General features: G+C 42.8%; 59 protein-coding genes (2 of these 59 cut by a window edge). 37 read left to right on the top strand and 22 right to left on the bottom strand.

All coding sequences use genetic code 11. From position 1 onward, the window contains the following. The 3 genes from ileS to IGI69_RS11830 form a co-directional block, all read left to right on the top strand. A protein-coding gene (gene ileS / locus IGI69_RS11840; protein WP_438740927.1) for an isoleucine--tRNA ligase crosses the window boundary here: on the top strand, positions 1-2,109 show its 3' portion. The gene continues 687 nt to the left of window position 1, outside the view; only the last 2,109 of its 2,796 coding nucleotides appear in the window; its start codon lies off the left edge, out of view; its stop codon occupies positions 2,107-2,109. 366 nt (positions 2,110-2,475) lie between these two features. Further along, positions 2,476-6,981, top strand: a complete 4,506-nt coding sequence (gene gltB / locus IGI69_RS11835) for a glutamate synthase large subunit (protein ID WP_438740925.1) — start codon at positions 2,476-2,478, stop codon at positions 6,979-6,981. A gap of 1 nt (position 6,982) precedes the next feature. Then, entirely contained in the window at positions 6,983-8,422 is a 1,440-nt protein-coding gene (locus IGI69_RS11830) for a glutamate synthase subunit beta (protein WP_413135720.1), read from the top strand. Between the two features lie 83 nt (positions 8,423-8,505). On the opposite strand, the gene vanS is transcribed toward IGI69_RS11830, so the two are convergent. From vanS to IGI69_RS11775, 11 genes are all read right to left on the bottom strand, one after another. Next, a complete protein-coding gene (gene vanS / locus IGI69_RS11825; RefSeq protein ID WP_434236292.1) occupies positions 8,506-9,636 on the bottom strand; it encodes a vancomycin resistance histidine kinase VanS in 1,131 nt (376 codons plus the stop codon). Beyond that, entirely contained in the window at positions 9,626-10,321 is a 696-nt protein-coding gene (vanR-C, locus tag IGI69_RS11820; RefSeq protein ID WP_413135718.1) for a vancomycin resistance response regulator transcription factor VanR-C, read from the bottom strand. Before vanR-C ends, vanS begins: the two co-directional genes overlap by 11 nt. Before the next feature lie 98 nt (positions 10,322-10,419). Then, the gene (gene vanT / locus IGI69_RS11815) at positions 10,420-12,522 is read right to left on the bottom strand and encodes a membrane-bound serine racemase VanT (protein WP_438740922.1); all 2,103 of its coding nucleotides are present in this window, start codon (positions 12,520-12,522) and stop codon (positions 10,420-10,422) included. After that, positions 12,519-13,091, bottom strand: a complete 573-nt coding sequence (gene vanXY / locus IGI69_RS11810) for a D,D-carboxypeptidase/D,D-dipeptidase VanXY (protein WP_061053864.1) — start codon at positions 13,089-13,091, stop codon at positions 12,519-12,521. The genes vanT and vanXY overlap by 4 nt, the downstream gene beginning before the upstream one ends. Beyond that, positions 13,088-14,140, bottom strand: coding sequence for a D-alanine--D-serine ligase VanC (vanC, locus tag IGI69_RS11805; protein WP_438740920.1), 1,053 nt, complete (start codon positions 14,138-14,140; stop codon positions 13,088-13,090). The genes vanXY and vanC overlap by 4 nt, the downstream gene beginning before the upstream one ends. 339 nt (positions 14,141-14,479) lie before the next feature. Continuing rightward, on the bottom strand, positions 14,480-15,028 hold the full coding sequence (locus tag IGI69_RS11800; RefSeq protein ID WP_438740917.1) for a TIGR01440 family protein: 549 nt from the start codon (positions 15,026-15,028) through the stop codon (positions 14,480-14,482). A 5-nt stretch (positions 15,029-15,033) separates the two neighbouring features. After that, positions 15,034-15,513, bottom strand: a complete 480-nt coding sequence (locus tag IGI69_RS11795) for an ECF transporter S component (RefSeq protein ID WP_074536063.1) — start codon at positions 15,511-15,513, stop codon at positions 15,034-15,036. Continuing rightward, positions 15,510-16,298, bottom strand: coding sequence for a bifunctional hydroxymethylpyrimidine kinase/phosphomethylpyrimidine kinase (locus IGI69_RS11790; protein ID WP_015510152.1), 789 nt, complete (start codon positions 16,296-16,298; stop codon positions 15,510-15,512). Before IGI69_RS11790 ends, IGI69_RS11795 begins: the two co-directional genes overlap by 4 nt. Before the next feature lie 103 nt (positions 16,299-16,401). Next, positions 16,402-17,928 carry a glucose-6-phosphate dehydrogenase gene (zwf, locus tag IGI69_RS11785; protein ID WP_015510151.1) on the bottom strand — a complete coding sequence of 509 codons (1,527 nt, stop codon included), beginning with the start codon at positions 17,926-17,928 and terminating at the stop codon, positions 16,402-16,404. A gap of 9 nt (positions 17,929-17,937) precedes the next feature. Then, positions 17,938-18,585 carry a metal-dependent transcriptional regulator gene (locus IGI69_RS11780; protein ID WP_015510150.1) on the bottom strand — a complete coding sequence of 216 codons (648 nt, stop codon included), beginning with the start codon at positions 18,583-18,585 and terminating at the stop codon, positions 17,938-17,940. Positions 18,586-18,728: 143 nt separating this feature from the next. Further along, on the bottom strand, positions 18,729-19,964 hold the full coding sequence (locus tag IGI69_RS11775; protein ID WP_015510149.1) for an aminopeptidase: 1,236 nt from the start codon (positions 19,962-19,964) through the stop codon (positions 18,729-18,731). 231 nt (positions 19,965-20,195) lie between these two features. On the opposite strand from IGI69_RS11775, the gene IGI69_RS11770 reads away from it, so the two are divergent. Continuing rightward, entirely contained in the window at positions 20,196-20,771 is a 576-nt protein-coding gene (locus tag IGI69_RS11770; RefSeq protein WP_005228861.1) for a TetR/AcrR family transcriptional regulator, read from the top strand. Positions 20,772-20,824: 53 nt separating this feature from the next. Here the strand turns inward: IGI69_RS11770 and IGI69_RS11765 are convergent, their stop codons facing one another. Further along, the gene (locus tag IGI69_RS11765; RefSeq protein ID WP_201690093.1) at positions 20,825-21,271 is read right to left on the bottom strand and encodes a flavodoxin; all 447 of its coding nucleotides are present in this window, start codon (positions 21,269-21,271) and stop codon (positions 20,825-20,827) included. 176 nt (positions 21,272-21,447) lie between these two features. Between IGI69_RS11765 and map the strand changes: the two genes are divergently transcribed. The 8 genes from map to IGI69_RS11725 all read left to right on the top strand — a co-directional run bounded on the left by map (position 21,448) and on the right by IGI69_RS11725 (position 29,781). Next, entirely contained in the window at positions 21,448-22,212 is a 765-nt protein-coding gene (gene map / locus IGI69_RS11760; RefSeq protein WP_005228863.1) for a type I methionyl aminopeptidase, read from the top strand. Between the two features lie 79 nt (positions 22,213-22,291). Next, entirely contained in the window at positions 22,292-23,215 is a 924-nt protein-coding gene (locus IGI69_RS11755; protein ID WP_060792543.1) for a YihY/virulence factor BrkB family protein, read from the top strand. Positions 23,216-23,234: 19 nt separating this feature from the next. Continuing rightward, positions 23,235-24,455 (top strand): glycosyltransferase family 4 protein, encoded by a 1,221-nt coding sequence (locus tag IGI69_RS11750; protein ID WP_074536060.1) that lies wholly within the window; start codon positions 23,235-23,237, stop codon positions 24,453-24,455. A gap of 274 nt (positions 24,456-24,729) precedes the next feature. Then, positions 24,730-25,716, top strand: coding sequence for an aldose epimerase family protein (locus tag IGI69_RS11745; RefSeq protein WP_010749744.1), 987 nt, complete (start codon positions 24,730-24,732; stop codon positions 25,714-25,716). Positions 25,717-25,857: 141 nt separating this feature from the next. After that, positions 25,858-26,304: a CopY/TcrY family copper transport repressor gene (locus tag IGI69_RS11740; protein ID WP_008377382.1), complete on the top strand. Its 447-nt coding sequence runs from the start codon at positions 25,858-25,860 to the stop codon at positions 26,302-26,304. A gap of 37 nt (positions 26,305-26,341) precedes the next feature. Further along, positions 26,342-26,551 carry a copper chaperone CopZ gene (copZ, locus tag IGI69_RS11735; protein ID WP_005228873.1) on the top strand — a complete coding sequence of 70 codons (210 nt, stop codon included), beginning with the start codon at positions 26,342-26,344 and terminating at the stop codon, positions 26,549-26,551. Positions 26,552-26,677: 126 nt separating this feature from the next. After that, the gene (locus tag IGI69_RS11730; RefSeq protein ID WP_438740910.1) at positions 26,678-29,152 is read left to right on the top strand and encodes a copper-translocating P-type ATPase; all 2,475 of its coding nucleotides are present in this window, start codon (positions 26,678-26,680) and stop codon (positions 29,150-29,152) included. A gap of 101 nt (positions 29,153-29,253) precedes the next feature. Next, positions 29,254-29,781 (top strand): hypothetical protein, encoded by a 528-nt coding sequence (locus IGI69_RS11725; RefSeq protein WP_010749742.1) that lies wholly within the window; start codon positions 29,254-29,256, stop codon positions 29,779-29,781. 164 nt (positions 29,782-29,945) lie between these two features. Here IGI69_RS11725 and IGI69_RS11720 read toward each other — a convergent pair whose 3' ends face one another. Continuing rightward, a complete protein-coding gene (locus IGI69_RS11720) occupies positions 29,946-30,665 on the bottom strand; it encodes a DUF2087 domain-containing protein (RefSeq protein ID WP_434236280.1) in 720 nt (239 codons plus the stop codon). A gap of 178 nt (positions 30,666-30,843) precedes the next feature. Between IGI69_RS11720 and IGI69_RS11715 the strand changes: the two genes are divergently transcribed. Further along, positions 30,844-32,013 (top strand): pyridoxal phosphate-dependent aminotransferase, encoded by a 1,170-nt coding sequence (locus IGI69_RS11715; protein WP_074536051.1) that lies wholly within the window; start codon positions 30,844-30,846, stop codon positions 32,011-32,013. Positions 32,014-32,207: 194 nt separating this feature from the next. Beyond that, a complete protein-coding gene (locus IGI69_RS11710; RefSeq protein WP_016608721.1) occupies positions 32,208-33,116 on the top strand; it encodes a phosphate ABC transporter substrate-binding protein PstS family protein in 909 nt (302 codons plus the stop codon). Positions 33,117-33,262: 146 nt separating this feature from the next. On the opposite strand, the gene pnpS is transcribed toward IGI69_RS11710, so the two are convergent. After that, on the bottom strand, positions 33,263-34,999 hold the full coding sequence (gene pnpS / locus IGI69_RS11705; protein ID WP_087627809.1) for a two-component system histidine kinase PnpS: 1,737 nt from the start codon (positions 34,997-34,999) through the stop codon (positions 33,263-33,265). Beyond that, positions 34,996-35,703: a response regulator transcription factor gene (locus IGI69_RS11700; RefSeq protein WP_221693213.1), complete on the bottom strand. Its 708-nt coding sequence runs from the start codon at positions 35,701-35,703 to the stop codon at positions 34,996-34,998. Before IGI69_RS11700 ends, pnpS begins: the two co-directional genes overlap by 4 nt. Before the next feature lie 150 nt (positions 35,704-35,853). Here IGI69_RS11700 and IGI69_RS11695 point away from each other — a divergent pair, with 150 nt between their 5' ends. The 4 genes from IGI69_RS11695 (at position 35,854) to IGI69_RS11680 (ending at position 38,681) form a co-directional block, all read left to right on the top strand. Then, positions 35,854-36,327, top strand: a complete 474-nt coding sequence (locus tag IGI69_RS11695) for a DUF523 domain-containing protein (protein WP_010749736.1) — start codon at positions 35,854-35,856, stop codon at positions 36,325-36,327. Further along, a complete protein-coding gene (locus IGI69_RS11690) occupies positions 36,317-36,655 on the top strand; it encodes a putative DNA-binding protein (protein WP_005228897.1) in 339 nt (112 codons plus the stop codon). Before IGI69_RS11695 ends, IGI69_RS11690 begins: the two co-directional genes overlap by 11 nt. Before the next feature lie 13 nt (positions 36,656-36,668). After that, the gene (gene ffh / locus IGI69_RS11685; RefSeq protein WP_005228902.1) at positions 36,669-38,087 is read left to right on the top strand and encodes a signal recognition particle protein; all 1,419 of its coding nucleotides are present in this window, start codon (positions 36,669-36,671) and stop codon (positions 38,085-38,087) included. A 393-nt stretch (positions 38,088-38,480) separates the two neighbouring features. Further along, positions 38,481-38,681 carry a CsbD family protein gene (locus IGI69_RS11680; protein WP_005228904.1) on the top strand — a complete coding sequence of 67 codons (201 nt, stop codon included), beginning with the start codon at positions 38,481-38,483 and terminating at the stop codon, positions 38,679-38,681. A 46-nt stretch (positions 38,682-38,727) separates the two neighbouring features. Here the strand turns inward: IGI69_RS11680 and IGI69_RS11675 are convergent, their stop codons facing one another. From IGI69_RS11675 to IGI69_RS11665, 3 genes are read right to left on the bottom strand one after another with little or no spacing between them, the layout of a single operon-like run. After that, complete coding sequence (locus IGI69_RS11675) at positions 38,728-39,888, bottom strand: ABC transporter permease (protein ID WP_074536045.1); 1,161 nt, start codon at positions 39,886-39,888, stop codon at positions 38,728-38,730. A 12-nt stretch (positions 39,889-39,900) separates the two neighbouring features. Continuing rightward, positions 39,901-40,782 carry an ATP-binding cassette domain-containing protein gene (locus IGI69_RS11670; protein ID WP_438740905.1) on the bottom strand — a complete coding sequence of 294 codons (882 nt, stop codon included), beginning with the start codon at positions 40,780-40,782 and terminating at the stop codon, positions 39,901-39,903. Then, on the bottom strand, positions 40,779-41,165 hold the full coding sequence (locus IGI69_RS11665) for a GntR family transcriptional regulator (RefSeq protein WP_005228910.1): 387 nt from the start codon (positions 41,163-41,165) through the stop codon (positions 40,779-40,781). Before IGI69_RS11665 ends, IGI69_RS11670 begins: the two co-directional genes overlap by 4 nt. A 100-nt stretch (positions 41,166-41,265) precedes the next feature. Between IGI69_RS11665 and IGI69_RS11660 the strand changes: the two genes are divergently transcribed. Together IGI69_RS11660 and IGI69_RS11655 are read left to right on the top strand one after the other, a co-directional pair. Beyond that, positions 41,266-41,835 carry a DNA-3-methyladenine glycosylase I gene (locus IGI69_RS11660; protein WP_034869182.1) on the top strand — a complete coding sequence of 190 codons (570 nt, stop codon included), beginning with the start codon at positions 41,266-41,268 and terminating at the stop codon, positions 41,833-41,835. A 13-nt stretch (positions 41,836-41,848) separates the two neighbouring features. Further along, complete coding sequence (locus IGI69_RS11655; protein ID WP_438740902.1) at positions 41,849-42,382, top strand: dihydrofolate reductase family protein; 534 nt, start codon at positions 41,849-41,851, stop codon at positions 42,380-42,382. A gap of 132 nt (positions 42,383-42,514) precedes the next feature. Here the strand turns inward: IGI69_RS11655 and IGI69_RS11650 are convergent, their stop codons facing one another. From IGI69_RS11650 to IGI69_RS11640, 3 genes are all read right to left on the bottom strand, one after another. Next, a complete protein-coding gene (locus IGI69_RS11650; RefSeq protein ID WP_438741533.1) occupies positions 42,515-43,390 on the bottom strand; it encodes an IS3 family transposase in 876 nt (291 codons plus the stop codon). Beyond that, complete coding sequence (locus IGI69_RS11645; RefSeq protein ID WP_016249831.1) at positions 43,360-43,926, bottom strand: helix-turn-helix domain-containing protein; 567 nt, start codon at positions 43,924-43,926, stop codon at positions 43,360-43,362. Before IGI69_RS11645 ends, IGI69_RS11650 begins: the two co-directional genes overlap by 31 nt. Positions 43,927-44,012: 86 nt before the next feature. Continuing rightward, complete coding sequence (locus IGI69_RS11640) at positions 44,013-44,564, bottom strand: NADPH-dependent FMN reductase (RefSeq protein ID WP_005228916.1); 552 nt, start codon at positions 44,562-44,564, stop codon at positions 44,013-44,015. A gap of 255 nt (positions 44,565-44,819) precedes the next feature. On the opposite strand from IGI69_RS11640, the gene rpsP reads away from it, so the two are divergent. The 16 genes from rpsP (at position 44,820) to IGI69_RS11560 (ending at position 55,694) form a co-directional block, all read left to right on the top strand. Beyond that, complete coding sequence (gene rpsP / locus IGI69_RS11635; RefSeq protein WP_005228917.1) at positions 44,820-45,095, top strand: 30S ribosomal protein S16; 276 nt, start codon at positions 44,820-44,822, stop codon at positions 45,093-45,095. Between the two features lie 11 nt (positions 45,096-45,106). Continuing rightward, a complete protein-coding gene (locus tag IGI69_RS11630; RefSeq protein WP_005228918.1) occupies positions 45,107-45,352 on the top strand; it encodes a KH domain-containing protein in 246 nt (81 codons plus the stop codon). Between the two features lie 114 nt (positions 45,353-45,466). Next, entirely contained in the window at positions 45,467-45,724 is a 258-nt protein-coding gene (locus IGI69_RS11625; RefSeq protein WP_005228919.1) for a hypothetical protein, read from the top strand. Between the two features lie 86 nt (positions 45,725-45,810). Beyond that, a complete protein-coding gene (locus IGI69_RS11620; RefSeq protein WP_438740900.1) occupies positions 45,811-46,635 on the top strand; it encodes a hypothetical protein in 825 nt (274 codons plus the stop codon). Positions 46,636-46,790: 155 nt separating this feature from the next. After that, complete coding sequence (gene rimM / locus IGI69_RS11615; RefSeq protein WP_081116497.1) at positions 46,791-47,315, top strand: ribosome maturation factor RimM; 525 nt, start codon at positions 46,791-46,793, stop codon at positions 47,313-47,315. Beyond that, positions 47,305-48,051: a tRNA (guanosine(37)-N1)-methyltransferase TrmD gene (gene trmD, locus IGI69_RS11610; RefSeq protein ID WP_438740898.1), complete on the top strand. Its 747-nt coding sequence runs from the start codon at positions 47,305-47,307 to the stop codon at positions 48,049-48,051. The genes rimM and trmD overlap by 11 nt, the downstream gene beginning before the upstream one ends. 166 nt (positions 48,052-48,217) lie before the next feature. Next, positions 48,218-48,565: a 50S ribosomal protein L19 gene (rplS, locus tag IGI69_RS11605; protein ID WP_002357176.1), complete on the top strand. Its 348-nt coding sequence runs from the start codon at positions 48,218-48,220 to the stop codon at positions 48,563-48,565. A 127-nt stretch (positions 48,566-48,692) separates the two neighbouring features. Continuing rightward, the gene (locus IGI69_RS11600) at positions 48,693-49,406 is read left to right on the top strand and encodes an aminoglycoside phosphotransferase family protein (RefSeq protein ID WP_438740896.1); all 714 of its coding nucleotides are present in this window, start codon (positions 48,693-48,695) and stop codon (positions 49,404-49,406) included. Positions 49,407-49,813: 407 nt separating this feature from the next. After that, on the top strand, positions 49,814-50,827 hold the full coding sequence (gene adhP, locus IGI69_RS11595) for an alcohol dehydrogenase AdhP (protein ID WP_005229064.1): 1,014 nt from the start codon (positions 49,814-49,816) through the stop codon (positions 50,825-50,827). Between the two features lie 100 nt (positions 50,828-50,927). Further along, positions 50,928-51,647 carry a response regulator transcription factor gene (locus tag IGI69_RS11590; protein ID WP_171805173.1) on the top strand — a complete coding sequence of 240 codons (720 nt, stop codon included), beginning with the start codon at positions 50,928-50,930 and terminating at the stop codon, positions 51,645-51,647. Between the two features lie 261 nt (positions 51,648-51,908). Continuing rightward, complete coding sequence (locus IGI69_RS11585) at positions 51,909-52,313, top strand: VOC family protein (RefSeq protein ID WP_428218532.1); 405 nt, start codon at positions 51,909-51,911, stop codon at positions 52,311-52,313. 192 nt (positions 52,314-52,505) lie between these two features. Further along, on the top strand, positions 52,506-52,931 hold the full coding sequence (locus IGI69_RS11580; protein ID WP_010749722.1) for an Rrf2 family transcriptional regulator: 426 nt from the start codon (positions 52,506-52,508) through the stop codon (positions 52,929-52,931). A 136-nt stretch (positions 52,932-53,067) separates the two neighbouring features. Further along, on the top strand, positions 53,068-53,715 hold the full coding sequence (locus IGI69_RS11575; RefSeq protein ID WP_016608699.1) for an NAD(P)H-binding protein: 648 nt from the start codon (positions 53,068-53,070) through the stop codon (positions 53,713-53,715). Between the two features lie 179 nt (positions 53,716-53,894). Next, a complete protein-coding gene (locus IGI69_RS11570; RefSeq protein ID WP_015510123.1) occupies positions 53,895-54,356 on the top strand; it encodes a GAF domain-containing protein in 462 nt (153 codons plus the stop codon). A gap of 178 nt (positions 54,357-54,534) precedes the next feature. After that, complete coding sequence (locus tag IGI69_RS11565) at positions 54,535-54,762, top strand: hypothetical protein (RefSeq protein ID WP_221693205.1); 228 nt, start codon at positions 54,535-54,537, stop codon at positions 54,760-54,762. Between the two features lie 158 nt (positions 54,763-54,920). Further along, on the top strand, positions 54,921-55,694 hold the full coding sequence (locus IGI69_RS11560; RefSeq protein WP_438740892.1) for a hypothetical protein: 774 nt from the start codon (positions 54,921-54,923) through the stop codon (positions 55,692-55,694). A 74-nt stretch (positions 55,695-55,768) separates the two neighbouring features. On the opposite strand, the gene IGI69_RS11555 is transcribed toward IGI69_RS11560, so the two are convergent. Further along, positions 55,769-56,104, bottom strand: a complete 336-nt coding sequence (locus IGI69_RS11555; protein ID WP_142968785.1) for an antibiotic biosynthesis monooxygenase family protein — start codon at positions 56,102-56,104, stop codon at positions 55,769-55,771. A 711-nt stretch (positions 56,105-56,815) separates the two neighbouring features. Here IGI69_RS11555 and IGI69_RS11550 point away from each other — a divergent pair. Next, positions 56,816-57,671 carry the 5' portion of a peptide ABC transporter substrate-binding protein gene (locus IGI69_RS11550; protein WP_373193593.1) on the top strand. 806 nt of this gene lie beyond the right edge of the window, so only the first 856 of its 1,662 coding nucleotides appear in the window; it begins with the start codon at positions 56,816-56,818; its stop codon lies beyond the right edge, outside the window.

Raw genomic sequence — 57,671 nt, 5'->3', positions numbered from 1 at the left:
TGGACGACGACGCCATGGACCTTGCCAGCGAATCTAGGAATCTCTGTGAATCCAACCTTTGCCTATGTTCAAATCTTGGCTGATGGTCGTAAATTTGTCGTGGCAAAAGATTTATTAGAAACCGTGACGAATGAGATTGGTTGGGAATCTGTCGAAGTATTGCAAGAATTAGCAGGCGATCAATTAGAAAAAATGACGGCGCAACATCCTTTCTATGACCGTACGTCTCTGTTGATGTTAGGGGATCATGTGACATTGGATGCCGGTACTGGTTTGGTCCACACTGCACCAGGACACGGGGAAGATGACTACATCGTCAGCAAAAAATATGGACTGGATGTCTTATCACCAGTCGATAGCCGTGGGGTCTTCACAGAGGAAGCACCAGGATTTGAAGGGGTCTTTTATGACAAAGCCAATCCAATGATCACTGAGCTTTTAGAAGAAAAAGGGGCGCTATTAAAACTAAACTTCTTTACTCACAGCTATCCACATGATTGGCGGACGAAAAAACCAGTCATCTATCGGGCAACGCCACAATGGTTTGCTTCAATTGATAAGTTCCGTCAAAACATTTTGGATGAGATCGAAAAAGTAGATTGGATCATTCCATGGGGCAAAACCCGTTTATACAATATGATTCGCGATCGCGGCGACTGGGTGATCTCTCGTCAACGTGCGTGGGGTGTACCATTGCCAATCTTTTATGCAGAAAACGGCGAAGCCATCATCACGCCTGAAACGATCGAGCATGTGGCAAACTTGTTTGCTGAACATGGTTCAACGATTTGGTTTGAAAAAGAAGCCGAAGAATTGCTGCCGGCTGGCTTTACGCATCCAGGCTCACCAAACGGTAAATTCTCGAAAGAAACTGACATCATGGATGTTTGGTTTGATTCAGGTTCTTCTCACGAAGCCGTGTTACGTCAACGTCCAGAATTGACGTTCCCAGCTGACATGTATTTGGAAGGTTCTGATCAATATCGCGGGTGGTTCAACTCAAGTATCACAACTAGTGTTGCGATCAATGAAGTCGCACCATACAAAGCCGTCTTGTCTCAAGGCTTCACCTTAGATGGCGAAGGCCGTAAGATGAGTAAATCTCTTGGAAATACCATTGCACCAGAAAAAGTGATCAACCAAATGGGTGCGGATATTTTGCGCCTTTGGGTCAGCAGTGTTGACTACGAAGCGGATGTTCGAGTGTCTATGGATATCTTGAATCAAGTATCAGAAGTCTATCGGAAAATTCGCAATACCATGCGTTTCTTATTGGCTAACACGAATGATTTTGATCCAGCAAAAGACAGCGTACCATTTGAAAACTTGCGTTCTGTTGATAAATACATGATGGTTCGTTTGAATCAAACGATCAAAACGATCCGAGAAGATGGTTATGAAAAATACAACTTCTTGCATATTTACCGAACAGTCATCAACTTCTTGACAGTCGATATGTCATCCTTCTATTTGGATTTTGCGAAAGATGTCGTTTATATCGAAGCTGAAAATGATTTCCAACGTCGCGCCATGCAAACCGTCTTTTATCAAACAGCGGTTGCGTTGACGAAATTACTGACGCCGATCATTCCGCATACGGCAGAAGAAATCTGGTCACATTTGAAAGAAGAAGAGGAATATGTCCAATTAGCGGAGTTCCCTGGCTATGATACATTTGCTAACCAAGAAGAGCTGCTTGATTTATGGCGTGCTTTCCTTGATTTCCGTGACAATGTCTTAAAAGCATTGGAAGAAGCGCGTAATGCAAAACTGATCGGGAAATCGTTTGAAGCAAAAGTGACTGTCTATCCAACCGAACCGGTTGCGGCATTACTAAAAGCCATTGATTCAGATATCGCTCAGTTGCTGATCATTTCACCGGACTTCTTAACGATCAAAGAAGCAGGTGAAGCAGCACCAGAAGCGGCCTATCAATTCGAAGACGTGGCGATCTTAGTGGAAAAAGCCGTAGGTGAAGTCTGCGAACGTTGTCGTCAAGTCCGTGTGGATGTCGGTGTAGAAGAGCAGCTACCAACACTTTGCGGCCATTGCACAGCCATTGTCAAAGAAAACTATCCTGAAGCGGTTGCAGAAGGCTTTGAAAAATAAAAAAACGGAAAAAGATGATCCCATTGTGGGTCATCTTTTTTTTGAAATCAATCAAGCTTGTTCCTTGAAAATGGGACATAAGCAGCTGTTTGTGACATCCAAATGAGAAAATCCGCGTTAATTGATAACGATTCTCATTTGTTTGCAATAATTTTACGATAGTTTATTGTATAATAAAAAAACCTTATTAGACGAAGACTCCTGCCTGTGATTTACAAGTAACTACTTGTTCAATGGATGTAAGTAACCCTTGAAGGAAGAAAGCAACGAGATCGGATCAAGTAAAAAAAACTTGCCAGATAGAAAAACAGGTTGTAAACTGTTAAAAATCGGAATATTCAGAAAATTGAAAGAAAGTGTGATTCCATGAGTGATTTAGAGATGATGAAAACAACGAACCAAACGATGTACGATGCCGCTTTTGAAAAAGATGCTTGTGGGATGGGGTTCATTGCTCAGAAAAATGGTCATTATTCCCGAGAGCTCGTCCAAAATGCCTTAACGATGTTAGAACGGATGAATCATCGAGGGGGAACAGGCGCTGAACCTGACACGGGGGACGGAGCAGGAATCTTGATGGCGATGCCAGATCCTTTTTTTCAGCAGCGGGCAAAAGAGGCAGGAATCCCATTGCCTGAAAAAGACGCCTATGCTGTTGGGATGTTTTTTTTACCGAAAGAAAAGCTCCGAGCAGCACAGGTCCAAGAAGAAGTAACTAAAGACATTCAACAAATGGGTTTTACGGTTTTATGGCAGCGCGACGTTCCATATGATTATTATCAGTGTGGGCCGGGGGCGCAAAAAGTCATGCCATCTTTTGTGCAAGTCTTTATTGAAAAGCCTGTCGATGTAGCAGCTGGCCGTCCCTTTGAAGATCAGCTTTATCGGCTACGGCGTAAACTGGAAAAAACATATCATACCGATGAGCTGTCTATCTGCAGCTTGTCCAGTAAGACAGTTGTTTATAAAGGGATGCTGCATGCCTATCAAGTTGGCTTGTTTTTCAAAGATCTTCAAAGCCCAGAAATGACTTCAAGTATTGCTTTGACCCATTCTCGCTTTTCAACGAATACCTTTCCAAGCTGGAGTCGGGCGCAACCTTTTCGTTTCTTAGCCCATAATGGCGAAATCAACACGTTACGCGGGGCGGAAAATTGGATGCATGGACATCAGATCGAAGTCTACGATGACGAAAACTCCGATTCTGCGAAGCTGGAAAATTGTATGGAATACTTGTATCGTCAAGGTCGAGACATTCCCCAAGCACTGCTGATGATGGTGCCAGAAGCGTGGTCTAAAGAAGCTGGCTTGACGCCAGAACTGACGGCTTTTAATGAATACAATGCAAGCTTTATGGCTCCTTGGGATGGACCAGCAGCTTTATGCTTTACCGATGGGGAGATGGTGGGAGCTGCCCTTGATCGTAATGGATTGCGACCATCTCGCTACTCAATCACGAAAGCTGGTTTTGTTGTCGTGGCCTCTGAGTCAGGAGTGGTGGATCTGCCAGCGTCAGAAGTGATTGAAAAAGGGGTGCTTGGACCAGCAAATATGTTTTTGGTGGATACCAAAAAAGGGATGATCTTACGAAATCAAGAAATCAAAGCGCATTATGCGAATGCCCATCCCTACCAGGAGTGGCTAACGGAACACCTATTGACACCAGAGCTGCTTCCTGGGACTGAGAAGCAGGAGGAAACAGCAGACGATGCGATTCAGACCCTTTGGAAACGAAATGGCTACACGGATGAGATCATACGCACGTTGATTTTACCAATGGCTCAAACGGGAGAAGAACCAGTGATCTCCATGGGGTTTGATTCACCCTTAGCTATTTTGAGCGAACGTCCCCAATCCTTGTTTACGTACTTCAAGCAACAATTCGCCCAAGTGACCAATCCACCCATTGATGCGATTCGCGAAAAATTAGTGATCGGTACCGAGCTGTTTTTAGGTCGAGATGGGGATGTTTCAAAGGACATTCGAATCAATTGCAATAAGCTGAAGATTGCTAGTCCTGTGTTAAAAACGAGTGAATATGAAAAAATCAAACAGTTAGATCAAAATGGTCAAAAAGCGGTTTTACAGTCGATTCTTTATGATTATGTACCTGAAAACGGGGTAGCTTTGCAACAAGCGTTAGAAGCGCTTTTTAAAGAAACGGAGCAAAAAATCGATGCTGGGGCAACGATCGTCATTTTAAGTGATCGGGAAGTCATCCAAGCGCAAGAAGGAAAAGTGGCGATTCCGATTCTCTTGGCGGTATCAGGCCTGCACAATTATTTGGTGCGAAAAGGCAAACGTTCCTTGGCATCGATCGTTGCGGATACTGCGGAAGTCTGTGAGGTCCATCATTATGCCATGTTAGTCGGCTACGGAGCAAGTGGGGTCCATCCTTATGGGGCTTACCAGACATTGGCGCATTTTGAGCTTTCAGAGAAGATCGAGAGTTACCGCAAGGCATGTGAAAAGGGCATTGTCAAAATCTTGTCACGAATGGGGATCTCAACGATCGCCGGTTACCACGGGGCACAATTGTTTGAAGCGGTTGGTATCTCTGAGAAAGTCATCGCTGAATATTTTACCGGCACGGTTACCCGTATCGGTGGTCTCTCGTTAGCGCAAATCGAGCAAGAATATCTGACGCGTTATGAGGCAGCATATGGTGAAAAACGAATGGATTATCTTGATTCTGGCGGTAGTTTCCAGTACAAAGCCGATGGGGAGCATCATTTGTTCAATCCAAAAACGATCTATGGGTTCCAAAAAGCCGTTCGCACAGGCAGTTATGAGCTTTATAAAGAATATGCGGCGGAAATGAATCAAGAGGCATTGGACAATCCAACGACGTTACGGTCTATGTGGACCTTTGCGAACACAAGACGCAGTATTCCGTTAGCTGAGGTGGAGCCTGTCGAAACGATCGTCAAACGATTTAAAGTCGGGGCGATGTCCTACGGCTCACTAAGTGAAGAAGCGCATCGCTGTATTGCTGAAGGAATGAATGCGATCGGGGCAAAATCCAACAGTGGAGAAGGTGGAGAAAACCGTAATCGTTTCAAACCAGTGAAGGGCATTAATTATAATAGTCGCATCAAACAAGTAGCTTCTGGCCGTTTTGGTGTCAACGCCGAATATTTAATGAGTGCAGATGAACTTCAGATCAAAATGGCGCAAGGAGCGAAACCTGGAGAAGGCGGTCAATTACCAGGCAATAAAGTCTTCCCGTGGGTCGCCGAGATTCGAGGGTCTACGCCTGGTGTTCGATTGATTTCACCGCCACCACATCACGACATTTATTCGATTGAAGATCTAGCCCAGCTGATCTATGACTTAAAAGCCATCAATCCGTATGCACGGATCAATGTCAAATTGGTTTCTAGTACGGGCGTGGGTACGATCGCTACCGGTGTCGTCAAAGCTGGCGCAGACGTAGTCGTGATCTCAGGCTATGACGGTGGGACCGGTGCTTCTCCGAGAAATTCGATCCGTGATGCCGGCTTGCCTTGGGAGATGGGGCTCGCAGAAGCCCATCAAACGTTAGCTATGAATCATTTGCGGCAGCGAATGACCTTAGAGACAGATGGAAAATTGATGACGGGTCGGGACATCGCCATTGCTGCTCTTTTAGGAGCAGAAGAATATAGCTTTGCCTCTTTAGCGCTAGTTGCGATTGGCTGTGTCATGATGCGGGTATGCAGTATCAATACATGTCCTGTCGGCATTGCTACACAGAACCCAGCGTTGCGAAAATTTTTTGCTGGAAAACCTGAGCACATCATCAGCACGATGTACTTTTTAGCAGAAGATCTACGGGAAACGATGGCTGAGTTAGGCTTTCGTACCATCGATGAGATGGTAGGACATGCGGAATTGTTGACACCACGCTTCGTTGCTAAAGGCAAAGCAAAATCATTAGACTTTTCGAAAATGATTGGGACGACGATCCCAATCGAACGCAAAGTGACGGATCCATTCCTTGAGAAACGTCAATGGCCAGAATTAGATGCTTTTGCACAAGCTGCTATCGACAACAATCAAGAAATCGTGACGAATCATACGATCAATAATGTTCAACGCTCAGTCGGCGCGCGTTTAGGAGGCTGGATCGCGGAACGTTTTGGCAATTATGAAGTTACCCCAGGTCTGTTGCAGTTTACGTATCGAGGTATTGCTGGACAAAGCTTTGGGGCTTTTGCCACCCAGGGCATCCAGTTGAAACTGATCGGTGAGGCCAACGATTATGTAGCCAAAGGGTTAAGCGGTGCCCGCTTGATCATTGTGCCACCTGAAGATGCCGCTTATGACGCAGAGCATTCACCAATTGTTGGTAATGTAGCGTGCTTCGGGGCAAATCGAGGCGAAGGCTATTTCCGAGGCATTGCTGGCGAACGCTTTTGTGTTCGTAACAGTGGAGCCAATGTCGTTGTCGAAGGTGTTGGCGATCATGGCTGTGAGTACATGACTGGCGGTGTCGTGGTGATATTAGGAAAAACCGGCCGCAACTTCGGTGCTGGAATGTCCGGTGGCGTGGCGTATGTTTACGACCCCGATCAAACCTTTGCCGATAAATGCAATCGGGAAATGGTTGATTTATATCGGATTGGCGAAAGCGGCGATGACCACCAACTAAAAGAGATGATCCAGCAGCATTTCGCTTATACAGATTCATTGAAGGCGGCTGAGATCCTAGAAGATTGGGAAAATCAGAAGCACCATTTCATCAAAGTCTATCCGACAGAATACCATCAGATGATCCAAGCGACGGAGACCTTGGCGGACCAAGGGTTTGTCGGAGATGAACTTGTGACGAAAGCATTCGAAGCTGTCGTCGGTCCACAATTGACCATCCCAGGAAAGGAGCGTGACTAATATGGCAGATCCATTTGGTTTTTTAAAGTACCCAAGAGTAGAAAATCCTACCCGACCAGTGGCAGAACGAATCGAAGACTGGCAAGAATTACAGACGCCATTGCCTGAAAATGAGCGTCAAGAGCAAGCAGCACGCTGTATGAACTGCGGGATTCCTTTTTGTCATACCGGTTCTTTTTACGGGGGGCAACGAGCGGTTTCAGGTTGTCCCAATGACAACCTGATTCCCGAATGGAATGACTTGGTTTATCAAGGGCGTTTCCAAGCCGCTTTTGAGCGTCTTGCCAAAACCAACCCATTACCTGAAATGACTGGTCGTGTTTGTCCAGCTCCTTGTGAAAAAGGCTGTACCGAAGCACTGAATGGCTCGGGTGTCACGATCCACGACAATGAACGCTTTATTATCGATACTGCTTTTGAAAATGATTGGGTCAAAGCCTCGGGATTGCCTCAAGAAGCGACTGGGTTCAAAGTTGCCATCGTCGGCAGCGGACCAGCTGGTTTATCCGCTGCATGGCGCTTGAATCAACTAGGGCATCAAGTGACGGTCTATGAACGCAGTGATCGCTTTGGCGGTTTACTGATGTACGGTATTCCAAATATGAAATTAGATAAAGACGTCGTTCAGCGACGGATTGACTTGATGGCAGAGCTAGGCGTGACCTTTATCGCTAATACGGAGATCGGTCGTGACTTGTCAGCAGAAGAATTGGCCGCTCAGTATGACCGGGTCATCTTGGCAACAGGAGCTAGTGTTCCTCGTGACTTGAAGATTCCAGGTCGTGAATTGACTGGGGTGCAATTTGCAGTCGATTATCTGACGGAAGCAACCAAAGATGTGTTAAAGCATGGCAAAGCGGCAACAAGTAAAAAACTTGCTGGCAAGCATGTTATCGTGATTGGTGGCGGCGACACTGGAAATGACTGTATTGGTTCAGCGATTCGGCAAGGAGCCGCTTCTGTGCGTCAATTGGAGATCACGCCCCAACTGCCATTGACACGGACCGACAGCAATCCTTGGCCAGAATACCCAATGACAGCTCGCACAGGATATGGGCAAGAAGAAGCGGCTGAAGTGCTACAAACACAAGTGACGTATCATGGAGTGTCCACAACGGCCTTTATCGGCGCCGAACGCGGCCAGTTGATCGCCATCGAAACGGTCTCAGTGGATCAACAGTTTCAGCCGATCCCTGGCACAGAGCAAGTGATCAAGGCGGATTTGGTCTTGCTGGCAATGGGCTTTGTTGGTGCAGAGACCCAACTCTTCGATGCCTTTGGTGTGCGAGAAGTGTACGATGATTACACGACGAACAATGAACGAGTGTTAGTCGCAGGAGATGCCAAACGAGGACCGAGTTTAGTCATCTGGGCGATTCGTGAAGGACGCTTAGCGGCAGAAAAAGTCGATCAAGCGTTACGATCATTGGTGTATCAATAAGCAATCAATAAAAAAAAACCTGAGCAGCTATTCCTCCTTCAGAATTAGAAGGGGAGCAGCGAAATGCTCAGGTTGTTTGCCTGTTAAGCGGTTGGTTCAGATGGATGGTGCTTTGACAGCTGTTCATTTTTTTCCATTGTTGCCTTCGGTAGGCGAATCGAAAAGACGATGGTTTCATCACGGCTTTCCGCCCAGATCTTTCCACCTAATGCTTCAACGATTTCTTTGGCGATCGGCAAACCAAGACCCGTCCCACCCGTCGCTGTTGCTCGGGAAGCATCCATGCGGTAGAAAGGCTCAAAAATCAAGCCGATCTTTTCAGCTGGGATCGTTTTTCCTTGATTGGTCAAACGAATCAGGATATCATCAGACTCGCTGATGGCTAATCGCAAAGGGGAGTTAGGATAGCTATAATTGATGGCATTGCGGATCAAGTTGTCAAAAACGCGTTCCATTTTCTCCGTATCAACGGTCGCAAAGACTTTTTTCTGTAGCTGAAGTTGCCAATGGAGATTTTTTTCTTCTAACAGCGGCAAAAATTCAAACGTCAACTGTTCCAGCATCAAGCTCAGATCCGTGGTTTCAGTTTGCAAGGCGATCGTTGTAAGATTAAAGCGGGTGATTTCGAAAAATTCGCTGATCAATAGTTCCAGCCGTTGGGCTTTTTGCAAGGCGATCTTCGTATAGCGTGCGCGTAGTTCGGTAGAAAGCTGCGGTTCCTCTTCTAAAAGCGTCAAATAGCCGATCACACTGGTCAAAGGCGTTCGTAAATCATGTGCGAGATAGACGATCAAATCATTTTTTCGTTGTTCCGCTTCTTTGGCGGCTCGTTGATCCTGTAAGTTTTTCTCTCGCAACTGGTTCATTTCTTCTTGCACATCAATCATATTGCTGGAAAGAACGATTCGCTTCGTGGGTTCGGCAATCAGTTGGTTTGTGGCTTGGATCGTTTCATTCAAATAACTGATAGCTTTACTCATATAATAAATCGTTGTGCTCACCCAAATCAGTAAGGCCCCGATGGCTAAGCAAAGAAGCCAATAGTCAGCAAAAAGTCGTAAAATTTGATAAATGGGTTCATAGCCATACCAGACCCTCATTCCAGCAACGAAGCGTACTGCGAAAGGAATGATGATCAAGATCGCCATCAAGATGCCCGTGGTGATAAAGTATTGGGTCAAGAGCTTGCGGATCAATGGACTTCTATTTTTCAATGATATAGCCGACCCCCCATACGGTTTTGATTAATTTCGGTTTGCGGGGTTGTTCGTTCAGTTTTTCCCGCAAACGGGCGATATGTGCCATCACTGTGTTATTGTTGTCTAAATACTTTTCTTTCCAAACTGCTTCAAAAAGGGTTTCCGAGGCAACGACCGATCCTTGGTGTTCAAATAAGTAAAGCAAGATTTTAAATTCGATGGGGGTCAAGAAAACCTCTTTGCCATAAAGAAAACATTGGTGGCTGTTGATTTTCAACAGTAAGCCTTCCTTTTCGTATTCTTCAATCTTCTGGGGATTCGCTGACTGGTTGTAACGCTGGTATCGCCGCAGCTGCGTTTTGACCCGAGCAACGACTTCTAAAGGATTGAAGGGCTTGGTCACATAATCATCTGCCCCAAGGCTTAGACCGGTGATTTTATCCAAGTCTTCCCCTTTTGCCGTGAGCATCAGTACTGGGAAAAAGTGGGTCTTACGAATTTGCTGCAACAGCTGGAAGCCGTCGATATCCGGCAGCATCACATCTAAAACCGCCACTTCGACCGTTTCTTTTTCAAGATAGGCCAAAGCGCTCGTTCCATCATAAAAAGGTTCTACTTGGAAGCCTTCATTCCTTAGAAACGTCGTGACTAACTCCGCGATTTCTTTTTCATCATCAACAACAATTATTTTTTCTGCCATCCTTGATTCACTCCAACTATCTACGATCATTTTTCATTTACACTACCATTTACTCTACACCCATCATACCGTAATCGGTAAGCGAATGCATTCGTTTTCTACTTTGAACTAGAGGTGATGCGGGAACCTAGGCGGCTGATCAATTCATTGGTAATGGTTTGTGCTTGATCAGCGGTAGTCGTCCAATCGCTGAATACTTCGAGCGAACTTTCGACCGCCAGTTCTGGATAGTCCGTTAAATCGATCAAGAGCATATCCATACAAACCAACCCAATCTGCGGGAGTAAAGCACCCTGATAAGAAAGTTGGAACCCTTGGTTTGATAGGGCACGTGGAACCCCGTCGCAGTAGCCGATGCTAACGATCCCGATCGTGGCTGGTCGATCAAAAATAGTGTCTAATCCATAGCCGATCGCTTCACCAGCGGCAACTGTTTTTTTGTCTACCAGTAAGGCTTTGAGTGTCAAAATCGGTTGTACGTTTATCTTCTGCTTCGTTGGTTCGTTCGGGACGCTCAATGAACCAGTTAGAAGAATACCTGGACGTACATAATCATAGTGTTTCTCTGGGTAATTTAATATTCCGTAGCTGCTTTGCAGATGTGTCAGTCCATAGGCGATATTTCTAGCGGATAAGCCAGCCAACAGATCATCAAAACAAGTGATTTGGGCTTGTGTCCGCAAGATACTTGTCGTATCCAGCTGATCTGAAGAGCCTAGATGGGAAAAAATGCCCGTAATCTTGAGAGATGGCAAGGCGTAAAGTCCAGTAACTGTCTCAAGATCAGGTGCAACGCCTAAGCGGTGCATACCAGTATCTACCGCTAAATGGCATTCGATCGGAATGCTTGTTTGGGCTAAAGCATGCCCATGGGCCTCACTAACGATGGTTTGAATCAAGGAATAATGTTTCAGCTCTTTGGCACGTTGGTCAGAAGTGTACCCTAAAATCAGTAAGCGACTTTTGATGCCAGCTCGCCGTAATTCAATGGCTTCTTCAAGGGTAGCAACGGCAAAGAAATCAACGCCGGCTCTTTCTAGGGTACTGGCGACCGTCTTCGCATCACAACCATAAGCATCCGCTTTAACCACCACCATCACTTTTGTTGTTGCTGGGATCAATCGCTTGATTTCCTGCAGGTTGTGCAACAAAGCGGGGGCGGAAAATTCTTTGGCTGCTCGCTGCAATTTGGGCGGCGTTTTTTTCGAAAACGGGAACAGCTTTTGCAAAGCAAAGAGACCTTGCACCACCCCAATGGTCAGTCCTAAGACCACGAAGAAATTGATCAGATTGTTTTGCAGCAAGGGCAGCTTTTGACTAAGAAAATGGGTCACTGCAATGGTATAAGGATGGAGCAAATAGAGCCAAAGGGACAGTCGACCCGCTTGTTTCCAGATTATGGGTGCTTGCCATTGCTGGATGATCGGAAATAAAAACAACAGGACGAAGGGCAAAAAAATATACATGCTGTCATGTTTCGGCGTGGTAAAGTGATGCAAAAGGTAACTTTCCAAAAGCAAGCAAATCAGACTGATCAGCAGATAACTATAGTGATGGGGAGAAGCTGGTTTCTTGGCAAATCTTCTGGCTAGTACCCCTAAGATCAAAAACAAAGGAGCAAAGAAAATGCCGTTGCGAGTTCCATCCAATAGTTGGAAAATCAGTGAATAGAATGACGCGATGGGTGTTTGTGCAGCCAGGCCAGACCAACTGTCCCCACCTAAACCAACCACATACAAACCGACAGCAATGAAAAACACCTGCTTGAAAGAAAGCCGTGTCAAGAGGCCCATCACTAGTAGACTGCCGGTAATGATCGCAGGAAAATACCAAAGATGGTAAAGAATGCCAGTGACCAACAATGTTTGGATAAAGGTGCCCAGCGGCATGTTCACCCCAAGCATGCCGCTGTACCAAGCAAGCGGCAAAAAGAGCAGTGTGGCTATGAGGTAGACTTGCAGCTGCTTTTTAATAAACTGCCAGACACGATGTCTGGCAGGATAGCTGTTTTGGGTGGCTAAGTCGCTGAACACGTAATATCCGCTGATCATAAAAAAGAAGGGAACGGCAATTCTGAAGAACGTCAACGTGATCAGGATATCGCCGTCAGGCCATAAGCGGTGAAGAGGCAGACAGTGGATCGCCACCACCATCATCGCCAAAATCACCCGGAATTGCTCGATTCCTGGATTCTTCTTCATGCGAACTGCCTCGCAGTTTGTTCAAGGTATTGATGGTATTCTTCCAAGGTCCACTGTTGACTGGCGATGATTTGACTATGAGGCAGACCGACATAACGAAAATGCCATGGTTCATAGCCAATCCCTGTAATTTCCTGTTTGTCTGCGGGATAGCGTAAAATAAACCCATAGTTCATCATTTCCTGGGTAAATAAATCAGCGGCTGCGCTGTCACGAAATCGTGGGCAGATCAAATCATCCTGGCTGCCCTTTAAACCAACATCGATCGCTAAGCCTAACTGATGTTCACTGCAACCGGGCAACGCCACAAATTGTTTCGTATAGGCTAGCCCATTTTCTTTCAAGGAATATTCCCATAAATACCGTTGCTGCTTTTCGGTTCGGTAGCCATCTAATAAGCAGATCTCGTCTTCAAGCTTTAAAGCTTTGACGAGCCGTTCCCATTGTTTGGCTGCTTCTGGCTGCAAGTAAACCTCGTCTTCGCTGAAGGCAGCAAGGACTAAATGAGGGGGTTCTTGGTTTTTTTCTAACGGAAATTCTTTGCTAACTAACTGTAGATAGGGATTCATTTGACTTCCTCCTTTGCTAAGACAAGCAGTTTTTGTAGTAGTTCTTGATAGGATAAGCCGACCGCTGCCATCATGGCAGGATAGCGGGAGTGACTCGTAAAGCCCGGCATAGTATTGATTTCATTCAAGTATAGTTCTCCTTGATCCGTGACAAAAAAGTCGATGCGAGCAAGACCTTTAAGACCAAGACTACGATAGAGCAGCTGAGCTTGTTCTTTGACCTTGGTTTCAATCGTTTCAGGCAATGGCGCAGGGACGGTGATTTTGGCGCTGATCAGCTGGTACTTTTCTTCAAAATCGAAAAAGCCGTCTACTAATGAAATGGCGTCACAAGCACCGACAGTCAAAGAGTCGTTGCCCAAAATACCGCAACCGATCTCAACACCGGCAATATTTTTTTGTAGGAGCACTGCGGAACAATAAGTAAAGGCTTCTTTTAAGGCAGAAGCGATTTCTTCAACGCAAGTGACTTTAGTGATCCCTTTTGAGGAGCCCGCTTCATTAGGCTTAAAGAAAACTGGAAAGCCATGGGTCTGGATAAAAGCTTCGATTTGTTCTTGCTGGTTGGCTTGATTTATCAAGAGAATCGTAGGAGCACTTTGTACGCCAATGGCTGCTGCAGCTTGATGCAGCAGCCATTTGTTCATACATAAGGCAGAGGCTGCCACCCCGCAACCTACATAAGGCAGCTTCATCAATTCAAACAATCCTTGGATACTGCCATCTTCCCCATATTTGCCATGCATAATGGGAAATAAAACATCAGGTACCAACGTTTGCTGCTCTTCACTTAGCCAAAAGCCGTTTCCTTCAAATAGCGGCTGTATTTTCTGTTTATGTTTCGTATCCAACAACCACGTGTCTTGTCGGATGTTTTCCAGTTCTCCTGTATACAAGTACCAATCCATAGCATCTGGGGCGATCCCGATCAAAGAGAGGTCGTAGTCATAGGGAGATGATTGGAGTGCTTCGATTGCGCTAGTTGCTGAAGCTAAAGAAACGGTGTATTCCGGTGAATTGCCTCCAAAAATAATGGCGATTTTTTTCATGTTTTTCTTCCTTCCGCTTTTCGATTCTTACTACATTCAGTCTATCAAGGAAAGAAAAAAGAAATTTGTGGGCTTACTGGTATCTTTCTTTTCTTTTTGTGATGAAATTCTGACGAATTTATGACAAAAGGAAAGCGACAGCTGCCGCTCCTTTTACACCAGAAAGAAACTTGCCTTTGAAGTAGAAAAAGCTGCCATAAGATGGAGTGGAAAAAATAGTGAAAAAAGAGCACTCTGAAGGAAAGGGGGAGGCAATAGCAGGAACGGTGACACAAAAAAAGCACGCAAAAGCATGCTTTTTCTTTTTGATGAGGGCTTTTCGATTATTATACGATTCGCTTATTGTGCGTAATGCGCACGAGGACCACCAATATATTTGGGCCGTGATCCCAGAGCTGTGACATGGGCAGCGCCGAGGGACTTGATAGAGGGACGGATCGGGATTTGAACATGTTTGACATGCATGCCGATTGCTGTGTCGCCAATATCGATGCCAGCTTTTGCTACTATGTGCTCCACTTCAATAGGCTCATCGAACAGCTGAAAAGCGGCAACTGAGCAAGCACCGCCTGCATGCAACTGGGGCACTACTGCGACTTCTTCTAATTGATATAGTCGAGCCATTTCACGCTCAACAGCTAAAGCCCGATTGAGATGTTCACAGCCTTGAACGGCTAAATGAATATTTTTGGGACGCAAGATCGCTCGTAGTGTTTCAACGATAACCATGCCTACTTCTTGACTGGAATTTTTGCCAATCAAGCCGCCCACGACTTCACTTGTTGAACAACCAAGGACAAAAAGATCATTTTCACCAACATTCGCTGTCGTAATGACTTCTTCAACGATCGTAGTTAAATCCGTTTTTAATTGATTGATATCTGTCATAAGAATCACCTTTCATTTAAAGAAAACTTTTTCGTGCGGCGTAAGGCATGCGTCAGGGGTAAAGCAACGATGCTGCCAAAGACCGTTTGGATCAAATTACTTGGGATCGAGGCGATCCCAGCGCCTAAACCGAATAGCAAAACCGTTGCTGCTGCATAGCCGGCGATCATGATCAAGCTGCCGACAATGACGGCTGATAGTGGCCGATGGCTCATTCTACCTACGATCCAGCCTTGCACACCATGGATCACGATGGAAAAGAAGGCCCATTCAGGGTAACCTGATAGAAAATCAATGATGCCGCCGCTCATTCCACCGACGAAGGCACCCGCGTTAGGTCCGAACAACAGGGCCGAGATATAGATCCCTGCTTCACATAAGGTCACAAAGCCCTTCGTTTGCGGAACAGGAATGATAAAGGTCAAAGAAAGTGCACACGTGAGTGCCGTCAGCATAGCGATCGTCGTTAGGTTTCTTACTTTCATAGGAGTTCCTCCTTTTTAAAATAGGCGAGCTGATTGACGTTGCCAGAGGTACCTAAAGGCAGACCGTCTTCAATTCCTGCCCAAACAAATGCTTTTGCGGTTTGGATAGCTGCTTCCAACGAAGTGCCTTTAGCAAGCATTGCGGCAATCGCTGATGAGAGGGTACAGCCAGCACCGTTGGTTGTGGTTCGCGTACTTTTTTCTGCCTCAAAAACGGTAAATTGTCCTTCTTGATACAAAACATCATAGGCTGTTTCCCCAGTTAGTCGACTGCCACCTTTGATCAGAACATTTGGGGCACCAAGCGCATGGATTTTTTTTGCCGCCGTTTTCATCTCTGCTAAAGAGGTAATGCTTTGTCCAGATAAGTGTTGTGCTTCGAGCAGATTAGGTGTCACTAATGCTGTGTAAGGAAACAATGAGATCAATCCTGCTTGATAGGAGTGGTTAAAGGCAGTATCTCCTTCTTTGAAGGCGAGAACGGGATCGAGCACGATCGGTCCGGTAAATGTTTGTAAAAAATCTCGCAGCAATTCAATGATGGCCGTTTGATGAAGCAGCCCGATTTTGATTGCATCTAGGGATACGACCGAACGCAGTGAATCCAGCTGTGCTTGGATCACAGGCTCAGGGAGATCATGGAACATAAGATCATCCTTGATGGCGACCACACATGTTAATAGGGCATGGCCAAACACCCCGAATTCCTCAAATGTTTTCAAATCAGCCGTCATGCCGCCACCTGCCAAACTGTCGAGACCGGCGATCGATAAGACTTGTTTCATGTCTGCTGCTCCTTTCATTTCTCATTTCTTTCTATTATAATCAGTCGGTAAAAAAGAAAAACGGCCAATTGGATGTTTTTTCCTCATCCAATTGACCATTTGCTTATTTCTCATTTAGTAAATCTCGCTCACGATACCATTCATCGGGACGCCAGATCCATTCAAAGCCATCGGCAGCTAAGAGATCATAGGCTGCTTGGGGGCCCATCGTTCCTGCGGCATAATTTGGAAAATCAGGTGTTTCTTGGTCCCAAGCGTGACGGATCACATCAACGATGCGCCAAGATTGGGCAACTTCATCCCAGTGGGTAAAGTTAGTGCCATCACCGTTCAAGGCATCTAGAATTAGTTTTTCGTAAGCTTCAGGGGTGTTTTCGACGATTTCAGTACTATTTCGGTAATCGAGCTTCACTGGCAATGTCTCAAACCCTTGGCCAATTTCTTTTCCGTTCAAGGAAAGAGAGAAGCCTTCCGTCGGTTGAATGTAAATCGTCAGCACATTCGGTGCCAAACTCTCGATTTGCTTTTGTTCATTCAGGTCTTGCTTAAAGACATTGACTGGGACTTGTTTAAAGACAATGTTGATGCGAGTGCCTTTTTCCGTCAACCGTTTCCCAGTGCGTACATAAAATGGTACGCCGGACCAGCGGAAGTTATCGATCAAAAATTTCCCAGCAACGAAGGTTTCCGTTGCCGATTCTTCATCCACATTGGCTTCTTCACGGTAGCCAACAAATTTCTTGTCTTCTAATTGTCCCTTATCGTATTGACCACGTACGAAGTGTTGTTTCACTTCTTCTTCGGAGTAGATACGGATCGCATTTAAGGCTTTGATTTTTTCTGTCCGTAATTCTTTTTCAGAAAAAGCCACTGGCGGTTCCATGGCTAATAAGGAAAGAATCTGCAGAATATGATTTTGGACCATATCCTTCAAGGCACCGCTCTTATCATAATAGCCGCCGCGTTCTTCTACGCCTAAGTTTTCTGCGATATTGATCTGAACATTGTCAATGTAACGATTGTTCCACATTGACTCAAAAATGTTATTGGCAAAACGAATCGCAGAAATATTTTGGATCATTTCTTTTCCTAAATAGTGATCGATTCGGTAGATTTCTTGTTCCGTAAAGACTTGATTGATCTCTTCATTCAATTCTTTTGCTGAATTATAGTCGCTTCCAAACGGTTTCTCGATGATCACCCGATGGTAGCCGTCAGTATCCAGCATTCCTTGGGATTTCAAGTGAGAAACGATCGTCCCAAAGAAATTAGGGGACATTGCTAAGTAAAAAATCTGATTGCCTTCTAAATGGTATTTCTGATCTAAGGTTTCCGCCAAATCCTTTAATGAATCATAATGGCTCGTATCTGTTACATCATGTGATTGGTAGTAGAAATGAGAAGCGAATGTCTCTGCTTGTTCTTGTGAGTCACTCAACTCTTTGATTGTACCTATCACCACTTCACGATAGTGTTCATCCGACCAAGGACGGCGTGCAGTACCAATGACTGCAAAATCTTCTTTCAAATCGCCTTTTTTGTACAACCGAAACAAAGAAGGATATAGTTTGCGTTGGGCAAGGTCGCCCGTACCGCCAAAAATCGTAAAAAGGACCTTTTTTTCCATCATCTTCACTCCTTACAGTTTATCGACAAAAATCGTGCTGGCGGCTTTGTAGCTGACAGCAATTTCTTTTGTGTCATTTTTGATCGTAATCGGACCCTCGTATGCTGCCGCATCGATGATCTCGTATTCTTCATGAATATTCAATTTGATCGAAACGAGATAATCCAGCAGTTCTCGTTCGTCAAGGACACGGGCGATACGAATCTTGGTTCCTACCGGATAAGAACTCATGGTGTTTTTTTCGCCTTCGTGAATGAGTTCTCCTTGTTCAGGAATCATTCCCCCATGTGGGCAATACCGAGGATGATCAAGGTAGGCTTCTAAGCGGCTCGCCAACGTTTCTGAGGTGACATGTTCTAAAACTTCTGCGTCATCATGAACTTCATTCCATGAATAATGCAGGTGCTCCACAAGAAAGACTTCCCATAAACGATGCTTACGAATGAGGGCACTTGCAGAAGCTAAACCAGTTTCAGTCAACTGTACCCCTTGATAAGGTGAATGTTCCACTAAGCCTTCTTTTAATAATTTTGAAATCATTTCACTTACTGAAGCTGCTGAGACGTCCAGACCTGACACGATTTGTTTGTTATTGATCTTCTTTTGGTCACCACCAAGCTCTAAGATGAGCTTTAAATAATCTTCACGATTTGGTGTCATCGGATCCATCCTCTCTTATCAAAGACTATCAAAGTAGATTTTATCAAAAAAGCCAGCTGATTACTATGAAAAAAGCCGCCGGTTCTCAATATTCTATGTAAAAAGAAGACCGAGGGGAGCTACTCCACCTCAGCCTTTTTTTATTAAGCCCAATCACCATTGCGGAAGACAGGAACTGTGGTGCCATCTTCTTTGATGCCATCGATGGACATTTGGTCAGAGCCGACCATGAAGTCTACGTGGGTTTGGCTGCGGTTTAAACCAGCCGCTGCCAGTTCTTCTTCACTCATCTCAGTGCCGCCTTGTAAGCTGAAGGCATAAGCAGAGCCTAAAGCCAAGTGGTTTGAGGCATTTTCATCAAACAACGTATTGAAGAAGATGATGCCAGATTGTGAGATAGGGGAAGGGTCAGGGACTAAAGCGACTTCACCTAAAGATTTCGCTCCTTCATCGATCGCTAGCAATTTGCCTAACACTTCTTCGCCTTGTTCTGCAGAAAAGTCCACGACTTTACCGTCTTTGAAGGTGAATTTCATGCCAGAAATAATCGTTCCTGCGTAGCTCAATGGTTTCGTACTTGAAATATAGCCATCGATGCGACGATTATCTGGGGCAGTAAAGACTTCTTCTGTCGGCATGTTCGCCATGAATTTTTCATTGCGGGTGTTGTAGCTGCCAGCACCTTCCCACAAGTGATTTTTTGGTAGGCCGATGATCAAATCGGTACCCGGTGCTGTATAGTGTAATGCGCTGAATTGTTCTTTGTTCAATTCTTCTGCCTTGACTTGCAGTGTTTCATCATGTTTTTTCCAAGCAGCAACAGGATCTTCTTCGTAGATACGCGTCGTTTTGAAAATTTGATCCCATAGCTTGTCTTGTGCTTCTTCTGGGGAAGCATCAGGGAACACTTTTTGTGCCCAATCTTGACCTGCAGCAGCAACAACGGTCCAGCTGACTTTGTTGGCTTGTGTTGCTTGACGCAGTTTCATCATCGCCTTACCAGAAGCTGCTTGGAAAGCGGCGACCCGATCTGAGTCAACGCCCGCTAACGCATCGGGATTGGCAGAAACGACACTGATGCGGCTCGCACCTTTTTCGACCCAATCTTCTGTTTGATCAATTTTGTGTTGAGGGATCGTAGACAAACGATCCTCAGCTGCATGCGCAAGAAATTCTTTTTGAACCACATCGTCGGTCCATTGAACGATTACTTCATCAGCGCCTAGCTCATACGCTTTTTTTGTCAATAGTCGAGCTAACGGTGCTTGGTCCACGGCGATTTGGATGACGATGGTGTGCCCTTTTTGGACATTTACACCAACTTCTGTGATCAGTTGGGCATATTTTTCAAGGTTCTGATTAAAGTTTGGTAAAACCATTAAAATTCCTCCATTTATTCTAAAATTATAACTGTCTTCATGATAGCACTAAGTATTTTTGAAAACAAACGAAAAAGAGAGCAAAAAAACAGAGGTCTTCGAATTGAAAAACTGGAAACACTAGGGGCAATAATTTTAAAAGTTTTTTTGCAAACTTAAAAAAACATGATACAATAAGTAAAAGGTATTTCTGAAAGCGATGTATAGCAGAATTAAGGAGATTAAAAAATTATGGCAAGAAAGAAAACTATTACTAGAGACCAGATTTTAAAAGCTGCCTATGAAGTTGTCGCAACCGAAGGATTTACACGTTTTACCGCACGCAATATCGCAGCGAAGATGAAATGTTCAACGCAACCGATCTACTTAGAATTTAAAAATATGGATGACTTAAAAAATGCATTGATCAATCAGATTTACGACTACTTAGCGACAGAAGTTTTTCCAGTTGAAAGACGGGGAGATGTCATCGTTGACTTAACGTTAAATTATATTGGCTTTGCAAATAAAGAAAAACGATTATACCGAGCGCTATACTTAGAAGAGCATGGTGGTGGGGATTCCATGCAGCAGTTTTCATTTGACCTTTTTGTGAAATCAGTGAAAAAAGAACCAAAGTATCAAGATCTATCGGACGTGAAATTACAGTCCTTGCATACTGGTGTCTGGATCGTCGCTACTGGCTTAGCGGCATTGATGTCTTCGGGAATCATTCATCCGACAGAGGATCAGATTGCTAAGCTGATGACGGAAACCACCGATAATATTTTAGCAAGAGAAACACCTATCGATATCAGCTATCATTAAGCAAACAATAAACCTCCGACAGAATCAAGTGATTTTGTCAGAGGTTTTTTGTTTTATTCTGTAAATGCTTCCGCTAGCTTTTTGGCAAAGGCTTCTAAGTTTTGAATATCGTCTTCTTCCGCAGCCAAGTCGACCTTGACGCTATCCGCCCCTTTTGTTGCACCTGTTTTACTAAAGACGGCTTCAAAGTCATCGACGGACTTACAAAAGTCATCATAAAACGTATCGCCGGAGCCGCAGACCCCAAAGATTTTGCCACTTAAATCAAGTTCTTGCAAATCTTCATAAAAATCGACGATCTCATCCGGTAGCTCCCCGTCCCCATATGTATACGTTGCGACGATACAGATATCAGCATCTTCAAAGTCATCTGCATCCACTTGGGTACACTCATTCATTTCTACTTCCATGTCAAGATTTTCAAGGGCTTCAGAAACGATATCCGCAATTTCTTCCGTATTCCCCGTCATGCTTGCATAGACGATTTTTGCTAAAGCCATGGGCTTTTTCCTCCAATCTCATTCCTATTCTCAAGGAAAACTCTCTTACAGATTATAGCAAATGCACGAAAGTTTGAAAACAAAACTTGAAAAACTCTTTACAATGTCTGTGAATTTTGTAAAATAAGGGATTTCTATGGTAAAATAAGAGGAATTTAATTAAGGGAGACGAGAACATGATTACATTAAAATCTGCCAGAGAAATTGACCGCATGGCCGAATCCGGCGCGCTGTTAGCAGATGTCCACAAACAATTACGCAGTTTCATCAAACCAGGTATCACGAGTTGGGATATCGAAGTGTTTGTCAGAGATTATATTGAAAGCCACGGCGGCATCGCTGCCCAAATTGGTTTTGAAGATTACAAATATGCCACTTGCTGCAGTATCAATGATGAGATTTGTCACGGGTTTCCTCGAAAAAAACCATTGAAAGACGGCGATCTGATCAAAGTCGACATGTGTATTGATTTAAAAGGCGCCATTTCTGATTCTTGTTGGAGTTATGTCGTAGGGAACTCGACGCCTGAGATCGATCGTTTAATGGAAGTAACCAAAAAAGCATTGTATCTAGGAATCGAACAAGCCCAAGTGGGTAACCGAATCGGTGACATCGGTCATGCCATTCAAACCTATGCGGAAAAAGAAGGCTACGGTGTTGTGCGCGATTTCGTAGGACACGGCATTGGTCCAACGATCCATGAAAGTCCGATGATTCCTCACTACGGAGAAGCCGGCAAAGGGTTACGTTTAAAAGAAGGAATGGTTATTACCATCGAACCTATGATCAATACAGGGACGTGGAAAATGAAAATGGATCCTAACGGCTGGACCGCCTATACTCTAGATGGTGGCTTAAGTTGCCAATACGAACATAGTTTGGCGATCACCAAAGAAGGGCCACGCATTTTGACTTCTCAAGGAGAAGAAGGAACCTACTAAATTTTGGCGGTAGGAGACTTCTGATTGTTACGTATGACAAAGAAAAAAAGGCAGATGATTCGCTGGCGGAGGAAGAAACATGAAAATCGTTGATAAAGTAAAAAGCAATCAAAAGCTGATGCGTTTCATTGAAACAACGCAAAATAGAATAACCGATTCAGAGATGGGGACCACATCGGTCGTCGTCGCCTACTATTTATTGCTTTCACTTTTCCCGTTAATGATTGCGCTGGGAAATCTGTTGCCTTATTTATCGATTGATCCGAACACGGTTTTATCTTATGTACAAGAATTGATCCCTAGTCAAATCTATGACTTTATCGGACCAGCGATCGAAAACCTCCTCACCACAAGCTCTGGCGGGTTATTATCGATCTCCGCCTTGGCTGCGTTGTGGTCTGCGAGTCAAAGTATCAATGCCTTGCAAATTGCGATGAACAAAGCCTTCGGTGTGGACCAGCGTTCCAATTTTGTCGTGGTGCGCGCAGTATCATTTGTGATCATCCTGCTCTTTATGATTGCGATCGTTGGTGTTACGATGGTATTTGGGCTTGGAAAAATCATTCTTGATTTTTTGCAGCCGATTTTTAAGTTTCAAGACAATCTGATCGATACGTTCCAAACAGTCAAATGGCCAGTCACGATCGTTGCTTTGCTGTTTATCATGATGCTGATCTATTGGTTAGTGCCGAATGCAAAGGTCAAGTTGCGTTCGACTTTGCCAGGGGCGATCTTTGCAACGATTGGCTGGATGTTGCTGTCACAAGTGTTTGGCTTATACGCCCGTTACTTTGCTGCGAAAATCATTGGCTATCAAATTATTGGAAGTTTTATTGTTTTAATGATCTGGTTGAATCTTGCTGCGACGATTATTATCTTGGGTGGAATCATCAACGCAGTGGTAGAAGAGTATGTGTCGGGACAAGAGATCAAAGAACGAACAGATCCTGTTCAGCGGATTTCTTCGAAGATCGAAGATACATTTACCAATAAAGAGAAATAACGGAAAGCGAGAATAAACGATGGATTTTGCATTCAAATTTGTAATGCGCTTATTTATAACAATGATCGTGTCTTTATTATTGACACCAGTCATCAAATTGATATCTTGCAAGATTGGCGCAGTTGATCGCCCAGGAGAGCGTCGGATCAATACGAAGACCATGCCTTCAGCTGGGGGATTAAGTATTTTTTTAGCCTTTTCCTTTGCGCTGCTTTGGGAATTTCGAACAATGATTCCTTTCGACTTCGTTTGGCCGATTCTTTTAGGTGCAACAATAGTGGTGATTACAGGATTGTTGGATGATATATTTGAACTGTCGCCAATGCAAAAATTAATAGGTCTGACATTCGCAGCGCTGGAAATTTATTTCGTTGCTGGAATAAAAATCAGCACAGTCACGATTCCTTATTTTGGCTTTATTGATCTGGGATGGTTTGCCTTGCCTATGACTTTGATTTGGATACTGGCAATTACCAATGCGGTGAACTTAATCGATGGTCTCGATGGGTTGGCGAGCGGCGTCTCTATTATCAGTTTGACGACGATAGGGATTATCAGCTATTTCTTTCTGCCGAATTTTGTGGAAGTACCAATGGTCATTTTTACTTTGATCGCAGCAATCATCGGTTTCTTTCCATATAATTTTTATCCAGCAACCATTTTTCTAGGAGATACCGGAGCATTGTTTTTAGGATTTATGATCTCTGTGCTCTCACTACAAGGATTGAAAAACGCAACTTTTATTTCTGTTCTGACGCCCATGTTTATTCTCGGTGTACCGATCACGGATACCGTTTATGCGATGATTCGAAGAAAGTTTAATAAACAGAAGATTTCCTCTGCCGATAAAATGCATTTGCATCATCGATTGTTGTCGTTAGGGTTTTCTCATCGCGGCACAGTGTTAACGATCTATGCCTTAGCATTAGTCTTTTCTTTTATTGCTTTACTAATGAATTACGCGAGCAATACAGCGATTGTTTTATTAATCATTAGCACAGGATTTGGAATTGAGCTGTTTATTGAGCTGATTGGATTAGTCGGTGAAAATCGTCAACCACTCATGTGTGCGTTAAAGTTTCTGGGAAATCGGCGATTCAGACAAAGTTTACTAACTGAACGTGCTGAAAGAAGAAATGCTGATCAAGAAAAAGAAAACAAAGATTTGGCTGCTAATGTTTCTCAGACTAAAGAAAAGCGACGAAAGAGAAAACATTACCAAGCAAAACACAAAAAATAACCGATGACAGTTGCGGCAAAAGAACCCAACGGATGAAATGGATATTGATAGAAACCAAACGGTAAAAAATCAGGCCGGGAATCCTGATTTTTGCCGAGCAGCTGCGTATCAATGATTCATAAAAATCAGTGGGGTGCTCTTGCCGCTTTTTTGAAGTGGCAGAAGCAAAGCCGTTTCCTGTCGAATTCTTCCGTCTTGAATTGACGGATCTAGCCCTTAACGGCTATACTTAAAAAGAGTAGCAGACTAACCAAAGAAAGAAGGATATGAACGAATGCCAAATGTGAAACAACTGACGTCAGAAAAAATGGGAACAATTTATGAGCTTTCCAATGATAGCGGTACCATCGTAAGGCTAAGTCCTGAAGGCGCACGCTTATTGGATTGGGTCGTTCCAGTAGAAGAAGGTCGCGACATTGTGGTCGGTTATGACACGATCGAAGGACATCGCCAAGCACGTTATTATGGCGCAACGATCGGCCCTGTGGCGGGAAGGATCGCAGGTACTCGCTTTGAGATCGACGGACAAGAATACCAAACGGAAAACAATGATGGCGGCAATACGCTTCATGGCGGTTCAAAGGGGCTGGATACTGATACATGGATCACTGAAACCTTTGAAGAAGCAGACAAAGCTGGGGTGATTTTTACTACCACACGGCAAGATGGCGATGGCGGGTTTCCTGGGAATGTTCGTTATCAAGTCACCTATACGTTGACGAATGACAATGAACTATTGCTTGCTTATGATGCCAACACTGACAAAGCGACTTTATTTAACCCAACGAACCACGGTTATTTCAATTTGACAGGTGATACCCAACAGCCGATCGATGACCATTTGGTTCAAATCAATGCCGAACATGTGGCTGAAACGAATGACGATGTGACGACGACCGGTGAAAAAACGCCTGTCGCAGGCACAAAGTTTGATTTTAGACAAGAACGCCCGATGGGAACGACGATGTTGGATGATCCGTTCTTATTAGACCATACGCAAGAGTGGGATCTAAAAGTAACCAGTCCCGATCAAAAAGTGCAGCTGACTGTAACTACTGACCGTCCTGCCGTTGTTATTTACACAACGGGTGAGGGAGAAGCTGGTGCATCAATGAAGACTGGTCCTTTTGCCAATCATGGCGGGATGGCGATCGAAACACAAGGTGTTCCTGGCTCTGAGAAATTTACCCACTTTGGTGAGATCGTGTTGCGTCCAGAAGAACCCTTCCACTCTGTGACGACGTATCAGGTCCACTTTTAAGCATAGGAACCAAATCATTTTTAATGAAATAGAAAAAAGCATTGTCAAAACGCAGAAAGTTTGGCGATGCTTTTTTTTGACAAAATCCGATTACAGATGTAAACTTAAAAATGTGAATCACTTATGAAAGGAAGTGGACAAATGCAATCTGTGGTCGAACCAATCAAAATCAGCGATTCTGAATGGGAAGTCATGCGTGTGATCTGGACATTAGGACAATCCGACGCGAAAGAGATCACCGCTTTATTGAGCGAAAATAAAAATTGGAAAGCAGCAACGGTCAAGACGCTTTTAGGACGACTCGTCAAAAAAGGCGTATTGAAAACAGAAAGCCAAGGAAAAAAATTTGTTTATTCGCCGCTTGTTTCCGAAGAAGCAACCGTTCGCAGCGCAGCTGAGAATCTTTTTTCTCATATTTGTGCCAAAAAAGTTGGGCAGACATTAGCAGAAATGATCCAAGAAGCAGCATTGACGGCAGAAGATTTGGCGATGCTCCAAGCAGCAGTCGACCAAAAAGTGCCAGTAGCAGCGATTTCATGTAATTGTATTCCTGGTCAGTGCCAATGCAAAACCCATGCAACAAAATAAGTAGCCGACGAACTGTTAAAAGAAATGAGGAATCGTAATGAAAAAAAACATGCAAATCAGCGGAATGAATTGTGCCCATTGTGCCGCAAAAGTTGAAAAAGCGCTTAGTGAAGTACCGGGTGTGAAAAAAGCCAAAGTGGACTTGAAAAAAGCTCGCGGAACAGTCAAGTTTGACGAGTCGCAAGTGACAGAAACAGCCTTAGTCAATGCGGTCACCGAAGCGGGTTATCAAGGGGTATTTGAGTAAGCAATGGAATTGCTAAAGTGAAAATGAAAAATCAAAACAAATGAAAAGTGTCCAGCCGCTTGAAGCTTTTGTATGAAGGAGCAAGACTGTACGCACATTCAGTGAAATAGGAAGGGGAATACTAGGATGAATCAGAAAAAAACGTCTTCCGCAAGTAATAGTCAGACGTCAAGCCATCATAGGCATGAACCTGCTTTGAATGAGCGGGATAATGGTACACAGGGACAAGAGCAACATACGCAATCACAGCTGGCAGAAGTCCCTGAGCCTAGCCATGAGATGAATGGGATGGATCATCACAGGGCGACATCAAAACAGCAGGAGCATGAAAGCTCCGATAGTAACCATGGTCCTATGGATCATGAAGTGTCCAGCATGGACTATAGCCATAAGGGCCATGAGATATCTGGCATGGATCATGGCCACAAGGACCATGAGATGTCTGGCATGAACCATAGTCACATGAATCATGAGATGTCTGGCATGGAACATGGTCACACGGATCATGAGATGTCTGGCATGGATCACGGTCACACGGATCATGAGATGTCTGGCATGAATCATAGTCACATGAATCATGAGATGTCTGGTATGGATCATAGTCAGATGGATCATGGAATGGGTGGCATGGATCATAGTATGCATATGGGAAATTTTAAGCAAAAGTTTTGGCTATCCTTGGTTTTGGCGATTCCAATCGTCATTTTATCGCCAATGATGGGCATCGAATTGCCCTTTCAATTCACGTTTCCTGGCTCAGATTGGGTCGTATTACTTTTAGGAACGATCCTGTTTTTCTATGGAGGGCAGCCGTTTTTAAGTGGTGCGAAAATGGAATTGAAACAAAAAAGCCCAGCCATGATGACGTTGATTGCTATGGGGATCACGGTTTCTTATTTTTATAGTCTTTACGCGTTTATCGCCAATCATTTTCTTGCTGTTCCTCATGTAATGGATTTCTTCTGGGAACTAGCGACTTTGATCGTGATCATGTTGTTGGGGCATTGGATCGAGATGAATGCAGTTTCTAATGCTGGCAATGCATTACAGAAATTAGCAGAACTATTGCCAAAAGAAGTGATTCGGAAAAATGCGGATGGATCAGAAGAACAGATTCCATTAGAAGAAGTGACCAACAAAACACAGTTGATCGTTCGCTCAGGAGATAAGATTCCTACAGACGGAACGATCCTTGAAGGAGAAACAACAATCGATGAGTCGGCAGTGACTGGTGAATCCAGACGGGTACCTAAAACCGTCGGCAGTACTGTCATTGGAGGATCTGTCAACGGCAATGGTACCATCACGATGGAAGTCAAAGGAACTGGGGAAGACAGCTACTTAGCGAAAGTCATGGAAATGGTGCGAAAAGCCCAAGAAGATAAATCCCGCTTAGAAGCACTTTCGGACAAAGTGGCAAAATGGCTGTTTTATATTGCGTTAGTTGCTGGTGTCTTGGCATTTGCTGTATGGCTGTTTGTTGCTGACCTACCGACTGCTCTTGATCGAATGGTCACGGTATTCGTCATTGCCTGTCCCCATGCGTTAGGGCTAGCGATTCCCCTCGTGGTTGCTCGCTCGACATCGATCGCTGCCAAAAATGGCTTGCTCTTAAAAAATCGCAACGCACTGGAGAATGCGCATCATGTTGATTATCTGATCCTCGATAAGACCGGTACGTTAACAGAAGGAACATTTACCGTAACTGGCATCGAGGCGACAGGCAGTCTTTCTGCATCAGAAGTACTCGCTTACCTAGCAGGTCTTGAGAAAACCGCCAATCATCCGATCGCAGAAGGTATTTTAGCCCAAGCTGAAAAGGAAAACATCACAGCCAAAAAGGCGACTGATGTTCAAACAAGGACAGGGATTGGTCTGGAAGGCGTGATCGATGGACAGAAGTGGTTGATCGTCAATCAAAAAGGATTGGAGCAATTAGCCATTCAGTATCAAGGGAACTCCTTGAAAAATTATCAAGAACAGGGCAATACCATCAGCTATTTGGTTCATGACGGCAAAGTGGAAGGTATCGTCGCATTAGGGGATAAGGTGAAACCAGAAGCGAGTCAATTTATTCAAAAAGTGAAAGACTTAGGCATCACGCCAGTTATGGCTACTGGAGACAACCAAGAAGCGGCGCAAGCCGTAGCCGATTACCTAGGAATCGAAGCCTTCCATGCGGCAATGTTGCCAGACGATAAAGAACGTCTAGTCAGTGACTATGTCAAAGAGGGCAAGCGCGTCGTAATGGTAGGCGATGGGATCAATGACGCCCCAAGTCTTGCAAGAGCGACGATCGGGATTGCGATCGGAGCGGGTACCGATGTAGCGATCGATTCAGCCGATGTCGTTTTGACGAATAGCGAACCTCAAGACATCTTGCACTTCTTGACGTTGGCGAAAAAAACAAGACGCAAGATGATTCAAAATCTCTGGTGGGGCGCAGGATACAATATTTTTGCCATTCCTTTGGCAGCTGGCGTGCTCGCACCGATCGGGATCATTTTGAACCCAGCAGTCGGAGCTGTCTTGATGTCTATGAGCACGATCATCGTTGCCATCAATGCAATGACCTTATCAATCGAAAAAAGCGGCGATTAGCCGCTTTTTTGTTTCTTTTCCTAGGAGCAGTGAAATACCTCTATAATCTGCTTCTGGATTTATGCTATAATGTGTTCGTTGAGACAAGGAGGACGTTGATTATGGAACTGAAGAAATTGGATGTTCCCACTACTTCAATTACTGAAGTAAAAAAATCTCCGATGGATGTATTTAATCAAGCGCGAGAAGCAGGAACAGCAGTATATGTATTCAATCGTGAAAAAGTGGCGGGGGTCATGTTGACACAAGAGCAGTATGAAACGTTATTGCAGGAATTAGATTATTTGCGTCAGCGACCGATGATGGAAGAAGAACCCGAACAGCCGCCAGTGGCAGGGCTAGAGGAATTCTTACAAATCATGCGGCAAGCGCTGATCACCGGTGCGAGCATCTCGGCAAAAAATTTAGATGAGCGAATGGTGGCGCTAGGGTTCATCACTCGTAAAACTGGTTTTGGCGGTGTCGTTGACATGGTGAACGAATTGAAAGAAACAGGCAAGATCGTTTACCAGCTACGTAAAAAACAAGATGGTAAATCGGTGACCGCTGAAGTCATTGGAGAACAAGACAATCAAACGCAATTATTTGATAAATTGATCATCAAAAAAATCTTTCTAAAAGAAAAATAAACGCTGGAACTTGTCCCAGCGTTTCAGACGGTAGACAAAGTACGGATGTTTTCGTACTTTGTCTTTTTTTGTTGTAAAAAAGTGGAGATTATTAACTTTTTTTAAACTGTGAAAGATACTGCTCATCCAACCAACAAAAGTTCCAGCCAGTTACAGACTAGGTTTTAAGTCAGCCAGTAAGTTTTCCCGTCTTTCGTCCGTTGCATAAATCCGTATTCGATCAAATAACGTCGGACAGTGACGTAATCGGTGATCGCTTGTTTTAATACATCGTTGACAGCAGCTTCTGAATAATTTTTCTTCGGATCAAATTTTTGTGCCAGTACACTCAAGACAACAATCTTGCGCTTTTCTTTGCTGGGAAACTGTTTGATAAACCCCGTTTCATCAAAATAAGTGGCAATGATCTTTTCTCTTTCACTAGCCGTAATGGCATAGCGATCATCAAGCATCGTCGCCCCTTTATGAGGCGGCAGCAACGGGGTATCTTGCAACAAGGACATGATACTTAAAAAAACAGTCGCTTGTCGCTGTTTTTCTTTTAGTTTAAAGCGATGATTCCTGACAGTCGAAGAAGAGATACCTAAGCGCTGGGCAATCACAGTATCGCTAACATCTTGGGCAAACAGTTGTAAAATCTCCTGTTGGCTCTCTGATAAGCCTGTTTGTTCTTTGGGTAAAGCCAACAATGCGGACAAAACGGTTCCGTGATGCTCAGTGATATGCTGCAACATTCGTTTTTTTGCTGTAAAAAAGGCGCCATCAACGGGATAGATTTCTTCTTTGTCGAAGGTCTCCTGACAAAATACGCAACAATATTCCGTTGGTGTTGCGACATATCCTTGCTGATAATCAGAAATGGTAAACTCTTGATAAGGTTTCATTTTGGGTTCTCCTTTTATTGTTTAGATATATACTAACACAAATTGATTTCGTTTGTAAATGAGCAAACGAATTTATCGTTATTAGATTAATTTCATCCGTTGCTTAAAATTGTCGCCTTTTTGTGTTAGGATTAACAACAATAGCGAATGAATTTGCTTAATTCAAAGGAGTGATACTATGGCAGACGTAAGCCAACGCTTCAATCACGAAGTGTACAATATAGCTGTTTCATTGATTCGTAAATTTGATGAACGGGTTTCTTCAATTCCTGATATTTTAAAGTTAACGTTAGGCGAGCCGGATTTCAACACACCGGAGCACGTGAAAAAATCGGGTGTCCAAGCAATCGAACAAAATTTCAGCCACTATTCTGGAATGGCAGGCTTAGCAGATGTTCGGCAAGCAGCCAGCCTCTTTTTGAAAAATAAATATCAGCTTGATTACGACTTTCAATCAGAAGTATTAGTGACGATCGGTGCAACGGAAGCAATCTCAGCTTCTTTATTAGCCACGCTGGAACCTGGTGATAAAGTGATTTTACCAGCACCAATTTATCCAGGCTATGAACCAGTCATCCATTTAGCTCATGCCAAACCGATTTATCTTGATACGACGGATAATGACTTTGTTTTAGCGCCAGAAGTTTTAGAAGCAGCCTTAAAAGAACATGGGGAGCAAGTCAAGGCAGTCATTTTAAATTATCCTAGCAATCCAACAGGGGTTGTTTATACCCGAGAACAAGTCAAAGCATTGGCAGAAGTTTTAGAAAAATACCCCGTTTTTGTTATTAGCGATGAAATTTATAGTGAGTTGACTTATGATGAAACCCATGTGTCCATTGCTGAATACTTGCGGGATCAAACGATCGTGATCAACGGCTTGTCGAAATCACACGCGATGACTGGTTGGCGCGTCGGCTTCATTTTTGCACCAGCAGCGTTGACTGCTCAGATCATTAAGGTCCACCAATACTTAGTGACCGCGGCCTCAACGATTTCTCAAAAAGCCGCAGTGCGGGCATTGATCGAAGGCATCAATGATGCAGAAGTCATGAAAGCCGATTACCGTGAACGCCGAGATTACTTGTTTGAAAAGATGACTGCCCTTGGTTTTGAAATGGCGAAGCCATCTGGTGCATTCTACATTTTTGCCAAAATACCAGCAGGTTTCAACCAAGATTCCATGGCTTTTTGTGTCGACTTAGCCGAAAAGAATCAATTAGCAATCATTCCAGGGATCGCCTTTGGTCCCGAAGCAGAAGGCTATGTTCGTTTAAGCTATGCGGCAAGTATGGAGAACTTGGTGGAAGCGATGGATCGCTTGACACGCTATATGCAAAGCAAATGATTCTACAGACATTTCTTTAGTTCATAAGTGTTAGATAAAGTAAGCCCCCTCTGATGGATGCAGCGGGGGCTTTTTTAGGCAATCGACGAACTTTACAAAATATTTACATCGCTTTATCGATTCTTTACATGAAATCCATCAAGGTTTTACACCGCCTTGCTAAACTAAGCATATAACGAAAGGAGATTTACTAAATGAAAAAATTGGGACTTTTATTTTTTGCAACTGGATTATTATTAGCTGGCTGTGGGAGCGGTGGCGCAAGCACTGAGAGCAGTCAAGCATCAGGCGGATCTTCATCAGGTGCCGCATCAAATGAAAATGTAGAAATTTTAGCTGTGGGCTCAACGGCATTGCAACCCTTGGTTGAAGCAGCAGGTGAAAGCTTCTCAGCAGACAATCCCAATTATACAATTACGGTTCAAGGTGGCGGCAGCGGAACTGGCTTAAGTCAAGTAGAAGCAGGCGCGGTGACGATCGGCAATTCCGATGTGTTTGCGGATGAAAAAGATGGTGTGGATGCTAGCAAATTAGTTGACCATAAAGTAGCCGTAGTTGGTATGGCACCAGTGGTAAATAAAGACGCAGGCGTTACGGACCTTAGCCAACAAGATTTAATCGATATTTTTACAGGCAAAGTGAAGAATTGGTCTGAACTAGGCGGAGCAGATCAAGAAATCTCTGTAATCAACCGCGCATCAGGCAGCGGTACGAGAGCGACCTTTGAAAAATGGGGCTTAGATGGTGCAGAGACGATCCAAACACAAGAGCAAGATTCTTCTGGAACAGTCCGTAAAATCGTTGCTGAAACACCAGGAGCAATCAGCTACCTTGCTTTATCCTATTTGGACGATTCGATCCAAGCGCTATCTCTTGATGGGGTAGAAGCGACTCCTGAAAATATTGCAGATAACAAATGGCCAATCTGGTCTTACGAGCATATGTACACGAACGGCGAGCCAGATGCAAACGTCAAAGCGTTTCTTGATTACATCATGACAGACGATGTCCAACAAGGAATCGTTATCGAATTAGGTTACTTGCCAATCACTGATATGAAAGTAGAACGCAGTGTAGACGGCGAAGTAACGAATGTTGAATAGTGAAATGACCGAAGAAGGAGAATGCTCCTTCTTTTTTGTGTTTAAAGCATCAAGAAGATGGTATTGGCTGGTGCTTCATTTGGTAATGAAAAACAACTACGAAAACAGCCGATAACAATTATTCACCTGTTATCGGCTGTTTTTTATCAATAATCATCTTTTTCATGAAGCGGCAAAGTCACCGTAAAGGTAGAACCAATTTTGGGGAAACTGTCAACCTTGATGCTGCCGCCTAATAATTTGGTATAGTCTTTAACGATAGCCAGCCCAAGTCCAGTGCCGCCAGAATTGCGAGCGCGGGCTTTGTCCACCCGATAAAACCGCTCAAAAATCCGTTCCTGATCTTCTTCATCGATGCCGATGCCTTGATCCTGCACTTGAAATAACAGCTGGTCGTCTTGCTCTGAATAGGATAATGTGATGACACCACCAGGTTTTGAATAGGTGACAGCATTTTCTACCAGATTTTTTACGATGGGCTGCAGCAGCTCTTTTTTGGTAGATAAAATGAAGGGTTCGGGTCCTTCAAATTGAAAGGTCAATTGCTTCTTAGCAGCTGCGGGACCATAGGTTTGAACGACTTGTTGCAGCAGCTCAGAAAAGTTGATCGGTTGGTCGACATACTGGAAAGAATCACTGTCTTGAGACAGTTGGATGATATCTTGTATTAGATTTTTCAAGCGATAAGCATCTTTTTGAATGATCTCTAAAAAGGTCTGCAATGTTTCTGGGTCTTCTTTGGCGCCGTCCAGCAGTGTTTCGGTAAACCCAATCAAGGAAGTTACCGGCGTTTTTAATTCATGGGAAACATTGCCGACAAAATCTTTTTGCATTTTTTCTAATTGTCGGATGCGCGTCAAGTCATAAGAAATACCAATCAACTGGTTTTCTTGGAAGCTTCGCAAGGTAACATCCAAGACTTTTGAACGTTCCCCGCTAAGGGTGGTTTCCGCATGGAAAATAGGGGTCTCGTCGTTAAATTGATAGATCAATTGGATCAGTTGTGTGTCATGAATCACTTCAGTGAAGGGCTGCGGCAAGGTTGGCGCAGTTTCCATCCCCAACTGTTCTTGCATCGTCGGATTCAACAGCAGCAGTTGATTTTCTTCATTAATGATAAAGACACCGATCATCAGTTCACTGAGCAGTCCATACAACTGTTGTTCAGATGCCGCATAGGCCCGATAGGTCTGGCTCATTTGTTCGCTCAGCTGATTGATCAGTTGATACAACTCGTCATGTTCAGGGGTTTCTTGCATAATGATTGCTTGTTGATCGGGCGAGGTGATCATTTTTTTTACGACGGGCAGAATCGTTTGGATTGGACGATTCCGCTGACGCAGCGTGTGAAAAATCAGCAGGCTGATCAAGAAACAAAAGACAAGATAGACAATCAAGATCGATTGCTTGATTCCTTGGTTTTTCGCAAAAAAAGCAGCAGTCGGTTCTGCGATCCGCAAGATTTGAGTTAAGTTTCCATCTTCTTTGACAGGAATCGCCACGTAAAGCAATTCTTCATGCAAGGTGTCGCTTTCCCGCAACGATTGACCAACGGCGCTTCCGCGCAAAACGGCTTGAACCTCTGGACGATCGGAGCGGTTTTCATGGAGGGTATGATCATAAGTATCGAAAATGATTTGGCCTTGATCATCTAACAAAGTGATGCGGCTATTGCTGTCTTGAACATAGGCATCGGCAAATTGTTCGAGCGCTGCGGTTTGGTTATCTGAGAGATTCAAAAACACAGCGGCTTTCTCTTGCAGAAAATCCACTTGCTGGGCGATGACTTGCTGACGGTAAAAACTGCTTAGAACTTGCCAACACAGGAAAAAAATCAGCAATAGACCGATTGACCATAAACCATAGCCATAGCGTTTTTTCATTGGGTCGGCTCCTGAAATTTATACCCAAATCCTCGAACGGTCACCAAGTATTCTGGACGCTTGGGATCAGCTTCCAATTTTTCTCTTAAATGACTGATGTGAACATCCACGATGCGACTTTGTCCATCAAAGTCAAAATTCCAAATACGATTGAGTAAGGTATCGCGATCGATCACGCGGCCTTTACGTTTCATAAAGTAAACCAGCAGCTCGAACTCTTTTGGGGTCAGGAAGATTTTCTCCCCATTCACACTGACCTGGAAATTGGTCAGATCGGCTTGAATTCCGCCGATTTGCAAGATTTCTGCAGGTTGATCTTCTTCTCGTGCTTTTTGACGAGGTTCTAAGCGACGGAAGATGGCCTTCATTCGAGCCAATACTTCTCGAGGGCTGAAGGGTTTCGTCAAGTAGTCGTCAGCCCCGATCTCTAAGCCCAAGATACGGTCGATCGGATCATCTTTTGCGGTCAAGACGAGGATCGGTGTCTCGATTTTTTCTTGACGTAATTTTTTTGTGATTTCGATACCGTCCAAATTCGGCAGCATGACATCCAAGATGATAAAGTCAAAAGGTTTTGACAACGCCAAGTCGAAGGCTTTTTGACCATCTGAGGCGGAAACGACTTGGTAGCCCTCTTTTTCTAAATTAAAGGTTAAAAGTGTGACGATTGAAGGTTCATCATCGACAACGAGTATTTTTTTCATGATAGACTCCTTTCGTTTCTTTTTTTCAAGAAACGATTAAATTTCAACGAACAAGTCCTATTTTAGCATGAATAGACAATTGGTACTATTGCAACCACTAAATAAATGCTATAATAAAGGACGATTTCATAGGAAAGCTGAGGGTGCTAAATGATTGGAATCAGTGCGTGTCTAGGCGGTGCCCTTTGCCGCTACGATGGAAAACATCAAGCAGTACCACAATTGATCGAACTTGTTCGTGCGGGTCAAGCCATGATGGTCTGTCCAGAAGTTCTTGGCGGCTTGCCGATTCCACGTGAACCGGCCGAAATCGTCGGTGGCGATGGGGTGGATGTTTGGGCGCAACGAGCGAAGGTCGTCACCATTTCAGGAGAAGACGTGACGGAACAATTTACTAAAGGCGCGAAAATTGCTTATCAAAAATTGCAAGAGCAAGGCATCACCCAACTGATCCTAAAAGAGAAAAGTCCCTCTTGTGGCAGTCAGACGATTTATGATGGCAATTTTTCTGGAATCAAAAAAACAGGGGTCGGTGTCGCTTGTGCCTATTTTCGACAAAAAGGCATGACTGTTTTGTCCGATGTCGAATGGCTTGCAAAACAGGAGGAAGCAAATGGAAATTGAAAAGACCAATCGCATGAATGCGTTGTTTGAGTTTTATTCCACGTTATTGACGGAAAAACAGATGAATTACATGGAATTGTATTACGCAGATGATTTTTCTCTAGGAGAAATCGCTGAAGAGTATCAAGTTAGCCGTCAAGCAGTCTATGACAACATCAAACGCACCGAACGTATTTTAGAAGACTATGAAAAAAAACTACATATGTTTTCGGATTATATCATGCGGGAAGACTTGCTGGATCAGCTAAGCGAGTATACGAAAACCCACTATCCAAAAGACGAAACCTTACAGGGGTTTATTCAACAGCTCCAAGAAATTGAAGAATAAAGGAATGAAAAAAATGGCATTTGAAAGTTTAACTGAACGCCTCCAGCAGGCAATGAGCAAACTGCGCAGAAAAGGAAAAGTATCTGAAGCAGATGTAAAAGAAATGATGCGTGAGATTCGTCTAGCTTTATTAGAAGCCGACGTCAATCTGCAAGTTGTAAAAGAGTTTACCAAAAATGTCCGTGAACGGGCAGTGGGGGTAGAAGTATTAGAAAGCCTATCTCCAGCGCAACAAATCGTTAAGATCGTTGATGAAGAATTAACCAAAACATTAGGATCAGAAACAGTTGGGATCGAAAAATCACCGAAGATCCCAACGATCATCATGATGGCTGGTTTGCAAGGGGCAGGGAAAACCACCTTTGCTGGGAAATTAGCCAACCATTTGATCAAAACCGAAAACGCACGTCCATTAATGATCGCTGGTGACGTGTACCGACCAGCTGCGATCGACCAGTTGAAAGTATTAGGGCAGCAATTGGATGTACCTGTTTTTGATATGGGAACTGATGTCAGCCCAGTTGAAATCGTCCGCCAAGGATTGGCTTTGGCTCGGGAAAAGAAAAATGACTACGTTTTGATCGATACGGCGGGTCGTTTGCATATCGACGAAAACTTGATGGAAGAGCTAAAACAAATCAAGGACTTGGCACAGCCAAATGAAATTTTACTGGTAGTAGATGCGATGACAGGACAAGATGCTGTCAACGTGGCGGAAAGCTTCAATCAACAACTGGGGATCACAGGGGTAGTCATCACCAAGCTAGATGGCGATACTCGTGGCGGGGCGGCATTGTCGATTCGTCAAGTTACGGGCGCTCCAATCAAGTTCACTGGTACCGGTGAAAAATTGACCGACCTTGAAGTATTCCATCCAGATCGGATGTCTAGTCGGATTCTCGGTATGGGTGATATGCTGACTTTGATCGAAAAAGCACAGCAAGATTACGACGAGAAAAAAGCAGAAGAACTTGCTCAAAAAATGAAGGAAAACTCCTTCGACTTCAATGACTTTGTCGAACAGATCGATCAAGTTATGGGCATGGGCCCAATTGAAGATCTCTTAAAAATGATTCCGGGAATGAGTCAAATGCCTGGTATCGAAAATGTCAAAGTTGATCCGAAACAAATTGCTCGACAAAAAGCCATGGTTTATTCTATGACACCAGCTGAACGGGAAAATCCTGATTTGTTAAATCCAAGCCGTCGTCGCCGGATTGCCGCCGGTTCTGGAAACAGTGTCGTCGAAGTCAACCGTATGATCAAACAATTCAAAGAATCTCGCAAAATGATGCAGCAAATGAGTAAAGGGAATATGAACATTCCTGGCATGGATCAAATGTTTGGCGGTGGGGTCAAAGGGAAACTTGGAAAAATGGCCATGAATCGCATGGTCAAGAAACAAAAGAAGAAAAAGAAAAAACGCAAATAATCGTTTAACACTGATAGGAACTGAGAACTGAACCTTATCTTCGTGTAATTAAAAAACATGATCTGAAAAGGCACCAAATCGAGAAGCTGTACCTGCTGATTCTAGCAACTGCAGCTCCTCAGATTGGCTTCTTCAGGTCATGCTTTTTTATGCTCACAGCGTCCTCTTTAAATGAACTCCTTCAAAGAACATCAAATAGAACATCTAAAGAACATCCTTTTTTATAGAGAAAGCCAGCTTTCTACCGAATATCTCAAATCGTCCAAGAGTCAAAAATAGCGATCAACTATCGTTGCGGACAACTCTAAGAATAGGATAGAAGCAGAACATTCGTGCTTTCTGTTAAATGGTGCTACTATTAATTTATAGCAAGTATGAAAGGAGTTTTTTACGATGACAAACAAAGATCGCATTGAAGGAAAAGTAACCGAAACAAAAGGGAAACTTACAGGAGATGACTCCGAAGAATTAAAAGGCAAAACCCAAAATAAATATGGGAAAGCCAAAGATAAGGTTGAAGATTTTGCGGATGATGTTTCTCGTAAAGTAAATGACTTCTTTGACAAAAAAGACGACGACAAACCTAGACATTAAACTTAAAAGCATCCCTGCAACAAGAACATGTTGCAGGGATGCTTTTTTATATTCCACTGATTTGTTTGTTTTTTCGTTTGTACCACCAATTCATCAGCGCTTTAGGATAGACAAGCAGCAAACTGATGAATAAGCAGGCAACCAGTAATAAACCGAGCCGAAGAGCGATGTTCCAGAGACTGACATCATACCCCTCATAGAGATTACGGTAAAAAATTTCTAGTGGGTAATAAGAAATCATGGATAAATAGAACCAGGTTCCCAAAGAAAGCAGCCAATAAACTGGTGCGCGCAATTTAGGGATCGTTAAATAATCACCGTCATTTTCTAAAGAGATTTTCGAGAACACTTTTTCGGCAGCAAGAATCAGCAAGCCGCTCAAGCCGAGGTAAAGGAGCAGCAGCCACCAAGGGTAGACATATCCTTGCGGCCAATCGATCCACGTTTGAAAAGGAATCAGAAAATCCCCATGACCAAGAAACACAAAACTAAAAAACTCGCGGGTACATTGGAAAAAGCTATACCCCATTGATCCTAGAGAAATAGTGAAGAAGACCGAGAGCATGCCAGTAAACAGATTCCCCAGCAAAACGCCTAACAAGAGACCTGCAGCAAATACTAGCAGATTCGTTGCCAAGGTACTAAGGGCAGAAAGCAGCACGTCTTGAAGCGGCACAGCGAGATAGCGAGCTGGGATCATCGTGTATTCGATCAGGATATGACCTAACAGACCCAAGACTAAACAAGCGGTCAAGGGTAAGCCGATAAAAAGCAGTTTCTTGTGGAAGACGTGCTTTCTGCTAAAGGGTAAAGCAAATAAAAAGCGATTGAAATTGGTGCGGCCATCGACAAAAAAGGACAAGAAGCCCCAAATAAACAGGAAGACAATCACAAATTGATTCATGGTGGTCATATAAGGGCGATTGTAATAAATCTCATCAGGGGACTCATTGCTAATCGTCAATACCGCATCGCGGTACTCTGTTGCCGAATCAAAGTAAACCGGGGTTTCACCCTTGTAGCTTTTGACATAGTACTCTCGATTTTCGTTGAAATCTTTGATAAATTCTTCAGATGTCAAATAGCGTTCTTGCTGATGCCAGGCTTTTTGTGATTGCCAGCCATCACCAAGGTACATTAAGAGTAAGACAAAACAAAAGCCGATCAGCAGCTTGCCGTAGCGTTCTTTAAATATATTGCTTAACATCGTTTTCCACCTCTATCCTTCCACTAATGCCTCTTGTCGTAAATTTGCTTCAAACAGATCTTCCAAGGTCAATGGCAATTCTTCGAAAACCAAAGGATCAAGTTGCTGGATCTCAGCCGCCAGCTCCTCTGTGTAATTGTCAAACAAAGCGGTCAGAACCCGTCCTTGTTTTTGAATCAGCTTGGAGCGCTGCTTGATAAGGGGAGGAATCTGTTTGCTGCGAAAGACAAGTTGGAGTTTGCGAGATTGTTCGCGAATCGTTTCCAAACGGTAGTCTCCTTCAATCGTTTTCCCTTTGATCAACAAGGCACGATCAATAATATGCTCTAATTCATTTAGATTATGGGAAGCGATCAATGCGGTACGATTCGACTCACTGAGGCTTTCCAGCAATAGTCTGATCACTTTTTTACGGACGATCACATCAAGCCCATCAAAAGGTTCGTCTAACAGTAAGAACGTCGCATTTGAAGCGATCGCTAGAATCATCTTATAAAGACCTTGCATTCCTTTTGACATTCGCCGGTAAGAAAGCGTTAGCGGCAGACCATGGCTTTGCATCAATTCTAAATAAAGATTTTGATCAAAATTCGGATAAGCAAGCCGATAAAATTGATTGATTTTTTTTAACGAGTAGGCAGCCAGAAAGTTTTCTTTTTCATCGATATAAAAAAGCTGTTCTTTTAATTCCGGGTGCTGATCCAGGCGTTGGTTATCGATTGAAATCTCGCCATCATCTAGTAAATAATGTCCAGCGACCGTCCGAAACAACGTGGTTTTCCCAGAACCATTGCGGCCGATCAATCCTACGAGTTCTCCTTTTTCCAAAGAGAAGTTCACGTTTTCTAAGATAGTTGTTTGTTCCATTTTCTTGGTCACATGTTCGATCTTCACTGTGGATCGCCTCCTAACTCTTGTTCAAAGCCATTCATCCAATCGCTCAGCTCACGCATGCTGATCTGTAAATGGCGTGCTTCGATCACCAATTCTTTCAAACGTTCTTTCACTTGTAAGATCCGAATCTCATCGCGTGGCAGATCCTCAGTAACTTTCACAAAGGTGCCTTTTCCTTTGATGGTGACAAGCACTTGCTCATTTTCCAATACTTTGTAGGCTTTGCTGACGGTATTTGGATTCATCAACAGGTGCTTGGCCATTTCACGAACCGAAGGTACTTGGTCTCCAGCGGTTAGAACACCGTTCAGAATATCTTCTTTGATACTTAAAACCAATTGCTCATAGTAAGGTTTGCTGCTGGCTTTGTTAATGCGAACCACAAAATCAGCTCCTTTCATTTATGTGTACTAGTATACGTAGTACACTAGTGGAAGTAAAGTCTTTTATGATAAAATAAACAAAAAGGAGCTGATGAGGACAATGGAACGATGTGAGTGGGCCAACAGTACACCAGCGATGCAGGAGTATCATGATACAATCTGGGGGAAACCTGAGTATGAGGATCAGCAGTTGTTTCGAAAATTGGTGTTAGATATGAATCAAGCAGGGTTGAGCTGGCAAACGATTTTAAATAAAATGGCGAATTTTGATGCGGCGTATGATCAGTTTGAAATCACCAAAGTAGCGAACTATACGGAAGAAAAAGTGGAAGAACTGATGATGAATCCAGGAATCATCCGCAATCGGCGAAAGATTGAAGCGGCGATCAGCAATGCCCAAGAAGTTTTAAAAATCCAGCAAGAATATGGTAGTTTCTCCGCATTCTTGTGGCGATATGTCGATCATCAGCCGATCATTAATGAATTTGAGCAGCAATCCGATGTACCGACCCATTCGGAAATCTCCGATCAGCTAGCGAAAGATTTGAAAAAGCGAGGGTTTAAATTTGTCGGAACGACCATTATTTACGCCTTTATGGAAGCTGTCGGCATGGTCAACGACCATTTAGTCACTTGTGTTTGTCGAACATCAGCAGCAAACAAAGAATAAAGGAGCGAGCATAATGGGAAAATTGATATTCTATGGTGCGATCAGCCTCGATGGCTATTTAGCAGGTCTGAAGGATCAACTGGACTGGCTGTTTCAAACCGATACCGGTGTCGCCACGACTTATGAAGCATTTTTTGCAACCATCGATGCGACAGTGATGGGGAGAAAGACCTATCAAGAAGCAAAAAAACTTATGGATGGTGGACTGTTGTACCCCGAAACGACAAATTATGTTTTTTCCCGTACACAAAAAGAACCGTTGCCAGATGCAACGCTAGTGTCAACGGATCCAGTGGCATTTGTTTCAGCATTAAAACAAGAGGAAAACGTATGGGTAGTAGGGGGAGGTTCCTTATTAAAACCATTGCTGGAAGCTGATTTGATCGATGAATGGTTTATTCAAATCGCGCCGGTGTTTTTAGGAGAAGGCAAGCGGCTGTTTGAACCGGGGGGATATTCGAGACGCTTGACGTTTGTTGAAACAAAACAGATGGGAGAACTGACAGAACTCCATTTTGTCCGAAAGGCTGTGTCAGGCAGCGAGTAAAAAGCGCAAACGATTATTCTTCACAGTAAAAAAGACCAAGAAACTCAGTGCCGAGTTTTGTAGTGACCCCAAAAAGTTAGACTTTTATGGAGTGGAGAAATCCACTCCTTTTTTGTACGATAAGATTAACTGTTAGACAGCTGTTTTTACAGCTTCTCGAAACTGAACCGGACTTCGCCAATTTAATTTCTTTTTGATGCGTTTATGGTTGTAATAATAGATATATTGGTCAATTTTTGTTTTCAATTCATCTAAACTCCGATAGACTTCTCCATGAAAAATCTCTTGCTTTAATAAACCAAAGAAGTTTTCCATAGGTGAGTTATCTAAACAATTCCCTTTACGAGACATACTCTGGAAGATTTTATGCTGTTTCAATTTATTCTTATAAGCATTCATTTGATAGGCCCATCCTTGATCTGAATGGAAGGTTCTACGAAATGGACAATCATTTGTCATCTGGATTGCTTCTTCTAATCCTTCCATTATGGCTAGTGCGTTTGGTTTTTCAGAAATCCGATAAGATAGAATTTCACTATTGTAGAAATCCATGAAAGGATCTAAATACAGCTTTTTCTGACGAACGACACCTGTGGTGTCTACTTCATAATACTTAAACTCTGTGGTATCAGTTGTAATTTTTTGGTGACAGATATTTGTATAAAACCGAAGATGAATACGATTTTTGGCGACAGTACCAACCTTCCCACGATAAGAATTGTACCGTCGAGATTTTCGAGTGTAAGACTTTACTTCGATACCTAGTTTTTTTATCAGACGTTGAATCTTCTTTTTATTGACATGAATCCCTTGATTCTCTAATTCTTTTTTTAATCGCAGACAGCCATAGTCTTTATGCTCTTTACGAATTTCAAGCATTTTTTCTTCAATTTCTTGGTCTGGGTTTGGTCTGTCAAACCGTTTCTGCCAATACATATAGGTTGCTTTAGGAAATTTCAATGTTTCAAGAAGCTCAACTAGTTTGAATGATCCTCGGAGGCTGGCGATGATTCGTGCGATTGATTCTTGCGTCTTTGCTGGGCTTCCTGTTTTCGCAGCTTCCTCAACTCTTTTAAAAAGGCATTCTCAATTTGAAGGGATCGGACTTGCTTTTCTAATGCCTTGATACGCTCGCGTTCTTCAGTTGTTGTATTTTCTTTTTTGTTTTCTTTTTTTCTAGTCAAAGTAAGTGGTCGCCCTTTCTCTTTTGAGAGCCCCTCAATACCTGCTTCTCTGAAATTACGCATCCAATTGGCAATAAGCGCAGGGTTGTTCATTTCTAAAGTGCTAGCAACTTCTCGATAGGACATCTCACTTGTTTGATATAACTCTAGCGCATTTAACTTAAATTGAACAGAATATTTCTGATTTTGATGCTTTCTCAATAGACCTTCCTCTCCGTATTCACGATAGGCATTCACCCAATTACTTACTTGAGACTTGCTTGAAATACCGTATTTGTTGGCAAGATACCGATATCCGCCCACGCCACTAAGATATTCTTTAACGATTTTTAGTTTTAATTCAAAAGGATATTTTGCCATACAAATAACGACCCCCAAAAGTTAGATTTTTTGGTCTAACTTTTGGGGGTCGCTTCATTTCTTGGTCTTTTTGTATGGATTCTTCATTAGTTGAATCGTTGAAAGAATTCAATATATTTTGCAAGGATCGTTTCGAAGAAGCTTACTGTATCTGGGTTGATCTCATTGTTTTCATCGATCAAGTTTGTGATACCGCCAATGTAGGCTTCTGGTTGTTGCAGAGTAGGCATATCCAAAAAGACTAATGATTGACGCAAATGATGGTTCGCACCAAATCCAGCGATCGCTCCTGGAGAAACGCTGACGACTAAGGCTGGTTTGCCACCCCAACTGCTCGCACCGTAAGGACGAGAACCAACATCTAAAGCATTTTTCAAGGCTGCAGGAACAGAGCGGTTGTATTCTGGTGTAAAGAAGAAGACACCATCAACGGCGCTTAATGCTTCACGAAATGCTGTCCATTCAGCAGGAACTTTTCCTTCAACTTCCAAATCTTCATTGTAAAAAGGCAAGTTGCCGATCTCGATGAAAGATGCTTCAAAACCTTCTGGTAATAGTGATGCGAATTTTTTCGCTACGAGTTTATTGTAAGAACCTTCCCGCAAGCTGCCGACGATAAAACCGATTTTTTTTGTCATGTAAAATTCCTCCTTGTTGTTTTCTACTCATTTAGCTTACCAAAAGTAAGTGAGTGGTGCAAATAAAACGATTTGACCTTAAAAAGGTTTCTCTAATATTCATGATACGCGTCCAGATTCATTCTGGCAAAAGATAACCATGCCGAAAAAAAAAGGAAAGAAAAACTTTTTTCAGCTGTAAAGAAAAAACTCTTTACACCATCAGAAAAACCTGTTAAACTAGCTCTTGTGATTAAATCAATGGAGGTGTAAATAATGGCAGTAAAAATTCGTTTAAAACGCATGGGTTCTAAAAAGAAACCTTTTTACCGTATCGTCGTAGCAGATTCACGTTCTCCTCGTGACGGACGTTTCATCGAAACAGTTGGTACTTACAATCCTTTACTAGACCCAGCTGAAGTAACAATCAAAGAAGATCTAGTTCTTGATTGGTTATCTAAAGGTGCGCAACCTTCAGATACAGTTCGTAACATCCTTTCTAAAGAAGGCGTTATGAAAAAACACCACGAAGCAAAATTCACTAAGAAATAAGGTGACTTTGGATGAAAGATTTGCAAGAATTAGTCTTAACGATCGTTTCACCACTTGTTACCAAACCTGAGGATATCAAGCTTGAGCTGGTAGAGTCAGATGATTTCTTGGAATATAATCTTACTGTGGCACCAGAAGATATTGGTCGTATCATCGGTAAACAAGGTCGGGTTGCCAAAGCAATTCGAACGATCGTTTACAGTGTACGGACAAATGGACCGAAAAAAGTTCGTTTGAATATCATTGATGGTAAATAAGCAAGAGTGTAAAGCATTTCTCAAAGAGAAATGCTTTTTTTTGTAAAATTCATGCTTAAGATGGAGGACAAAAAAGGATGGTTTTGAGATAATCAAAAATGAGGAGGTGCTTGTATGTCTCAACTAATCGCATGGATCGTCGTTCTTTTGATTCTCGTCTTTATTTATAAAATCGGTTCTTTTCTTTGGCGAACGCTAGGGATCTTGTTGTTGCTCTTTTTAATTTGGGTCTATCGTGAGGAGATCATGACCCAATTGAACCAATGGACACAAAACTTTCGTTGGGGCGACCTATCGACGATCGCCAATCAAGTTTGGCAATGGATCAAGGACGGCTTCCAATCACTGCAAAATTGGGTCACTAATCTTTAAAAAATCGACAAAAAAATGACAGACAATCTGACTTGTTTGTCATTTTTTTTATTGAGGGGTATCCTTTGTATAAGGAGGGGAACATCATGAAAAAAGAACTAGGATTATTTGTTACGCTGCTAGCGATCGGAACCTTGGCTGGCTGTACTAATCAAAAAGACCAAGAAACCAGTCAAGCCAGTACAGCTGAAACAACAGCAACGACTATGGTGGAAAGTACCCAAACACAAAAAAGTAGTCAATCAGAAACCAGTCAATCAACTGCATCGACTAGTCAGGCGGTTTCTGAGGATTCTTCAAATACGAGTAGCACCACAGACATCTATAGCCAAATACAAGCGGTATTCCCTGATCTTGTCTTGCCAAAGGACGTTCCGCTTGCTTCGGGTAAAGTGTTGAATGCTGCCACAGCTGGCAGTCAATCCGATGTCTCGATTCTTTATTATGGACTTGATCAGCAATTGTCTCTCAATGACAAGGCATTGAACGAAGAAACACCGCTTGCTGCTTTTCAATCAAAAGAGTATCAATCAGCGGATGAAGCGGCTGCAGCGGTCAAAGTAACAGCGGATGATGGCGGACAAGCCGTCGATCTCGGCTATGGCATTACTGGGCATATGCAAGGAGCTGCTGGCTCCAGTTATTTGAGCTGGCAAGAAGGAAATTGGTCATTGACTGTTCGAGCAGTCAACCAAGAGGAACAAGATCCAGTTCCGGTTGCCAAAGAAGTGGTAGCGTATCTAGAAGAAGCCATGCTTCCAGCACCTGAGGTCGGTCAAATCACCATCGATATGGGAAAAAATGACCATACAGCAACTACCGTGGTCTGGCAACAAGAAAAGATGCTTCGAACGGTGCAACATCAAGATGCACGTTCAGCTTTGGAAATGGCCGTTTCAATGAATCAATAAGTTTCAGATTAGGACATTGCCCCTTTGATCAAGCGTCGAAGGGGTGTTTTTCGCGCGATGATTTTGAGGAAAACAGGGGGCGCTAGGAAACGGCTAGAATTCGCTACTTTGCTATGCTAAAATAGAACAGAAGTTAGAAGAAATGGGGAACGAACGTGACAGAATATTTAAACGTAGGGAAAATCGTCAATACACATGGGATCCGTGGAGAAGTACGAGTGATATCACAAACGGATTTTCCAGAAGAACGCTACCGTAAAGGGGCTGAATTGACACTTTTTCGTGAAAATAAAGAGCCATTACCATTGATTGTTTCAGGTCATCGCAAACATAAAAATTTTGATTTGTTAACGTTTGAGGGCTATCCTAACATCAACGACGTTGAACCGTTTCGTAACGGCATTTTAAAAGTTACCAAGGATGATTTGGTGGATCTAGCAGAAAATGAGTTTTACTACCATGAAATTATTGGTCTGGAAGTCGTCGACGAAGATGGTACAGTCATTGGTAAAGTCAAAGAGATCCTTTCACCAGGCGCCAATGATGTTTGGGTGGTACAGCGAAAAGGGAAGAAGGATGCCTTGATTCCTTATATCGAATCTGTTGTTCATACCATCGATCTTGAAAATGGTCAGGTCATCGTTGAGATCCCAGAAGGGTTGTTAGACGATGAGAATTGATGTGCTGACACTATTTCCACGAATGTTTGAAGGGCCTCTTGGAGAATCGATCATCGGTAAAGCACGGGAAAAGGGATTGTTAGAAATCAATGTCTCTAATTTCCGTGATTATTCTGACAACAAACATCAAACAGTGGATGACTATCCTTATGGTGGCGGAGCAGGAATGTTATTAAAAGTCCAACCTGTCTATGACAATATCAAAGCGATCAAAGAAGCGACACCAGAAACGAAAAAGCGGGTGATCCTATTAGACCCAGCGGGAAAACCCTTTGATCAAAAGATGGCGGAAGAATTCTCTACCGAAGAGCACCTTGTTTTTATTTGCGGTCACTATGAAGGCTATGATGAACGAATCCGTTCATTGGTCACTGATGAAGTGTCACTGGGCGATTACGTCTTGACTGGCGGCGAATTGGGGGCAATGGTCATGATCGATGCGACGGTCAGGCTATTACCAGAAGTTTTGGGCAATCAAACCTCCGCACAAACTGATTCTCATTCCACTGGTTTATTAGAGCATCCGCAATATACACGCCCGGCAGAGTTCAAAGGCATGAGAGTGCCGGAAGTTTTGATGAATGGCAATCATAAATTGATCGAGCAGTGGCAATTAAAAGAATCCTTGCGCCGAACGTATCAGCGACGTCCAGATATGCTGGAAACTTATCCGCTGACCGCTGAAATGCAGAAGCTTTTAAAAGAAATTGAAGACGAAGCGAAGACTGGCAAGTAAAATAGTGCCAGTTTTTTTGATATTCTGTGCCATGACAAGAAAATTCTCTTTACAGCCTATGGTTGACTGTGGTAAGATATTTCAGTGAGTGTAAACTCAACTATTACGATGTTCCGCTGGAGCTTTCATGCTTTAAGAATGTTTGGGAATAAGGAGAATGATAAACATGAATCCATTGATTCAAGAACTAACTCAAGAACAATTACGTACTGACATCCCAGCTTTCCGTCCTGGGGACACTGTTCGCGTTCACGCGAAAGTTGTCGAAGGAACTCGCGAACGTATCCAGTTATTTGAAGGTGTTGTCATCAAACGCCGCGGTGCTGGTATCAGCGAAACTTATACAGTTCGTAAAGTATCAAACGGTGTAGGTGTTGAACGTACCTTCCCATTGCACACACCACGTGTTGCACAAATCGAAGTTGTTCGTTACGGTAAAGTACGTCGTGCAAAATTGTACTACTTGCGTGCATTACACGGAAAAGCAGCTCGTATCAAAGAAATTCGTCGTTAATCATTTATTATCAGATGAAGCAAAAGCCCTTGATTTCAAGGGCTTTTTTCTTTTGTCTGAGATGAAAAAAACTTTCTATTCGTTGTGATAAAATGAAGAAACGACTATACAAATAGGAGGGGTTTTATTGAATGAAAGAAATAACAATCTTGGACGAGAAGAAATAATCATCGAAAAGGAGTTCGTCAGACGGCCAAAGGTTCCATGGTCGAAGGACGTCCAACGCTTTTTACGTTTTTTGCAAGATCAGCAGATAAATTATGTGCCGAAACCATTAGGGTTTGATCAGGAAGAACATGAGTTAGTTTCTTTTGTTCCAGGGGAGGTATATGATCAGCCATTGCCGGATGAACTTTATACTGATGAGGTTCTTTGTTTGGTAGCTGAACGATTAAGAGATTTTCATGATCGAAGTGTTGGTTTTCTGGAAAGGCTAACTGGTGAGGAACAGTGGATGCTGGAATACTCTGGTCCGACAGAGGTGATGTGCCACAATGATTTTGCTCCGTATAATATGACGATCGTGGATGGGGAGCCTTTTGGGCTTTTTGATTTTGACACAGTAAGGCCAGGAAGCAGGTTATGGGATGTTTCTTATGCTGCGTACCGCTGGGTACCCTTGTATTTTGATGGGAACAGTCGTCTGAGTGAAACGCAATGCCATCGATTGAAACTTTTTGTGGATACTTATCGGCTGTCCAATAATGACAGAGTACAGATTGTCGATTGTTTGATCGACCGCCTTTGTGCACTAGTTGCTTTTATGAGTAGAAAAGGAGAAGAAGGGAATGGAAATTTTCAGAAAAACATTGACGAGGGACATCTTGCTAAATACCAATAGGACATTCAGCGCCTGAAAGAAAATAAATCGCAAGTCATCGAAGGGATAAAAATAGAAGGATAGAAGAACAGTGAGTACAAATCATCCTACAGTCTTCTATCAGATCGTCTTGATGTTTTTTATTGAAACGATTGTTATTTATAGAGATGAATTTTCTCTATCTTTTTAATTTTTAATTTTATGTAATCTGGAAATAAAGAAAAAATTTTGAATGATTTCATTATTGTTTTCTAATAAATGATTACAGAAAAAAAGCAATAAATTCCCCTTTTTTTGATGATTTCTATGGTAATCTTCTCGATAGAGAACTTTCTTTTATCTAGCTATTACTGACCTCTATGCGTTAGTTAACTACTTCACAAATAAAAGGAAGTTCTTTATTTAATCGAATTGAAAGAGGTGTCTTTGTGAAAGCAGCTGTAGTATCAAAAGATAAGGTTGTAAAAATCGAGGAAAAAGAATTAAGAGCGCTTCGTCCGAATGAAGCATTATTGAAAATGGAGTGTTGCGGTGTCTGCCATACTGACTTGCATGTAAAAGATGGCGACTTTGGAGATGCATCTGGGATCGTACTCGGGCACGAGGGAATCGGTAAAGTGGTTGCAATCGGTGATGATGTTACTTCTCTAGCAATCGGTGACCGTGCAAGTGTCGCTTGGTTGTATGAAAGCTGTGGATCATGCGAATACTGTGTGAACGGGAATGAATCATTATGCCGTTCGGTTAGAAATGCCGGCTATTCTGTAGATGGTGGTATGGCTGAAGAATGTATCGTTGTAGCTGACTATGCAGTGAAAGTTCCAGAGGACTTAGGTTCTGCTGAAGCCAGCAGCATTACTTGTGCAGGTGTAACCACATATAAAGCGGTAAAAGTTTCTGACATTAAACCAGGTCAATGGATCGCCATCTATGGTTTAGGGGGACTAGGAAACCTAGCCTTACAATATGCTAAAAATGTCTTTAATGCAAAAGTGATTGGAATCGATATCAACGACAAACAGTTGGACTTCGCAAAAGATCACGGCGCTGATCTTGTAATCAATCCTGCGAAAGAAGATGCGGCAAAAATCATTCAAGAAGCAACCGGCGGCGCACATGCAGCCGTAGTAACAGCTGTTTCAAAAGCAGCCTTCAATTCTGCTGTTGATGCTGTTCGTGCGGGCGGTACGATTGTAGCGGTCGGTCTCCCACCAGAAAGCATGGACTTGAACATTCCTCGACTTGTATTGGATGGGATTAAGATTGTCGGTTCCCTTGTTGGAACACGAACTGATTTAGCAGAAGCTTTCCAATTTGCAGCGGAAGGGAAAGTCGTTCCTAAAGTAGTCATGCGTCAGTTAGAAGAGATCAACGATATTTTTGATGAAATGCTTTCAGGAAAAATCAAAGGACGGATGGTCATTGATTTTCAAGAAAAATAAACGAAAATAGAGAAACCGACTATGAATTTTTAGCGAAGGAGAAAATTTCGTGTGTAATTTATTGATCATTGACAGCGAAGAGCGAAGAGCAGTTAGCGAGATGGTTCGTTTGATTGATCGTCATTTCCCAAATGTCATCTTGCTTCCAATGGTTGATTCGAAAAAAGCACTTCAGCGTACCTGTCTTGAGCAGATGGTTGAGATTGCAGTGATCAATGCGGATGGCGAAGAGGACTGTTTTGAATTATACAAAGAGTTGCTTTCTTTTTATCCGAATGCAAAAGCAATTTTGTATTCTGCAGTAGAAAGTTTTGCTATCGCTCAAAAAGCGTTGCGTTACGACTTGATCGATTATTTGGTCGAACCGATCACCAATGATTTTGTTTATGCATTGGACCGAGGGATTCAATCCATCAATCAGATTTCCTTGCTGCACGTCGAGAAAAACAATGAAGCTTCTCCTTCGCTTTCTTTAAGACATAAGATATTGCGCTATATTCATGAAAATTATAGAGAACATATTACGTTAGACACTTTAGCAGATCACCTGCATTTAAGTCGGTATCACACCAGCCGTTTGATCAAGAATACATTAGGAATGACCTTTTCATTGTACTTGATGATTTATCGTATTGAAGTTGCCAAAAAAGAACTCTCAACAAGTGATCGATCAATCAGTGAAATTTCTGTTAGAGTAGGATTCAATGATCCAAATTATTTTAGTAAGAAATTTAAAAAAGCAACTTCTTATACGCCCAAAGAGTATCGAAAAATTTATCGTGGGAAAGTAACCGTGATCGACTCAAGACTTGAGCTTTGAGTATTAAATAAAGTAGTTTGGGCTGATTGTATTAGCGAAAACATGATTCTTTGCTAATGCTTATCAAGTTACTTTTTCATAGATGAGAAAAGCTAAAAGGCCTATGTGTGCAAGGCCTTTTTTTACTTGAAAAAAATTTTGGATCAGGTTACTCAGACTAGCAGCAGAGGACAAAGACTGATGTTTTTGTGAATGAACCGATAGGTGCTATAATGAGAACGGATTCAGCAGTGCAGCTTACCAAAGGAAGGGAGCAAGAAAATGGCGAACAAAATGGTGTTTATTAACTTGCCTGTCACTGATATCAAACGTGCAACATCCTTTTATGAAGCGCTGGGGTTTGTAAAAAATGAAGAGTTCTCAAACGAGACCAGCAGTGGAATGGTTTGGAGTGAATCGATTTGGTTAATGCTGTTAGAACATGCGTTTTACCAACAATTTCTAAATGGTAGAAGTATTGCAGATACAAAGAAGACGAGTGGCGCATTGATCGCGTTTAGTTTTGACACACTAGAAGAAGCAAAGAATTTTGCAAAAATCGCTGAAGAAAATGGTGGACAGTCGTTCCAAGTTGATATGGGGATTCCAGAGGACATGATGGTCGGCTATGAAATCGTTGATCCTGACGGCAATCAGATTGAGTCTGCTTGGATGAAGGGCTATTAGCAAAGTGCTCGTTTAAATAAAAAGGAAAAAAATGGTTCAGTATGCAGTTCCCTCAAGAAGTTAGGCTTTTGTGCTAACTTTTTGAGGGCTGCTTTTTCTTGATGGGATCCTCGAGTTTTGTAAGATTGGTCAGTACCCTTTGTCTAAATCTGAAAAAAGAGGTATGATACAAGAAAAAGGAGTGGAGACGAAGTGAAATATTCAACGAAATACAGCGACGCCATTCACATCCTCGCTTACATCCACCTCTTTAAAGGAACTGATCTATCAAGTGATCGGATCGCCCAGAGTGTTGAAACGAATCCTGCTTATGTTCGCCGGATTATGAGTGATCTGCGTATTGCCGGATTGATCGAAAGCCAAAGAGGAAAACCAAACCCTAAACTAACGAAGGAACCAAATGAGATTTCTTTGTTGGACATCTATGCGAGTGTTGAAAAAGATCAGCATCTTTTACATGCGGACAAAAAGACCAATCCCAATTGCTTGATTGGGGGGAATATCCAAACGGTATTAGAGGAAACTTACGATGTGCTGCAAAAGAAAATTGAGCAGGAAATGAGCGCTATCTCGCTACAATCCATCATTGACGGCATTCAAGTAGAAGCCAATCATTAAAAGTGTCACATAAAAGGCTGTAAAAAAAGAACTTTCACCTGCTAGGCAAATTCTTGACAGGGAAGAAAGTTTCTTTTATACTCTAGTTGTAACTTAATTAGTAACAACTGATTTTGAAAAAACAAAAGTAGGAAGGATGATCATTATGAAAATCGGTATTATTGGCGCAACAGGGAATGCAGGTTCAGCAATTTATCAAGAAGCAGTACAGAGAGGACACGAAGTGACTGCTATCGTGAGAAATGAAGCGAAGGCCAAAGAACAACTTGGTGAGACGGTCAAAACACTTACAAAGGATGCTTTTTCTCTCACAGAAGAAGAGCTCAGTGACTTTGATGTGCTTGTTGACGCGTTTGCGACAAGTCCTGACAAAGCTTACTTGCATGTGGATCTGGCAGCAAAATTAGTGCACCTGTTTCGAGAAAAAAACACTCGTTTGTTCTTCATCTTAGGAGCCGGCAGTTTATTCAATGAAGCGGGGGAACGTAATCTCTCTGAGTTGAAAAAAGCACCAGGAAGCGAAAGTTGGATTGCGATTCCAGAAAATCAGCTAGACGAATATCTCTTTTTAGAAACAGTCAAAAATGTCCCTTGGGTGGGGATTTCTCCTGGGAATGTCTTTCAAGAAGGACCAGCTAAACCAGCGATTTTAGGGAAAGATCACTTACTATTCAACGAACAAAAGGAATCGGTGACATCTAGCGGTACGTTAGCTAAGGCAATTATCGATGAGATCGAAACAGTACAACATGAAAACACTCGCTTTACTGTGATTGATGCCTAGTAAGTTTTCAAAGACGACTGAGAAGGAAATGCTATGAGTAGCGTTGACTATTGGTACGAGTGGATGGATAGGCTATTTTAGGCAACAGTTCTTTTTTCACATTATTGTTTCCCATACTCAGTAATTTAGACAAGACAAATCCTCTGTCTTTGCTTATAATCAAGGACAGAGGTGAGAAAATGAATAAAAAAATCGAAGCGTATGAATTGATGCTTCTGCAATTAAAAGGATTATTAGAAGCAGAGAGTAATTGGATCGCTAATCTAGCAAACTCTTCTGCTTTATTAAATGAAACATTGGAAGATACGGTGTTTGCCGGCTACTATTTGTTTGAAGAAGGCGAACTGATCTTAGGCCCGTTCCAAGGAAGAGTATCTTGCACCAGAATCACTATGGGCAAAGGGGTTTGTGGAGAGTCAGCGGCAAAACAAACGACATTGATCGTCCCGAATGTCAAAGAACATGAGAACTATATCTCTTGTGACTCGGCAGCTATGTCTGAAATCGTTGTTCCCATGATAGCTGATGATCAATTGATTGGTGTGTTGGATATCGATAGTGGCAAAACGAACAGCTATGATGAGATCGATCAGAAATATCTGGAAGAATTTGCGGCGATCCTAGTAGCGAGTCGTAAGTAAATCGTTATTTCTTAATAATTAGTAAAAAACAATATAATGTTTAAAAAGTAAGTGTTCATTGAATAATGGGCACTTTTTTCATTTTTGTTTTAAATAGACATGCATATCGCTTTATTTTATTAGAATTAGATGATAAGATGATAATACAATTAGAGAAACGAGTAGTAAGGAGCGCATTATGGAAGCAGAAACAATTGTATTAGGTAAAGCATATGAATGTAAACCAGTTGGCTTAGAAAGCCGCGTTATCGGAGAAGTGGTCAGAAAAATGGAACGTTGTGCCGTTTTGCATGTGATCCGTTATGAAGAGACCGATCATGACGAGCTTGAAGAACGTTGTGGACGAGTTGTGGCAAAATACAACGAGATCTATCAACCAGCATTGGTTGATTGCTTTTCTAGCTAAGGGTTAATCCCAATCAAGCGAAGCCATGCACGTAAACCAATTCCCTTAACAAAGGGGCTGTTTCTTGGAAGCAGCCTCTTTTTTTGATTCTTGGACACCGCTGCGTAGAAAAATACATGCTATAATGGGCGAGAAACTAGCAGAAAGCAGGGAGCGAAATGGAATTAGAAAAAACGGTCATTGATGACAAACAGATGCTTTTTGAATTGCCGAAGGAAGCAGGGCAACTGCAAATTGTTAAAGGAAAACTTATTGAAACAAAAGACAATACCGTCCTTTTAGCCATAAAAGAAGGCCAATTACTATCAGTTGCAGATGAGAAAACATTTGATGACAAGCAAGAATATGATCGCTTAATGATCCTTACACCACCTTGGGAGATCATGGTGCCATACTTAGCAGCCTATTATCAAGAGAAATATCAACTGTCCAATGCTTCCAACGCACCTATCGTGATTCCACAGGAACTGCAACAAGGGGTCGCTATTTGTGCGGAACCATTTGATTGCTTGATCGATTTTCTGGGTTATGTATCTACCAGCAAAAAGGAAACGAAAGCGGTGAAAAAAGGGGGTAAGCCTCGTCATAAATGGTCAAAAGAATTACAAGATGAACCCTTTATGGTGGATTATCAAGGAAGTACAGCAACGGTCTATTGGCAGAAACGCAACGAGGTTCGAATTGAAAAAGGCGCTACTTTGCGTCAAGAGGTTCCTTTGAACAAAGACGGCTCGGTGGGCTTTTCAGCTCGATTAGCAGAAAAGATACGGCAAGAGAATCAATCAGCGATCAAAGAGGGACGAACGATTGAAGACGTCGTATTAAAAAGTGTCAATGAGGTCGGCATGTTTCTTTACTATGGGGGGACCAATGGCTGGCTTCAATTAAAAGATCAGCAAGGAAGAACCCTGAACGAGCGAACGGTGGAATAGAATAGAGAGATACTGAACAAGAAAGCGATCCACCAAAGCGAACGGAATCAGCTTTGGTGGATCGCTCGTATAGTTTAACTAGGAGTAGGCTCTTCATCGATCAAGACAAATTCTTGACCTGTTTTGGACAAAACAAGGTTCGGTTTTGCAGTTCCTTCTTTTTCTGCTCGATACGCCTCTCTGTGCTTTTGCAGATGTTCGGGGCGTTTTAACCAAGCTTGAAAGGCTTTTTTCTCAGTCCATTTTGACACCAACTGGAAAACGAGGCGGTCTTTTGATTCTGAAAACCAAGCTTCAGCAGAGTGACAGCCAGCAAATGTTTTCATTGAGGCGGTATCTTTTTTCATTTTAGCAAGAAAGAGTTCTTTTCCTTCTGGAATGACTTCAAACGCAACGGTACGGATATACATGAAATTCCTCCTTTGACTCGGGACGATTTGGTTTAGTATAGCGCTAATTGAGAATGATTGTCAATTAGCTGTGGAATCTTGTAATCTTTTTATCGATAGTCATTTTTTGATCAAATTCCTCAAAAGCCTTGAACAAATGAAAAAAGTACGTATAATTAATATACGTACTGAAGAGTCCGAAGAGTATTGGAGAAAATGGATACTTGGGGAAGTCTTTCTTTTCTCACGTGCAGTACTCTTCGTTTGTTTAGTGTACCACTCCCATTTTAAAATAGATACGTTTTTTTTACTTTCTGAGGAGATTTCTTTTATTCCTTGAGTTGAAAGGCAAAAAAGTGGGAAGGCTCTGAGAAAGCGCTATGAAGACGAAATTTATGTCTTCTTTTTTTGTGTGAAAGGGAAGGAAAATTAAGAAAGTTTTTTTATCCATTTTACCTGCGAAATGATGTATAAGAAAGTATCAAAAGTTCTGATTACTAGAAGATCAGGACTTTTTTGTATGCTTTCTTGGCACGACTCCTTTCAACGATATTCAGTATAAAGTCGCTCTTTTCTACTTTTTACATTCAGAAGAGCGCTTCTGACACAACCATGTAACCTCTTACATTTTTTGGTCGTGTTAAATTGACAGGCTGCATAAACATGCGGTAAACTCGGTACAACAAACAGAATTTTTTGAATTATCTGAATGTTAGAAGGGGATGAGTAAAAATGGGGAAACGTAGCAAATATGCAGTATCGCTTGTGTTACTAGGTAGCTTATTTTTAGCAGCTTGTCAAAATGGCAATGAAGATAATGAGACGGATTCATCAGCCGCTTCTTCTGCAGAGCAAGTGATCAATGTGCAATTTTCGGCAGAGATGGGCAGTGCAGATATTTCTTTAGCAACCGACTCTTACAGCTTTATCACGTTAAACAACGCCTATGAAGGTCTTTATCGCTTAGATGAAAACAATGTTCCTGTGATCGCTGGTGCAAGCGAAGACGCTGAAGTTAGTGAAGATGGGCTTTCTTACACCATTTCACTGCGGGAAGAGGCAAAATGGTCCAATGGCGATCCAGTTACTGCAGCTGATTATGTTTTTAGCTGGCAACGCACCGTTGATCCAGCCACTGCTTCCAATTATGCTTATATGCTGGCACCAGTTAAAAACGCTGCCGCTATTTCAGATGGTACGCTAGATAAAAGCGAGTTAGGGATCGAAGCAGTCAATGATCATGAATTGAAAATCACGTTAGAAAAACCGACGCCTTACTTTTTATCTTTACTGGCTTTTCCAACTTTCTTCCCGCAAAACGAGCGTGTCGTGGAAGAGTTCGGTGACCAATATGCCTTAACCAGTGAAAACGCGGCGTACAATGGACCATTCCTATTGACCAATTATGCTGGACCAGGCACCGACATCCAATGGACATTGGCGAAAAATCCCGATTATTGGGATGCCGATTCGGTCAAACTTGAAACAATTAACTTTGATGTCGTGAAAGACTCATCGACCGCTTATAACTTGTACGAAAGCGGACAAGCCGATGACATTATTTTAAGCGGTGAATTGGCGATGCAGA

It is taken from the genome of Enterococcus sp. DIV1083b (genome assembly GCF_051713705.1).
In the GTDB taxonomy this organism is placed as follows: Bacteria; Bacillota; Bacilli; order Lactobacillales; family Enterococcaceae; genus Enterococcus_D; species Enterococcus_D casseliflavus.
The sequence above is the reverse complement of the archived record's forward strand: the minus strand, read 5'-3'. Positions and strand labels throughout refer to the sequence as shown.

What these genes read in the sequence shown, in the direction of transcription:
- IGI69_RS11755 (WP_060792543.1), top strand. Translation starts at nt 22,292, where the DNA reads ATGAAAATCGTTGATAAAGTAAAAAGCAATCAAAAGCTGATGCGTTTC.
- IGI69_RS11630 (WP_005228918.1), top strand. Translation starts at nt 45,107, where the DNA reads ATGAAAGATTTGCAAGAATTAGTCTTAACGATCGTTTCACCACTTGTT.
- ffh (WP_005228902.1), top strand. Translation starts at nt 36,669, where the DNA reads ATGGCATTTGAAAGTTTAACTGAACGCCTCCAGCAGGCAATGAGCAAA.
- rplS (WP_002357176.1), top strand. Translation starts at nt 48,218, where the DNA reads ATGAATCCATTGATTCAAGAACTAACTCAAGAACAATTACGTACTGAC.
- IGI69_RS11715 (WP_074536051.1), top strand. Translation starts at nt 30,844, where the DNA reads ATGGCAGACGTAAGCCAACGCTTCAATCACGAAGTGTACAATATAGCT.
- copZ (WP_005228873.1), top strand. Translation starts at nt 26,342, where the DNA reads ATGAAAAAAAACATGCAAATCAGCGGAATGAATTGTGCCCATTGTGCC.
- IGI69_RS11570 (WP_015510123.1), top strand. Translation starts at nt 53,895, where the DNA reads ATGAATAAAAAAATCGAAGCGTATGAATTGATGCTTCTGCAATTAAAA.
- IGI69_RS11800 (WP_438740917.1), bottom strand. Translation starts at nt 15,028, where the DNA reads ATGACAGATATCAATCAATTAAAAACGGATTTAACTACGATCGTTGAA.
- IGI69_RS11575 (WP_016608699.1), top strand. Translation starts at nt 53,068, where the DNA reads ATGATCATTATGAAAATCGGTATTATTGGCGCAACAGGGAATGCAGGT.
- IGI69_RS11555 (WP_142968785.1), bottom strand. Translation starts at nt 56,104, where the DNA reads ATGTATATCCGTACCGTTGCGTTTGAAGTCATTCCAGAAGGAAAAGAA.
- vanR-C (WP_413135718.1), bottom strand. Translation starts at nt 10,321, where the DNA reads ATGGCAGAAAAAATAATTGTTGTTGATGATGAAAAAGAAATCGCGGAG.
- trmD (WP_438740898.1), top strand. Translation starts at nt 47,305, where the DNA reads ATGAGAATTGATGTGCTGACACTATTTCCACGAATGTTTGAAGGGCCT.
- IGI69_RS11745 (WP_010749744.1), top strand. Translation starts at nt 24,730, where the DNA reads ATGCCAAATGTGAAACAACTGACGTCAGAAAAAATGGGAACAATTTAT.
- IGI69_RS11655 (WP_438740902.1), top strand. Translation starts at nt 41,849, where the DNA reads ATGGGAAAATTGATATTCTATGGTGCGATCAGCCTCGATGGCTATTTA.
- vanT (WP_438740922.1), bottom strand. Translation starts at nt 12,522, where the DNA reads ATGAAGAAGAATCCAGGAATCGAGCAATTCCGGGTGATTTTGGCGATG.
- pnpS (WP_087627809.1), bottom strand. Translation starts at nt 34,999, where the DNA reads ATGAAAAAACGCTATGGCTATGGTTTATGGTCAATCGGTCTATTGCTG.
- IGI69_RS11775 (WP_015510149.1), bottom strand. Translation starts at nt 19,964, where the DNA reads ATGGTTTTACCAAACTTTAATCAGAACCTTGAAAAATATGCCCAACTG.
- IGI69_RS11585 (WP_428218532.1), top strand. Translation starts at nt 51,909, where the DNA reads ATGGCGAACAAAATGGTGTTTATTAACTTGCCTGTCACTGATATCAAA.
- IGI69_RS11780 (WP_015510150.1), bottom strand. Translation starts at nt 18,585, where the DNA reads ATGACACCAAATCGTGAAGATTATTTAAAGCTCATCTTAGAGCTTGGT.
- IGI69_RS11625 (WP_005228919.1), top strand. Translation starts at nt 45,467, where the DNA reads ATGTCTCAACTAATCGCATGGATCGTCGTTCTTTTGATTCTCGTCTTT.
- IGI69_RS11720 (WP_434236280.1), bottom strand. Translation starts at nt 30,665, where the DNA reads ATGAAACCTTATCAAGAGTTTACCATTTCTGATTATCAGCAAGGATAT.
- IGI69_RS11590 (WP_171805173.1), top strand. Translation starts at nt 50,928, where the DNA reads ATGGTTCGTTTGATTGATCGTCATTTCCCAAATGTCATCTTGCTTCCA.
- IGI69_RS11620 (WP_438740900.1), top strand. Translation starts at nt 45,811, where the DNA reads ATGAAAAAAGAACTAGGATTATTTGTTACGCTGCTAGCGATCGGAACC.
- IGI69_RS11765 (WP_201690093.1), bottom strand. Translation starts at nt 21,271, where the DNA reads ATGGCTTTAGCAAAAATCGTCTATGCAAGCATGACGGGGAATACGGAA.
- IGI69_RS11645 (WP_016249831.1), bottom strand. Translation starts at nt 43,926, where the DNA reads ATGGCAAAATATCCTTTTGAATTAAAACTAAAAATCGTTAAAGAATAT.
- IGI69_RS11795 (WP_074536063.1), bottom strand. Translation starts at nt 15,513, where the DNA reads ATGAAAGTAAGAAACCTAACGACGATCGCTATGCTGACGGCACTCACG.
- IGI69_RS11770 (WP_005228861.1), top strand. Translation starts at nt 20,196, where the DNA reads ATGGCAAGAAAGAAAACTATTACTAGAGACCAGATTTTAAAAGCTGCC.
- map (WP_005228863.1), top strand. Translation starts at nt 21,448, where the DNA reads ATGATTACATTAAAATCTGCCAGAGAAATTGACCGCATGGCCGAATCC.
- IGI69_RS11740 (WP_008377382.1), top strand. Translation starts at nt 25,858, where the DNA reads ATGCAATCTGTGGTCGAACCAATCAAAATCAGCGATTCTGAATGGGAA.
- IGI69_RS11700 (WP_221693213.1), bottom strand. Translation starts at nt 35,703, where the DNA reads ATGAAAAAAATACTCGTTGTCGATGATGAACCTTCAATCGTCACACTT.
- IGI69_RS11560 (WP_438740892.1), top strand. Translation starts at nt 54,921, where the DNA reads ATGGAATTAGAAAAAACGGTCATTGATGACAAACAGATGCTTTTTGAA.
- rpsP (WP_005228917.1), top strand. Translation starts at nt 44,820, where the DNA reads ATGGCAGTAAAAATTCGTTTAAAACGCATGGGTTCTAAAAAGAAACCT.
- IGI69_RS11830 (WP_413135720.1), top strand. Translation starts at nt 6,983, where the DNA reads ATGGCAGATCCATTTGGTTTTTTAAAGTACCCAAGAGTAGAAAATCCT.
- IGI69_RS11660 (WP_034869182.1), top strand. Translation starts at nt 41,266, where the DNA reads ATGGAACGATGTGAGTGGGCCAACAGTACACCAGCGATGCAGGAGTAT.
- IGI69_RS11725 (WP_010749742.1), top strand. Translation starts at nt 29,254, where the DNA reads ATGGAACTGAAGAAATTGGATGTTCCCACTACTTCAATTACTGAAGTA.
- IGI69_RS11640 (WP_005228916.1), bottom strand. Translation starts at nt 44,564, where the DNA reads ATGACAAAAAAAATCGGTTTTATCGTCGGCAGCTTGCGGGAAGGTTCT.
- IGI69_RS11730 (WP_438740910.1), top strand. Translation starts at nt 26,678, where the DNA reads ATGAATCAGAAAAAAACGTCTTCCGCAAGTAATAGTCAGACGTCAAGC.
- IGI69_RS11695 (WP_010749736.1), top strand. Translation starts at nt 35,854, where the DNA reads ATGATTGGAATCAGTGCGTGTCTAGGCGGTGCCCTTTGCCGCTACGAT.
- IGI69_RS11790 (WP_015510152.1), bottom strand. Translation starts at nt 16,298, where the DNA reads ATGAAACAAGTCTTATCGATCGCCGGTCTCGACAGTTTGGCAGGTGGC.
- IGI69_RS11675 (WP_074536045.1), bottom strand. Translation starts at nt 39,888, where the DNA reads ATGTTAAGCAATATATTTAAAGAACGCTACGGCAAGCTGCTGATCGGC.
- IGI69_RS11680 (WP_005228904.1), top strand. Translation starts at nt 38,481, where the DNA reads ATGACAAACAAAGATCGCATTGAAGGAAAAGTAACCGAAACAAAAGGG.
- zwf (WP_015510151.1), bottom strand. Translation starts at nt 17,928, where the DNA reads ATGATGGAAAAAAAGGTCCTTTTTACGATTTTTGGCGGTACGGGCGAC.
- IGI69_RS11750 (WP_074536060.1), top strand. Translation starts at nt 23,235, where the DNA reads ATGGATTTTGCATTCAAATTTGTAATGCGCTTATTTATAACAATGATC.
- vanC (WP_438740920.1), bottom strand. Translation starts at nt 14,140, where the DNA reads ATGAAAAAAATCGCCATTATTTTTGGAGGCAATTCACCGGAATACACC.
- vanXY (WP_061053864.1), bottom strand. Translation starts at nt 13,091, where the DNA reads ATGAATCCCTATCTACAGTTAGTTAGCAAAGAATTTCCGTTAGAAAAA.
- IGI69_RS11710 (WP_016608721.1), top strand. Translation starts at nt 32,208, where the DNA reads ATGAAAAAATTGGGACTTTTATTTTTTGCAACTGGATTATTATTAGCT.
- IGI69_RS11690 (WP_005228897.1), top strand. Translation starts at nt 36,317, where the DNA reads ATGGAAATTGAAAAGACCAATCGCATGAATGCGTTGTTTGAGTTTTAT.
- IGI69_RS11565 (WP_221693205.1), top strand. Translation starts at nt 54,535, where the DNA reads ATGGAAGCAGAAACAATTGTATTAGGTAAAGCATATGAATGTAAACCA.
- gltB (WP_438740925.1), top strand. Translation starts at nt 2,476, where the DNA reads ATGAGTGATTTAGAGATGATGAAAACAACGAACCAAACGATGTACGAT.